Origin of the sequence: Brachybacterium kimchii (assembly GCF_023373525.1) — a bacterium.
GTDB classification, from domain to species: Bacteria; Actinomycetota; Actinomycetes; order Actinomycetales; family Dermabacteraceae; genus Brachybacterium; species Brachybacterium kimchii.
In genome coordinates this window covers 2,039,128-2,096,123 of the sequence record NZ_CP097218.1, presented here as the reverse complement: position 1 = coordinate 2,096,123, position 56,996 = coordinate 2,039,128, and the positions used below count along the sequence as shown (strand labels likewise).

Here is a 56,996-nt window from a genome sequence, read left to right as displayed (position 1 = left end):
GTCGAGCCGCGCCGGAGCATCCCGGAGACCCTGCACGATCTCGAGGAGATCGGGGCCGACGCCGCGCGCCGCGCGGTCACCGCCCGCCGTGCCGCCCTCAGCGGGGGACCTGTGGTGGTCGCGGACGCCCGCGTCCGCGCCGACCACGCCTCTGGCTCCCGCAGCCCGCACCTGGTCACTGCCCTCCGGGAGCGCGGGATCGACGTCACCGAGGCCCAGTACCCCGGCGATCTCTCCGGCGCCGCCGAGGTCCTCGTGGTCACCCGGCTCCCGCGCTCCGACGCCGCGGAGTCCCAGCGGGTCGCCGAGGCGCTGGACGAGCGGCCCGACGCGATCCTCGTCCACACCGGCGTCCCGGATGCCGCCCTCGAGCACCGGGAGAGCGTGAGCACCCTGGGCAGCTCGCTGACGATGATGCGCGCCGCCGTCGACCTGCTGCTGCGCGCCGGGCGGGAGCCGCGATGAGCGAGCCCGTCACGCTGAGCGAGCCCGTCACGCTGAGCGACCCCGGCACGCTGAGCGAGCCCGTCACGATGCGCGTCCTGGGCATGATGTCCGGCACCTCGGTCGACGCCGTCGACACCGTCCTCGTCGACCTCGCGCGCGACGCGTCGGACCCCGACGTGCTCACGGCGCGCCTGCTGGACGTCGACGAGCATCCCTGGCCCGGCCCTCTGCGCGAGGCGATCCTCGACGTGCTGCCGCCCGCGAGCAGCGGCGTCGCCACCTGGGACATGCTGCACGCACAGATCGGCGCCCACCTCGGCGAGGTCGCCGCGCGGGTGCTCGGGCGCTCGGGCGGCGCCGACCTCGTCGTCTCCCACGGCCAGACCCTCCACCACTGGGCCGCCGCGGACGGCCGCGTGCTGGGCACCCTCCAGATCGGGGACGCCGCGCGGATCGCCGAGGCGACGCACGCGAGCGTCCTGCACGACCTGCGCAGCGCGGACGTCGCCCGCGGAGGCCAGGGCGCGCCCTTCGCCCCGGCCCTCGACGTGCTGCTGATGGGGGAGGAGGGCGGAGCCGTGCTCAACCTCGGCGGGATCGCGAACGTGACGCTCGTCGAGGCCGCAGAGCCCACCGGCCCCACAGGGTCCGCCGGCTCCTCCGCGTCCGACGGTGCATCCGGCGCCTCGGGGCAGCGTCTGACGGTGCGCGCCGGCGACGTCGGCCCCGCCAACGCCCTCCTCGACTCCGCCGTGCGCCGGGCGACGGCCGGACGCATGCACTGCGACGAGGACGGTCGCCTCGCCGCCTCCGGCACGGTCGACCAGCGCGCGCTCGCCGAGCTGCTCGCGGACCCCTTCTTCGCGCTCCCGCTGCCGCGCTCGACGGGCCGCGAGCACTTCGACGCCGCGTACGTCGAGCGCATGAGCCCCCGCGCCGCCCGGCTCGACCTGCCGGACCTGCTGGCGACGCTCACCGAGCTCACCGCCCGCACCGTCGCCGACCTCGTGCGCGAGGCCGGCGCCCCCGTCGTGCACGGCTCCGGAGGCGGCATGCGCAACCCCGTGCTGCGCGCGCGCCTCGCCGACCTGCTCGACCCGGTGCCGCTGCGCTCGAGCACCGACCTCGGCGTCCCCTCGGACGCCAAGGAGGCGCTGCTCATGGCCGTCGTCGGCTGGCTCTCGGTCCACGGCATCCCCGCCCTGCCCGTCGGCCCCGACGGAGGGCCCGTCACCGGCGCCCGCAGCGCCGCCGTGCTGGGCTCCCTCACCCCGCCGGTGCCCGTCGCCGGCCTCGATCCGTGCTGCGCCGCCCCGCGCGGCACGTCCGACCCGTCCGACGCTCCCGCCGCGCGCCCGCGCCCCCGGCGCCTGCGGCTGCTCGGACCCGACCACCGCACCCCGGGAGGTGCCCGTTGACCGAGCAGACCGAGCCCGCCGCCCCCACCGAGCCGGCCGCACACGCAGAGCCGACCGTCCGTGCTGAGCCCGCCGAGCGCTGGCAGGACCTCATCGCGCTCGCCTCGCCCACGGAGGAGCGGAACCCGCGCACGCACGAGCTCGACACCCTGGACGCCCCCGAGCTCGTCGACACTATCCTCGCGGAGGACGCCCGCGTGGCCGGCGCCGTGCAGGCCGTCTCCGCGCCCATCGCACGCCTCGTCGACCTGTGCGTCGAGGCCGTCGCCGGCGGCAGCACCGTGCATTACGTGGGCGCGGGCACCTCGGGTCGCCTGGGCGTGCTCGACGCCGTCGAGCTCCTCCCCACGTACAGCGCGACCGAGCAGATGGTCACCGCGCACCTCGCGGGCGGCATCGCCGCGATGACCCGCGCCGTCGAGGGTGCGGAGGACGACGCCGACGCGGGCGCCGCCCTGGTCGCCGAGCAGTGCGGCGAGGGGGACGTGGTGATCGGCCTGGCCGCGAGCGGTCGCACGCCGTTCGTGCGCGGGTCCCTCGCCGCAGCCCGCGAGCGGGGCCTGTCCACGGGCCTGGTCGCGGCCAATCCGCAGGCGCCCCTCGCGCGCCTCGCGGACGTCGCGGTGCTCGTGGACGTCGGCCCCGAGGCCGTCACCGGCTCGACCCGCATGAAGGCCGCGACCGCGCAGAAGCTCGTGCTCAACGCGCTGTCGACGGCGACGATGGTGCGGCTCGGCACCACCTTCCAGAACCTCATGATCGATGTGCGGCCGACGAACGCGAAGCTCGTCGCGCGCACCGTGCGGATGCTCGTCCAGGCCACCGGCGAGTCGCCCGAGCGGGCCGCCGAGGTGCTGGAGGAGGCGGGCGGCCGCGTGCGCGTCGCCCTGGTGGCGCTCCTCGCGCACGCGGATGTCACGGATGCGGAGGTCGCCGCAGTACGCTTCGGGAAGGACCCCGGGAGACGGGGCGACCCGGCGGGGATCCGCAGCGCGGTCGCGAGCCTCACGACGAAGGAGTCACCATGAGCATGCAGCCGGACACCCCGTCCACGGACCGGCGATGAGCACGCCGCCGCTCCTGCTGAGGCTGCGCAGCCTGCGCGGCGACCTCAAGCCGGCCCTCGCCCGCATCGCCGACCTCATCCTCTCCGATCCCGCGGGCGTCGCCTCGATGACCATCGGCGACCTGGCCCGGGAGGCCGACTGCTCGGAGGCGAGCGTCGTGCGCTTCGCGCGTCAGCTCGGCTTCCGCGGCTACCGTGACCTGCGCTTCCGCCTCCACGAGGAGGCCGTCGCCGCGGCCACCGCGGGGGAGGACCACAGTAGCGACGGCGACATCGACCCCTCGGACGACATCGCGACGATGACCGGGAAGATCGCCGCGGCGGACTCCCGCGCGGTGCACGACACCGTGCGCGGGCTCGACCTCGAGGCGCTCACCCGGGTGGCCGACGCGGTCGCCCCCGCGCGCCGCATCGTCCTCTTCGGCGTCGGCGCCTCGGGGCTCGCGGCCACGGACGAGCAGCAGAAGCTCGCCCGGCTCGGCCTGCCGGCCGTCGTGCACACGGAGGCCCACAACGGTCTGCCCGCTGTCGCCCTGCTCGACTCGGACGACGTGCTCATCGCCTTCTCCCACTCGGGCCGCACCGCGGAACTGCTGGACGCGACGCGCATCGCCCGCGAGGCGGGCGTCCGGGTGGTCGCCGTCACCGGCGCCGCGGGCTCCCCGCTCGCCAAGGCCGCCGACGACGTCCTGCTCACCGCCGCCGTCGAGTCGGAGCTGCGCTCGGGGGCGACGGCCTCGAGGATCGCCCAGCTCACGGTCGTGGACTGCATCTTCGTGGCGGTCGCGACCCGCGTGCCGGATCTGGGCCGCGAGGCCCTGCGCCGCACCCGCGCCGCCGTCGACGACCGCCGCGTGCACTGAGCTGAGCACGGCGGGGCGGCCGGCCGACCCGGCCCGCAGCAGGCCCCGTCGCCCTCCCGGCCCCGTCGGCCCAGCCGGGCCCGTCGCCTGCCGGCCCAGTCGCCTGCCGGCTCAGCCGGGCCCCGTCCGCGCGGCCGCCGGCACCCGCTGATGAGGTGGCCGACGTCGTCGAACGGCCGTGAGCGGACATCTCTGCCATATATGGCAGAGATGTCCCGTATATGCCGGTCGGCGACATGACCGCGAGCCGCAGACCCCCCTCACAGCCCGAGGCTGCGCTGGACCTCCCGCAGAGCATCGCCCGAGGCAAGCAACCGCGCCCGCTCGTCCTCGTCCATCGGCACCTCGAGCGTCCGCTCGACACCGGCGCGGCCGACGATCGAGGGCACGCTCATCGCGACGCCCGAGATCCCCCGGTAGCCGGTGAGCGGGCTCGAGACCGGCAGCACCGCGCGCTCGTCGCGCAGCACGGCCTCGACGATGCGGGCGGCGGCGACGCCGATCGCGAGGTTCGTCGCCCCCTTGCCCTGGATGACCTCGTAGGCGGCGCCCGCGACCTCGTGGCCGAGGCGGTCGAGCTCCTCGCGGGAGAGGGCGGGGGAGTCCGCCGCCCCCGCCGCGCCCGCCGCGCCCGGTCCGTCGGTCCAGTCCCGCAGCGGCACCTGGCCGATGTGCGCCGAGGACCACAGGGGGAACTCGCTGTCCCCGTGCTCGCCGATGATCGTGGCGTGGATGCTGCGCGGGGCCACGCCGAGCCGCTCCGCGAGCCGCCAGCGCAGGCGCGAGGTGTCGAGCACGGTCCCGGAGGCGAAGACTCGCCCGCGGGGGAGACCCGCGAGCGCGTCGGCGGCGACGGTCAGCACGTCGCAGGGGTTCGTGACCAGGATGAACACGGCATCGGGGGCCTGCGCGAGCAGCTGCGGCATGAGGCTCTCGAGGATCTTCACGTTGGTGCCTGCGAGGTCGAGACGGGTCTGCCCCGGAGCCTGCGCGGCGCCCGCCGTGATGACGACGAGGTCGGCCCCCGCGATGCACGAGACGTCGTCGCCGCCCGTGATCTCCGCGCCGCCCGCGAGAGGGGAGCCGTGCGCGAGGTCGAGCACCTCGGCGCGCACCTTCTCGGCGCGGATGTCGTACAGCGCGATGCTGCGGGCGCTGCCGCGCAGCATCGCGGCGTAGGCGACCGAGGAGCCCACGGCCCCGGCGCCGACGACGGCGAGGCGCCCGCCGGTGGGCGGCGCAGCGGCGCTCGCGTGGTCGGAGGCGGACGACGGACGGGGCTCCGGGGCGTGCGATGCGCTCATGGCCCCATCCTCACGCTCTCCGACCCGGCCCACCAGGGTCGGAGGTCCCGATCCGGCGATCCGGTCCGCCGGCTGCTCGGCCGCGCAGCCGACTGCCGTCCGACAGCCGACAGCCGACAGCCGCCCGCCGCCCTCACAGCCCGACCATGAGCATCCCGTTCTCGTCGTAGCGGTCGCCGGCGACGCCCACCTGGGCGGCCAGGGCGTCGAGCGCGGCGACATCGTCGGCCGAGAGGCGCACCTGCGTCGAGCCCGCGTTCTCGACGAGACGCTCGCGACGGCGGGTGCCCGGGATCGGGACGATCGACGGGGACTGCGCCAGCAGCCAGGCCAGCGCGATCTGCGCGGGGGAGGCCTCGCGCTCCTCCGCGAGCGCGCCCACCGCATCGAGGAGCGCCTGGTTGCGGCGCAGGTTCTCGGCCTCGAAGCGCGGGACGCGGGCGCGGATCTCGCCGTCGCCGAAGTCCTGGTCCGGGGTGACGGTGCCGGTGAAGAAGCCCTTGCCGAGCGGGCTGAAGGGCACGAAGCCGATGCCGAGCTCGTGGCAGGCGGGCAGCACCTCCGGCTCGGGATCGCGGGTCCACAGCGAGTACTCGCTCTGCACGGCGGTCACGGGCTGGACCGCATGGGCGCGGCGGATCGTCTCCGCGCCGGCCTCGGAGAGCCCGAAGTGGGCGACCTTCCCCTCGGCGATCAGCTCGCCGACCGTCCCCGCGACCTCCTCGATCGGGACGTCGGGGTCGACGCGGTGCTGGTAGAACAGGTCGATCTGCTCGATGCCGAGCCGCTCCAGGGACTCCTCGGCGACCTTCCGGATCTGCTGCGGGCGCGAATCGGTGCCCTGCATCGTCCCGTCGACGATGTTCCAGCCGAACTTGGTGGCGACCACGACCTGGTCGCGGATCGGGGCGATGGCCTCGCCCACCAGGCGCTCGTTGTCGTACGGCCCGTAGACCTCGGCGGTGTCGATGAAGGTGACGCCGTGCTCGACGGCGAACCGCAGCACCCCGATCATGTCCTCACGGCTGCCGGGGTTGGGGCCGTAGGACTGCGACATCCCCATTGCCCCCAGTCCGATCGCGGAGACCTCGAGCCCCTGTCCCAGTGTCCTCGTGTGCATCTGATCCTCCTCGTGCCGGTGGCCGACGCCCGGGCGGCTGCCGCGGACGATCGTGGGATCCATGCTCCGCCCGGCCGCCGGGCGGTGACAGTCCCTGACAGTGCCCCCGCCCCGCGAACCCTTCGTGTCCCGAGCGGGACGCAGGCGATGACCTGCAGGGACCATGCCTCATCCGGTGCGCACCGGATGCGCACGGGTGCGCCGTCGGGCCGACGGCGACCGAAAATCCCTGTCGCCGTGGGACCGGCACGGGCTAGCGTGAGACCCATGAGCATCTGATCGGCATCCCCGTCCGCGTCCCGACGACATCTCGGAGCCGATCCATGACCTCACCCGCCCCGCGCACCGCCGCATCCTCCACGACCGCTCCCGGTGCCGAGCCCTCGAGCCTCTCCGCCTCCCGCGCCGATTCCGCACTCCACCTGCGGGCCGACGGGATCTCCCACCGCTACGGCGCCCGCCGCGTGCTCACCGATGTCTCCCTCACCGTCCCGGCCGGCACGCCCACGGGGCTGCTGGGGGAGAACGGATCGGGCAAGTCGACGCTGCTGCGGATCCTCGCAGGGGCCGAGGAGCCCGAGTCCGGCGAGGTGCAGGCGCCCGGCCCCGTCGGCCTCCTGCACCAGGAGCTCCCGCACGACCCCTCCACGACCACGCTGGCCCAGGTCGTCGAGGAGGCGCTCACCCATGCGCGGCGGCTCGAGGAGTCCCTCACCGAGGCGGGCGCGGAGCTCGCGGTCGACGACTCGCCGCGCGCCGCGGCGCGCTACGACGCGCTGCTCGCCCGCGCGACCCTGGCCGACGTGTGGAACGCCGAGACCCGCGCCGCCGAGGTCCTCGCCGGTCTGGGGCTCGCCGACGTCCCCTCGGGCCGTCTCCTCGCGGAGATCTCCGGCGGACAGCGCGGACGCCTCGCCCTCGCGCACCTGCTCATCACCCGGCCGACGACCCTGCTGCTCGACGAGCCGACCAACCACCTCGACGACGCGGGCGCCCGCTTCCTCGCGGGCCTGCTCGCCGACCATCCCGGCCCCGTGCTGGTGGCGAGCCACGACCGTGCCTTCCTCGACGAGGCCACGCACGCCCAGCTCGATCTCGACCCGTCGCCCACGCCCCTGGGGGAGGAGGTCGGCGGCCTCACGGCGTACACCGGCACCTTCACCGACTACCTGCACGCGCGCCTGGACGCGCGCGAGCGCTGGGAGAGACGGTTCCGCGACGAGCAGGAGGAGCTGGACCGCCTGCGAGAGAGCGTGAAGGCCGGCCACAGCGTGGGCCACGAGGGACGCGCGCCGCGCACCGAGGCGAAGGCCGCCAAGAAGTTCTACGCGGACCGCCACGCGAGCGTCGTCTCCCGTCGCGTGCGCGACGCCGAGCGACGCCTCGCCGAGCTCGAGGAGTCCCAGATCCGCAAGCCCCCGGCCGAGCTCCACTTCACCGGCATGCCCCGGGGCGACAGGCGCCGCACCGCCGGGGAGGTGCTCGTCTCCGTCGCCGACGCCGGCCTCGCCCGCCGTCTCGCGCCGACGTCGCTGAGCGTCTCTGCGGGGGAGAAGCTGCTGATCACCGGACCCAACGGCTCGGGGAAGTCGACGCTGCTGTCCCTGCTCGCGGGACTGCTCGATCCTGATCGGGGAACGGTCTCGGTGACGCGCGATCGCGCGCTGCTCGCCCAGGACGAGGAGATCGACGAGCGCTCGAGCGTGCGAAGGATGCTCGGCGGCAGCCCGGAGGACGAGAGCGTGCCTGACCTCATGGGCCTCGTCCACCCGCGCGACCTGGACCGGCCTCTCGGCGAGCTCTCCCGCGGTCAGCAGCGCCGTGCGGCGCTCGCCGCACTGCTCACCTCCCCGCCGTCGCTGCTGCTCCTGGACGAGCCCACCAACCATCTGAGCCTCGACCTCGCCACCCGGCTCGAGCGCGCGATCGGGCAGTGGGAGGGCACCGTGGTCATCGCGTCCCACGACCGCTGGCTGCGCCGGCGCTGGACGGGAAGGGTGCTCGAGCTCGACGGGCCGGGGGTCACCCCTCGATCTCGAAGCTGACCAGGTCCACCGGGGCATGGTCGGCCATCCCCGTGCGTCACACCCGTTCACGTTCGCACGCGATCCTTGCGCTCGCGCGCGGTGCTCGCCGACGGTGTCCCCATGCCCGACAACGACACCGCCCCCGCCCCGCACTTCGAGACCCTCGCGATCCACGCCGGCCAGGCCCCGGACTCCGACACCGGCGCCCGTGCGCTGCCGATCTACCAGACCACGAGCTTCGTGTTCCCGAGCGCGCAGTCGGCCGCCGACCGCTTCGGCCTGGCCGAGCTCGGCCCCATCTACACCCGCCTGACGAACCCCACCCAGGAGGCGGTCGAGAACCGCATCGCCGCGCTCGAGGGCGGCGTCGCGGGTCTCCTCGTCGCCTCCGGCCAGAGCGCGATCACGCTGTCGATCCTCAACGTGGCGCAGGCCGGCGACAGCATCGTCGCCTCCCCGAGCCTCTACGGCGGCGCCTACTCGCTGCTCAAGCACACCCTGAGCAAGCTCGGCATCGAGACGGTCTTCGTCGAGGACCCCGACGACCTCGACTCCTGGCGCGCCGCGGTCCGCCCGAACACCAAGGCCTTCTTCGCCGAGTCCATCCCGAACCCCCGCCAGGACATCCTGGACATCGAGAACGTCTCCGCGATCGCGCACGAGGCCGGCGTCCCCCTGATCGTCGACAACACGATCGCGACCCCCTACCTGCTGCGCCCGCTCGCGCACGGGGCCGACGTGGTCGTGCACTCCGCGACCAAGTTCCTGGGCGGCCACGGCACCGCGATCGCCGGCGTGATCGTGGACGGCGGCAGCTTCGACTTCTCCGCCGATCCCGAGAGGTTCCCCCTGTTCAACGAGCCCGACCCGGCGTACCACGGCCTGGTGTACAGCTCGATCGCGCCCGACCTGCCCCCGTACGCGATCCGCGCCCGCGTGGCGCTGCTGCGCGATCTCGGCCCCGCGGTCTCGCCGCACAGCGCCTTCCTCATCGCGCAGGGCGTCGAGACCCTGCCCCTGCGCATCGAACGTCACGTGGAGAACGCCCAGAAGGTCGCGGACCACCTCACCACCAGGCCCGGCGTCGTCTCGGTCGCCTACGCGGGCCTCCCTGACTCGCCGTACCACGAGCGCGCGCAGAAGTACCTCCCGAAGGGCGCGGGCTCGGTGCTGGGCTTCGTCCTCGAAGGAGGTCGCGAGGCGGGCGTGGCCTTCGTCGACGCCCTCGAGCTGCACTCGCACGTGGCGAACATCGGCGACGTGCGCAGCCTCGTCATCCACCCGGCCTCGACCACCCACTCGCAGCTCACGGAGGAGGAGCAGCGCGCCGCGGGCGTCGAGCCCGGCTTCGTGCGGCTCTCGGTGGGCCTCGAGCACATCGACGACATCCTCGCCGACCTCGAGAAGGGCTTCGCGGCGGTCGCCGAGCTCTGAGACGGAGGCGGGCCCGAACGGGGCGGGCCGGGCTCGGTCCGGCCCGCCCCGCCCGCTCCTGACGGCCAGGTGAACGGGGCACGGAACAACGCGTGAACATCCGGTTCCCTCCCTGGTCACGACCTGCTCGCACGTCCCGCGGTCGCCGGGTTCACATCGTCCGTGCGGGCAGCGACGTGAGAGCCTTGAGGGGTGACTTCCGCCCCCTCCGCTCCTGACCCCGGCCCGCTGGCGACCTGGCCGCCGCGCTGGAGCCCGCGCGCCGTCGTCTTCGACTGCGACGGGCTGCTCGTGGACACCGAGTCCGAGTGGCTCGCGACGCAGGCCCGCTACCTCGCGGGCCACGGAGCGAGGATCGACGAGGAGACGCGCAGGTCGCTCACGGGCCGCAGCATCGAGACCGTCGTGCGCACGCTCTCCGCCGAGACCGGCCAGGATCCCTATGCCGCGGCCGACGAGCTCATGGCCCTGCACCGGGAGGCCCTCACGGACGCCGTGGGCGTCCTGCCCGGCGCCGTCGAGACCGTGCGCGCGGTCGCCGCGCGCGTCCCGGTCGCGATCGCCTCGAACTCCCCGCGCGACCTCCTGGACGACGCCCTCGAGGGCCTCGGGATCGGGGACGTCGTCCTCACCTCCGTGAGCGTCGACGACGTCGCCGAGGGCAAGCCCGCGCCCGACATCTACGTCGAGGCCGCCCGGCGCCTGGGCGCCGACGTCGCCGACACCCTGGCCTTCGAGGACTCCGAGACCGGGGCGACGGCCGCCCGCGCGGCAGGGCTGCCACTCATCGCCGTCCCCTCGATCCCCGGGCAGCAGCCCGTCGCCGACCGCACCCTGGCGAGCCTCGAGGACACCGACCTGCACGCCTGGATCCGCACCTGGGAGAGAGCCCGATGAACACCCCCGCCCCGACGCCCGGTCCTGCCCCCGCGCCCGCTGCGTCGTCCCCAGCGTCGGCCAGCTCCGCCGCGGCCGCCCCCGGCACGTCCGGCGACCGCTTCCGCGAGGCCTTCGGCGACTGGACGCCGCGCGCCGTCGTCTTCGACTGCGACGGGATGCTGCTGGACACGGAGACCGCGTGGAGCCACCGCACGCAGCCCGCGATCCTCGCCCGCTACGGTGTGGACCCTGCCGCCGCCGAGGGCGCCCTGCCGCTGGGCCTCACCGTCGAGGACGCCTCCCGGGTGATCGCGGACCTCGCCGGCGCCCCCTACGAGGACGTCCTCCACGCGACCCGCGAGCGCTTCCGCAGCGACGTCGCGGGCGACCTCGACGTCCTCCCGGGCGTGCACGAGGTCCTCGCCGCGACCAGTGCGCGTGTCCCGATCGCCTGCGCCTCGAACTCCTGGCACGAGATGCTCGAGGACAAGCTGGGCCGCGCCGGTCTGCGCGACTACTTCCGGGTGCTCGAGTCGGCCGACACCGTGGAGCGCGGCAAGCCGTTCCCCGACATGTACGAGGCGGGAGCCCGCGCCCTCGGCGCCCGGCCCGCCCAGGCCCTCGCCTTCGAGGACTCCCACACGGGCGCGCAGGCCGCGCGCTCGGCGGGGCTGCGCCTGATCACGATCCCGCAGGACGGCGAGGCCCCGCCCGCGGACCTCTCCCTGCGCACCCTCGCCGACCCCGGCCTGCTGAGCTGGATCGAGAGCTGGTGAACCGGCCCGTCGGCCCGCCCGTCACATGGCGACGTACGCCCAGGTCGGCGCGCTCAGGGTGTGACCGACCCGTCGGCATGGCGGGCTTGACTGGCACGCGCGCCGCGGCTCGGTGTTGACTTGACCCCATGACTTCATCAGGCGAAGCGACCGACGGACCTGCCAGCAGCGACGGATCTGCCTCCGCTCCGCCCGCGGGCGGCCCCTCGTCCGCGACCGCAGGGGGCGCCGCGCGCGACGTCCGCGTGCACGGGAGCGCCCTGCGCGGCCGCGGCTGGCTGAACACCGGCGGCATCGAGCTGGACCTCGAGGACCTGCGCGGCAAGGTCGTCGTCCTGGACTTCTGGGCCTTCTGCTGCGTGAACTGCCTGCACGTCCTCGACGAGCTGCGGCCGATCGAGGAGAAGTGGGCCGACGAGCTCGTCGTCGTCGGCGTGCACTCCCCGAAGTTCGAGTTCGAGAAGGACGCCGACGCCCTCGCCGCGAACATCGAGCGCTACGAGATCACCCACCCGGTGCTCGACGACCCCGAGCTCAGCACCTGGAGCGAGTACGGGGCGCGCGCCTGGCCCACCCTCATCGTGCTGGACACCCACGGCCGCATCGCCGCGAACCTCTCGGGCGAGGGCCATGCGGACACGATCGACTCGCTCGCCGCGCAGCTCGTGACCGAGGGGGAGGCCGACGGCTCCCTGCGCCGCGGCCCCGCGCCGACGGTGATCGCCGATCGCGTCCCCCAGACCCTGCGCTTCCCCTCGAAGGTCGCGACCCTCGACGACGGCCGCCTGATCGTCTCCGACGCCGGACAGCACCGCCTCGTGGTCTTCGAGCCCGACGGCTCCACGGTCTCCGAGATCATCGGGGCGGGCCGACGGGGCCGCGCCGACGGCGACGCGCCCGACGTCCTGTTCGCCGAGCCCAACGGCGTGCTCGTCCTCCCGCCGGAGGTCGCCGACGAGGCCGGCTACGAGGTCCTGGTCGCCGACAGCGCCAACCATCTGCTGCGCTCGGTGGAGCTCGGCCGCAGCCGCCTGCTGCGCTCGCGCACCACGAGCATCGTGGGCACCGTCGCGGGCGACGGCGCCCAGTGGATGCAGGGCCAGGCCCTGCCCACGGGGGAGGGCGACCCGCTCGGCTTCGCGCTCTCCACGCCATGGGACCTCACCTGGTCCCACGCCCTGGACCGCGTCGTGATCACCATGGCCGGCATCCACCAGATCTGGACGTTCGATCCGCGCACCGGCTCGCTCGCCGTGCTCGCGGGCACCACCCAGGAGGGCCTCGTCGACGGCGCCCTCGTGTCCTCCTGGTGGGCGCAGCCCTCCGGGATCGACGAGATGGACGACGGGACCCTCGCGATCGCCGACTCCGAGTCCTCCGCGATCCGCCTGCTGGACCCGCAGACCCTCACCGTGCGCACCGTCGTGGGCAAGGGCCTGTTCGACTTCGGGCACGTCGACGGCGCCGCCGACCACGCCCGCCTGCAGCACCCGCTGGGCGTGACCGCGCTGCCCGACGGCCGCCTCGCCGTCTGCGACACCTACAACGGCGCGATCCGCCTCATCGACCTCACGGGCGACGAGGGCAAGGGCACCGTGGTGACCGTCGCGACCGATCTCGCCGAGCCCTCGGGCGCGGTGATCGGCGCGCCGATCGACGGCATCGGCCAGCTCATCGTCGTCGAGTCCGGCGCGCACCGCCTCACCTGGGTGCCCGTGGCCCGCGCCGCCGAGCGCGTGCTCGACGAGGGCGCGCAGCGCACCTCGCGCCCGGTCACCGAGGTGGGCCCCGGCGCCCTCACGGTGCGCGTGCTGTTCACCCCGCCGCCCGGGCACAAGCTCGACGACTCGCTGGGCCCCTCGACCCAGGTGTCGATCTCGACGACGCCCACCTCGATGCTCACCTCCGGATCGGGCACCTCGACCGCCCTCGAGCGCACGGTCGTGCTGGACCCCGCGTACTCGGACGGCGTGCTGCACGTGAACGCGCGCGCCGCCTCGTGCGACGCGGATCCGTCGGTCGAGTTCCCGGCCTGCCACATGCACCAGCAGGACTGGGGCGTCCCGATCCGCGTCGTCGACGGCGCCCCGGACGTCCTGGACCTCTCGCTGCTGGGCTGATGGACTGACCCGGTCCGGCCGACCCGACCCGGCCCCGCCCGGCCCAGCCCCTCCCCAGCCTCCCCAGGCACGATCCGTCAGGAACGATCCGACGGGCCCGTCCTCTCGGCCCGTCCCACCAGGCAGGAGACCCCGTGGAGTTCATCACCGATTTCGCTCTCGGAGAGGACAACGCCGTCCTGCTCCTGGTGCTCGGCGTCCTCGCCGTCGCCGCGATCGTGCTCGGCGCGATCATCCCGCCGCGCCTCGCCCATCACGGGGCGGCCGTGGCCCGGCGCCGCGCGGAGTCCCGCGCGAGCAGGAAGGGGTCGGCCCGCGCGGCGGACGCAGCGAGCACCGAGAGCGCCGAGGACCTCGAGGCGCACGAGGCCGAGGAGGGCATCGCCCCGGCCGACGAGGACGACCCGGACCTGCTCACCGAGGAGGACTCGGACACCGGCGACCCCGCGGTCGACCGGGATCTGGGGCGCCGGCTGGGCTCGCTCGTCACCACGGCGACCGTCGTCGCCGGCTGGGTCGGGGTGCCCGCGGGACTCCTGCTGCTGCTCGTCCCCGGCTCGTCCGACGTGCGCATCCTGCGCATCGGCTTCTTCCTCATCGGCCTGATGGCCGGCGCGCTCGCCGCCTGGCGCGCGAGCGGGATGATGATGAGCGCCTTCGGGATCGCCCCGAGCGACCGTCCGCGCGCGATCTCCCGCTTCGGCGGCCTGTTCGTCGCGACGGCCCTGGGCATCGGCGCACTGCCCGTCGCGCTGTCCGTGTACTTCATGCGCGAGGACGCCGCCTCGCCGATCATCGCCTACGCCGCGGGCGCCGCCGTCTACGCGCTCGCCCTGCACGCGATCGCCTCCCTCGCCCATGGCACGGGTCATGCCGCGACGATGCTCGTCGGCTCCGACGAGAACGAGATCCACGCCGAGGACGAGACCAACCCGGGCGGTCCCCACCTGCGCCTCGCGCAGCTGCTGCGCCGTGGCCCCGCCCGCGCGGCCACGCTGGTCGCGCTCACGGCGGCCCTCGCGGCCGCGGGCATCCGCGTCTCCGTTCCCGTCTTCGCGACGCACGGCCTGGGCATCACGATCCTCGCGCTCACGGTGGCCGTCGCGGTCGCCCTCGTCGTCGCCCTGTTCCCGCACACCGGCCGCGAGGGCCGCGAGCGCACGGCCCTGCGCGCCGGGCAGCTCGTGCCGGCCCTGCTGGGCGTCGGCGGGATGATCGCGGGCGTCGCGCTGTGGCTGCCCTCGAGCTACCAGAACCTGCGCTTCACCGCCGTGGGCATGGGCAGCTTCACCGACAAGGCCCTCACGGGCTCCGACTCGCCGGTGCCCCGCAGCGACCTGCAGAGCCAGATCACCTCGGCGATCTCCGACATGTCGCAGTGGATCACCGCGACCGACGAGTCGCACTACGCGAACACCTTCCTGGACACCCTCACCCTCTACGGCACCCACCCCAACGCGCTCGCCGCACTGGGCCTGGCCCTGGGCGCCGTGATCACGCTGCTCGCCCAGCTCCTCGCCGCGCGCGTGCTCGACCCGCACCAGTCCGCCTCGCTGCGGGCCGCGCGCAGCAGCCGCACCGGCGGGGCCCTCGGCGCGATGACCGTGCTGGGCACCGCGGCACTCGCGGCCGCGGGCGTCCTCGCGCTCGGCGCGCTCGTGCTGGCGGTGCTCGTGGTGCTCGCCGAGGGCGTCCCGGCCCTGGCGCTCTCGCTCGTGGCCTTCGCGGGCCTCGGCGGACTCGTGGTGATCACCGCGAGCGCCGCCCTGCACACGTCGGGCGCCTTCGCGGACCGTCCCGGCACGGCCGAGCCGTGGCGCGACGCGAGCCGCACCGGCGGCGCCGAGACCGCCGTCGGCGTCCAGCTGGTCGCGGCCCTCGCCGCGCTGCCCTTCCTCGCCACGATCGTCGCCGCGGTCGCCGGCGCCTCGCGCGCGAAGAGCGTCTGGGAGGACCGCGCCCTGCACGCGATGACGCCCGACTCGGTCGCGGTGCTCGGCGGGATCGCCCTGGGCGTGGTGACGATCGCCCTGATCGCCTCCTCGCTGCTGCACGGTCTGCGCCGCCTGGGCGTCGCCGCCGTCGTCGAGACCCGCGCCGCGATCCTCGACGGCCGCGACACCATGGACTTCGACGATCTCCCGCTCACCTCGCGCCGTGCCGCCCTCGCGCCGGTCGCGATCGCTGCGCTGATGCCGGTGGTCGCGGGCTTCGGCCTGGGCCCGTCGGCCCTCCCGGCCTTCGTCGGGACCCTGGTGCTCGCGGCCCTCGCGACCGCCGTGGCCTCGACGCTCGCCGCGGGCCTGAGCACCTCGTCGGTGCGCGTCATCGAGAGCGGCCGCTACGGCGGCCCGGGCTCGTGGGGCCACTCGGGCGCGCTCGGCACCACGGTGCTCATGGGCGGCCTGCGCAACGCCCTGGGCACCTTCATCTCGATGGCGGCGCTGGTCGGCTCCCTGATCGGCGTGCTCTCGGTGGCCTCGATGATCAACGCGATGATCGACGGCACCAACGAGTTCCTGCGCTGGGGCGTGGCGCTCGTGGCGCTGCTCGCGCTCGGCGCCTGCTGGCTCTACGAGATCACCGCCCCGCAGACGGACCTCGAGGACGACTTCGGGGAGGACTCCAAGCCCCTCTTCTCCCGGGCCGAGGACGACGGGGAGGACGCCGCCGAGTCGACGAACCCCCTGCTCATGGACTGGGCGGACGACGACGAGGAGACCGACGGAGCCGATGCGTCCGCGCGAGCGGGCGCAGCGGCGGCCTCGGGCTCGTCACGTCGGAAGAAGAAGGGACGCGGCGCGAAGAAGAAGCGCTGAGCGCGGTGCCCTGACCGCGGTGCCCTGACCCGGGCTCGTCTCAGACGCTCGCGCCGAGCGCCCTCTGGATGAAGCGCACGAGCGCGGTCTCGTCGGTCCCCGGAGGCAGGGTGCGGCCGATGAGCATCGCGTTGATGATGCGCAGGCTCGCGTCCACGTCCAGATCGGCGCTGAAGTCGCCGGAGGCGACGCCGTCGTCCAGGATCGAGTGGAGCACCTTCTCGATCAGCACGACGTGCTCGCGCATCTTCCGGGCGATGTCCGGGTCGAGGTTCACGCGCCCGCGCGTGCTCGAGACGTGGAAGGACGTGCTCAGTCCCAGCTGGGTGCGCACGTAGAGCTCGATCGCCTCGATGGGCGTGGAGGCGCCCTCGATGCCCTCGCGCAGCTGGTCGAGGTAGTCGCTGGTCTCGTGCATCGTGTACTCGACCAGGAGCGTGTCCTTGTCGGGGAAGTGGTTGTACATCGCGGTGCGCCCCACACCGGCGACGGTGGCGATGCGGGAGAACGTGATGTCCTCGAAGGGCTCGGTCTCCATGAGCTCGCCGAGCGCGGAGAAGATCTTCTCGCGCGTCCGCTCGCGATGCTCCTCCAGGGAGCCTCCGATGATCTTGGGCATGGACATATTCTTGCACCGTGTCAGCTCGATCCCGGGTTGATCGGCCGGGACGCGGGCGGTGAGCGCCCCGTGAACGCCCGGGGAGAGTCCGGCGAGGGGTCGGGGAGGGGCGCGCACGGCGGCCGTCGGACGTCGCATCGACCGGCCATCGCCGGCCCCGCGCGGCTAGACTCGCAACGTGATCGATGTCGACATCGCCCGACGACTGCGAGACCTCGGCCTCCCCTGGGAGCCCGCCGAGGGGGACCGCTTCACCATCGACGTGCCCGATCTGCGCGAGCAGACCTTCATGCTCTCCTCGATGGTCGTCGAGCCCGGTCGCGGTCGCCGCGGCGAGCCCCTCTTCACCTTCAACGGCACGACCGAGTGGGCCCTGGACTCCATCGAGGAGGACGAGGCGATCTGGATCCCGCGCGAGGACCAGCTGCGCGAGGCGCTCGGCACGCACTTCGCCCAGTTGCGCTGCGAGCGCTCCGCCTCCGGACACCTGGTGCACGTGGTGACGCTGTCCGGCCCCGAGGAGTCGCGCGAGATCCGCGCCCGGAAGGTCGAGGACGCCTACGCGGGCGCCCTGCTCGTCCAGCTCGAGGAGCGGGCGCACGGCATGTCCTGACAAAAGATTCCGTCTGAGGTAGTGTCGTGCCGTCTCGAAGGACGACGACGCTGTCGGAAGGACGAAACATGTCGGGTCATGAATCCCGGAGGGACCTCACCTCGGGCAAGCTCCCCGGTCGCATGCGGACGATCGCGACCATCGCGACGTTCGGCGGACTGCTCTTCGGCTACGACACCGGCGTCATCAACGGCGCCCTGCCGTCGATCCGCAGCGACCTGCAGCTGACCAGTCTCACCGAGGGGCTCGTGGCCTCGATCCTGCCCTTCGGCGCGGCCTGGGGAGCGGTGTTCGGCGGCCGGATCGCGGACCGCTTCGGCAGGCGCCCCTCGATCGTCGGCCTCGCGGTGGTCTTCGCCTTCGCGACCATCGGCTGCTCCCTCGCGCCGAGCGCGGCCGTCCTCGCGCTCTTCCGCTTCGTCCTCGGCCTCGCGGTCGGCGGTGCGTCGGCGATCGTCCCCGTCTTCCTGGCGGAGATGGCGCCGACCCATCTGCGGGGGCGCGTCGTCGCGCAGAACGAGTTCATGATCGTCACCGGGCAGGCTCTCGCGTTCATGATGAACGCCCTGCTGGCGACGCTCATGCCGGAGACCGGTCACGTCTGGCGCTACATGCTGTCGCTCGCGACGCTCCCGGCGATCGCGCTGTGGATCGGCATGCACACGGTCCCCGAGTCGCCCCGGTGGCTCGCGCGCGCGGGACTCTACGACCGCGTCCAGGAGGTGCTGCGAGACATCCGCGGCGACGCCTACAGCTCCGACGAGCTGAGCGAGGTGCGCGAGCTCGCGCGGGAGGACTACCAGGCCGCATCGGGGACGCTGCGCGACATCCTCGTCAGCCCCTGGATGCGCAGGATCCTGGGCATCGGCCTCGGGATGGCGGTGATCAACCAGATCTCGGGCATCAACGCGATCCAGTACTACGGGGTCAGCGTCCTCGAGAGCGCCGGCTTCGGCGGCAACGGCGCCTTCTACGCGAACATCATCCCCGGTCTGGTGGGCGTCGGCGCGGTGGGCCTGGCGATGGTGCTGCTGCGCACCGCGCGCCGCAAGCGGATGCTCCTGACCGGGCTCGGCGGCACGATCTGCTCCCTCGCGTGCTTCGCCCTGGCCTTCCAGCTGATCCCCGAGGGCAGCCCTGCGCGCCCCTTCGCGATCCTCGCGTGCATCGTGGTCTTCGTGGGCTTCATGCAGTGCTGCATCGGCACGGTCACCTGGCTCTACCTCTCGGAGATCTTCCCGCTGCGCGTGCGCGGCGCCGGGATGGGCCTGTGCACGTGGGTGCTGTGGATGTTCACGTTCCTGGTGGGCCTCACCTTCCCGGTGCTCGCCGAGGCGATCGGCGCCGGTGCCACGGTGCTCATCTTCGTCGCCCTTCAGGTGGTCGCGTTCATCTGGGTGTGGCGGGTGGCTCCGGAGACCAAGGACCGCACGCTCGAGGACATCGAGCAGGACTTCCGGCGCAGGCACGAGGACCGGCGCGAGTCCGCGACGGCGTCCTGACGCGCGGCCGCGGGCTCGCCCCTGCGGTGCCCATGCTGCGGCGGGTGCTGCGGCCGGAGCGGCTGACGGTCGCCACGACGAAGGCCCCGGTGATCACTCACCGGGGCCTTCTCATCGCATGGAGCGGGTGACGGGAATCGAACCCGCGCTGTCAGCTTGGGAAGCTGAAGTTCTACCATTGAACTACACCCGCGCATCCTCCTCGACCTGCGGGAACGTGCCCGTCGGCGAGTCGAACGGGATCCAGCATAGCGTGCGATCCGCGCCGGCGCGAAACCGTCCGCGGACGCTGCCGTGCACGTCACGCTCGCCCGATAGGGTTGCCCCGTGCTGCTCAGCGACAACGACATCCGCGCCCAGATCGACAGCGGTCGGGTGCGACTGGACCCGTTCGACGCCTCGATGGTCCAGCCCGCGTCCGTGGACGTGCGCATCGACCGCTTCTTCCGGCTCTTCGACAACCACAAGTACCCGATGATCGACCCGGCGGTCGAGCAGCCGGCGCTGACCCGAGAGGTCGCCGTCGACCCCGAGGAGCCCTACGTGCTGCACCCGGGGGAGTTCGTGCTCGCCTCGACGTACGAGCAGGTCACGCTCCCCGACGACATCGCCGCGCGCCTCGAGGGCAAGAGCTCCCTGGGGCGCCTGGGACTGCTCACCCATTCGACCGCGGGATTCATCGACCCGGGCTTCACCGGGCACATCACCCTCGAGCTGTCGAACATGGCGACGCTGCCTGTGGCACTGTGGCCGGGCATGAAGATCGGGCAGCTGTGCTTCTTCCGGCTCTCGTCGGCCTCGCAGAACCCCTACGGCAGCGAGGGCAACCTCAACCGCTACAGCGGGCAGCGCGGGCCCACCGCGTCCCGCTCGCACATGAACTTCCACCGCACGCTGATCCCGGTCGACCCGGAGAACCCGGTGGGCACGGTGGACACGGTGGGACCCGACGATGACGAGTGAGCCCGGCGCAGGCGCGACGGGCACCCGCGCGGTGACCTCGCACCGGCTCCAGCTGCCCCACGGCACGCCCGCCGAGACGGTCCTGACGATGATCCGCAACGTCCTGCCGGATGCCCGGCTCGAGGACGGGGGCATCGACATCGGCGGCGGCGCGGTCCTCGTCGAGGACGCGCGACGACCGAGCCGCTGGACGCTGCGCACCCCGCGCGTGCGCGACAGCGAGCCCGCCGAGGGCCTCCCCGACTCCCACGGCTACGGCCGCGCCTTCGCGGACGGCATGCCCTTCGGCGACGAGCGCGAGGCCCTCGATCTCGCCTGGTCGCTCGCGCGGCGGCTCGACGGCGCCGTGGTCACCGATGCGCACGCACGGCTCGAGCCGCACCCGTGCCATGTGCGGGATCTCTTCGTGACCAGCCCGAACGCGCTGCTCGCGCAGGACCTTCTCGCGCTCGTGCAGTCGGTGGAGCCGGCTGCGGAGCTCGTCACGCCTCCGCCGGAGGCCGACACCACCGGGTACATGCTGCGCATCCCGATCGGCGACGCGGGCGATGCTTCCGGGATCGCCACGGCGGGCGCCGGCGCGGTGCTCCTGGCCCCGTCGGCCGACGATCCGCAGGACGAGATCCTCCTGCGCGTGGGCCCGACGTCCCGGCCGACGGCGCTCGAGGCGCTGCCCTGGCTCGAGGGCGCGGTCGACTACGAGATCGTGCACGAGGTGCTCGACGAGCTCGATGCCGAGATCGACGTCCCCGACGACGCGACCGCCGCCCGCTGGACCGAGATCTATCGCAGGATCGGCCTGCTCGCGGGCCTGATCGTCGAGACCGTCGGCGGGTACATCGTGGACCTCGAGGGCTTCCTCGTCGATCCGGCCGACCTCGTCTGATCCGAGGGTGCCGGGCGGCGCGTCGGGCGCCGCGCGTGCCTGGTGTCGCCCACCCCCGGCGAGTGATGCAGCTCACATTGGCGGGAGTCCACAGCAGCCCTTCGTTCGTCGGTCCCCCCGAGGAGCATGGGTGCCATGGACGACGAAGACCTCGGCGCGCACGGCGCGACCGCACCTGGGACGGACGGCATCGCCGCCCGCCCAGCCGCGGTGCCCGCGCGGCCGGGAGCGTCGGATGCGTCGTCCCGGATCAGTCTTTCGGCGGACGGGGCAGTGCTGCTCCGTTCCGCGTCGGACGGCCGCACGGACGACGCACGCACCATCGACGCACGCGCGATCGACGCGGGCAGGATCGACGCAGGCACCATCGACCTGCGCGAGACGACCTCGGCGATCGCCGACGCGGCGCTCATCGGCCCGGCGGCCCTCGAGGCAGCCGATCTCTCGCGCGTGCTCGTGGGCATCGACGAGATGCGCTCGGCCCTCGCCGCGCTCGAGATGCGCACCATGTCGGAGCTCGACGATGCGATCCGCGCGCAGGACGTGCGCGCGGGCCTGCCCGTGAGGGACCAGGGCCGGCGCACCACCGGTGAGATCCAGATGGCCTCGCGCATCTCACCGGCCGCGGCCTCGAGGAGACTGCGAGCCGGGCAGCGGATGACCCGCGAGATGCCCCGCATGTTCGAGGCCCTCGCGCGCGGAACGATGCAGGCCGACGCCGGATACGCCGTCGGCCGCTCCACCGGGCCCGTCGAGCCCGAGCTGCGCGGCCACGTCGACGACGTCCTCGCCGAGCACCTGCCCGATCTCGACGGCTCGACCCCCGCGCGCTGGTCGCAGGAGGTCGGTGCGCTCGCCCAGAAGCTCGACCCGCGCGGCGGACCGGAGCGCCACAGGCGTGCCGCGAAGCAGCGCGGCGTCACCGTCACCCCCGGTGCACACGGCATGGGCACCGTCACCGCGGTGCTCCCCGGCCCCGACTGCGCCGCGATCCGCCGCAAGCTCGCCCTCGCCGCCGAATCCCTGCAGGTCCAGGGTGACGAGCGCACGCACGGCCAGCTCATGGCCGATCTCTTCGCCGACACCCTGCTGGGCCGCGACGAGACGATGGACCCGGTGCACTTCGCGATCAACGTGGTGATCTCCGAGCGCTCCCTGTTCACGCCCACACACGGCGAACCCGCCGTCGTCGAGGGGTACGGCCTGGTCGAGGCCACGCAGGTGCGCGACCACGTGCTCGACCAGCGCTTCCCGGAACGGCGCACCGCCTCCGGCCGGCCCCTCGCCGGCTCGGTCCATGAACAGGGAGCCGCATCGGGGCCCGAGCATGTGCACGGAGCCGTCGCAGCAGACGGAACCACGGGCCTCGGTGCTGGTCACGATCGGCAGAGTCCGGGAACGACCCCACGCAGGCAAACCCTCGACATCATCGACATCATGCGCCGGGACCGTGGTGCGCCACCGCTCCTCACCGGTGAGATCGCCGCGAGCGGCCCGCCGTCGCGCCCCGCCCCGGTGCCCCCGAACCCGCCCTCTCCGGCAGAGGCTCGGAGCACGCCCTCGCGCGAGCAGATCGAGCACGACCTCGCGCGCTTCGAGCAGCAGATGGGCGATTCCCTGCGCCGCGTGTTCACGCACCCGACCACGGGCGAGCTGATCGCGATGGACTCCCGCTCGCGTGCTTTCCCCGAGGGCCTCAAGCTGTACATGCGGCTGCGCGATGTCAGCTGCGTGGGCCCGTACTGCGGCGCGCCGATCCGCCACGCCGACCACATCCGGCCGGTCGCCGAGGGCGGGCCGACGAGCGTCGCGAACGGTCAGGGCCTGTGCGCGCACTGCAATCTCACGAAGGAGGCGCTCGGCCGCGTCGAGCACGTGCCGTCGGCCGACGGCAGCCACCACGTGACCTGGACCAGTCGCCTCGGCGCCACGGCGACCGTCACCCCGCCGTCGCTCACCGGCCTGGCCCACGATCCCGCGAAGATCCTCGGTTCAGCGAGTGCCAGGGCCGGCGGGGGAGCGGTCGGTGACGCCGATCCGGCGGCCTGCCCCGACGCAGTGAACCCCGTGCGCAGCCGCCGCCACCTGCGGATGCTCGTCGAAGGGGAGGACCTTCCCGCGCGCGACCCCTACGCGGACCTCTCCCCGGAGGACGAGGACCGGATGACCGCCGCCGCCTTCGCGAGCTTCGGGCCCGACGACGAGGTGTTCGAGGAGCGCGGGCCGGAGGGACGGCGCTTCGTCGACGAGTGCGAGATCCTCGAGGAGCTCGACCGTCTCGACGCGCTCGGCCGTCCCGACGAGGACCTCGGTGCCCTCAGGGACTCCGCCTGAATCCGAGCCCGGAACACACCTCCACCTCCGCCGTCACCTGCACTCGTGCGCAGTCCGGCGTGATCACGCGCCCCAGGTGGTCCCCTCGACCTGCGGCACCTCGACCCAGCTGCGGGAGGCCGCCGAGCGCGCGATCGCCTCGGTGACCTCCGCCGCGGAGAGCCCGTCGGCCGTGTTCGGAGCGGCACCGGAGCCGCTGGCGGGCCTGGCGGCGCCGCCGGCCCCGCCGCCCTCGCCGGCCACATCCGTCAGGAACTCCGCGCACTCGATCGCCTTGAGGTCGTCGAAGCTCATCGGGATGCCGGGACCCGGCTGGAAGCGCCCGTAGTCGCCGTGCCCCGCGCCCGCGAGGACCGTCGTGTACCCGTGCTCGAGGCCGCCGTCGCCGATCATCACCTCGAACTCGTTCATCCGGGTGAAGGACCAGCGCGCCGATCCCTCGGTCCCGTACACCTCGAGGGCGTAGTCGCTGCGATGCCCACGCGCCACGCGCGAGGACTCGAGGGTCGCCCGGGTGCCGTCCGCGAGGTTCGCGAGCGCCGCCACCCAGTCCTCGTTGCCGACCTCGCCGCGCTCGGTCCCCACCTCGACGGCGCCGTGCCCCACCCCGGCCGACGTCGGGATCGGACGCTCGCGCAGGAACACGTCGGTCGCAGCGCTCACCTCGGAGATGCCCTGCCCGGTCACGTACTGGACGAGGTCCGTGCCGTGGCTCAGCAGATCGCCGATCACCCCCGCTCCTGCCCGGGAACGGTCGTAGCGCCAGGTCAGCGGGCCGTCGGGCGAGGAGGCGTAGTCGGCGTAGAGCCAGCAGCGCACGTTCGTGATCCGCCCCAGCCTCCCGGCGGCGACCAGTGCGCGCAGGTGCTCGACGGCCGGAGCGTGCCGATAGTTGAAGCCGACCGCGGTCGCGACGCCCGCCGCGCGCGCCGCCTCGTGGATCTCGCGGCTCTGCGCCGCATCCACACCCATCGGCTTCTCGATCCAGAAGGGCTTGCCGGCGCGGGCGGCCGGGAGGGCGACGTCCCGGTGCAGGAAGTTCGGCGTCGCGATCGAGACCACGTCGACCTCCGGGTCGGCGAGCATCTCCTCGACGTCGTCCACCGCGCGCTCGAAGCCGAACTGCGCGCGCGCCGCGCGCTGGTTCTCGGGCAGCGGGTCCGCCGCGCACACGAGGCGCGGGGCGAGGCCCAGCTCCGGATAGCGCGCCGCCAGGTTCCGGTACGAGCTCGCATGCAGTCGGCCCATCCAGCCCAGGCCCACGACGCCCACCCCGAGGGAGCGCGGGCTGTTCTCCGCGTTCGTCGCCTCCACCGCCATCACTCCCCTCCGAGCTCGGTGAGGATCCGCTCGCGCATGCGGCGGTTGATGGCGTCGGCGTCCTCCTCCCAGCCGAACACGCACACGGACACCGGTCCGTCGTACTCGCGCTCGCGCAGGGCGGAGAAGGCGTCGTCCCAGTCGATCTCGCCGTTGCCGATCTCGTTGTGCTGGTGCACGCGGGCGTCGACCCCGGGCGGGTTCACGATGTAGCGGTTGCCCACGTTCGCCGTGTGGTCGAAGACGTCGGCGATGTGCAGGTGGCGCAGGCGGTCACCCGCGTAGTCGAGCATGTCGCGCACGCTCGCGCCCGGCGCGCCCGGTGCTCCGCCGCCCAGGTGGAAGGCGTGGGGGAAGCAGAACTCGTAGTTGAACCAGTCCCGGTCCACGCCGCGCACGATCTGCACCGCGCGCTCGTTCGTCTCGGCGAAGTCGTACGGGTGCGCCTCGACCGTGCACTCGATGCCGTAGCGCTCGAAGTCGGGGATGAGCTCCTCGATGGAGCGGTAGAACTGCGACTCGCTGCGCCGGGGCTGGTTCGGGTCCCCGGAGAGCTCGGTGGCGATCATGGGCACCTCGAGGGCGTCGGCGATCTCCAGCAGCCGCCGCCAGTTGCGCACCTGCGCCTGGCGCTCCTGCTCATCGGGGTTCGACCAGTCGAAGACGGGGTTGAACGTCCAGATCCGCACCCCCGTGTCCTTCATCGCCTGAGCGACCTCGGCGATCTGGTGACGGTCCACCTTGGGGTAGTGGTGCCACTCGTGGAAGTCGGCGCGCGGGGACAGTTCGATGTACCGGAAGCCGAGCTCGGCCGCCTTGTGCACCTCCTGCGCGACGGAGAGGTGCGGGTGGTACATGCTCGGATCCAGCAGGACCTTCACCATGGGGGTCTCCCTCGTCTCAGGCGTGCTTCAGGCCCAGGCCGCACTCGGCCAGGAACTCGCGGGTCTTCACGGCATTGGGCAGGGGCAGCGACGGATCACAGGGGTAGAGGTCCTGCTCGCAGATCACGTAGAGGTCCTTGTCGAGCGTCGCGAGCTTCGCCACCAGGTCCTTCATGTCGGGCAGCCCGGCCGGCGGACGCACCGAGGCGCCCTTCGCCACGGTCTGCCCGAAGGGCCAGTCCTTCTCGTGCGCCTCGCGGGTGATGTCGGCGTCGAAGGCCTTGATGTGGACGTAGCCGATGCGGTCGGGGTACTCGTCGATCATCGAGACCGGGTCGCCGCCGCCGTAGACGACGTGCCCGGTGTCCAGGCAGAACGAGACCAGATCCGGGTCCGTCGCCTCGAAGACGCGCGCGATCTCCTCGGGCGTCTCGATGTGGCTGTCCCCGTGCGGGTGCAGCACCATCGTCAGCCCGTAGTCCTCCTTGAGGATCCGCCCCAGCTCGTTGGCGTGGGTGACGTAGAGCTTCCAGGCCTCGCCCGTCAGCTGCCGGTCGTCCGTGAACTCCCAGGTCTTGTCGTCGCGGTACAGCGGGGGCAGGTGCACCATGTACTCCGCGCCGACGGCCGCGTGGGTCTCGGCGATCGCCCGGAAGGTGCGCTCCGTCTCCGGCCAGGCCTCCTCCTTGTGCAGGATGCCCCAGCCGGTGCCCGCGACCACGCGGAAGCCGTGCTCGTCCATGACGTGCTTCAGGTCGGCGGCGTCCTGGGGGAAGTACCCCCAGGGTCCCGTCTCCATGACGGAGAAGCCGGCCTCGGCCATCTCCGCGAGCGCCGTGCGCCAGGGGATCTGCTGCTCGTCCTGGGGGAACCACACGCCCCATTGGTCCGGGCACACGCCGATCGTCAGGCGGTCGAACGGCGCCTCGGGATTGCGCGAGAGGTCGGTGGTCGCCGGAGTGGGCGCGGGGGAGTGCGCAGAGGTCACGGGGTCATCTCCTTCGATGGGGCGGTGGGAGCGGGTCTCAGTCGTGCGTCGGGAAGCTCATGGACGCCTCGACGTGCTCGTCCTGGCGGGGCCAGCGCGAGGTGACCGCCTTCTGCTTCGTGTAGAACTCGAGGCCCTCGGGGCCGTGCGCGTGGTGCTCGCCGAACAGCGAGTCCTTCCAGCCGCCGAAGGAGTAGTAGCCCACCGGCGTCGGGATCGGCACGTTGATGCCGACCATGCCCACCTGGACCTCCTCCTGGTAGCGGCGCGCGTAGTGGCCGGAGCCGGTGAAGATCGCGGTGCCGTTGCCGAAGCGCGAGGAGTTCACGAGCTCGATGGCCTCGTCGAAGTTGTGGACGTGCATGACCACCAGCAGCGGCCCGAAGACCTCCTCGGTGTACGTGGGGTGATCGGCGGGGAGGTCGGTGACGACCGTCGGCCCCACGAAGTTGCCGTTCTCGAAGCCCTCGACGACCAGGCCGCGCCCGTCCACGACGATCCGGCCGCCGGCCTGCTCGGCCTCGTCGGCCATGCGGACGACCCGCTCGCGGGCGTCCTTCGTGATCACCGGCGGCATGTCGGTCGCCGGGTCGGAGCCGGGGCCGACGGTGAGCTTCGCGGCCTCGGCGGCGATCGCCTCGAGGAAGGGTTCGTGGGCGTCGCCGACGGTCACGGCGACCGGGACGGCCATGCAGCGCTCGCCCGCGGAGCCGAAGGCGCCCGAGGCGACCTGCGCGGCCGCGAACTCGACGTTCGCGTCCGGCATCACCACGGCGTGGTTGTTCGCGCCGCCGAGGGCCTGCACCCGCTTGCCGGCCGCGGACGCGGTGGCGTGCACGTGCTTCGCGATCGGGGTCGAGCCGACGAAGGAGACCGCGGCGATCTGCTCGTGCGTGCACAGCGCGTCGACCGTGTCCTTGCCGCCGTGGACGACCTGGAAGACGCCGTCGGGCAGCCCGGCCTCCTGGTAGAGGCGCGCGACGATGTTCGAGGCGGAGGGGTCGCGCTCGGAGGGCTTGAGGATGAAGGCGTTGCCGGTGGCGATCGCGATCGGGTGCATCCAGAAGGGCACCATCGCCGGGAAGTTGAAGGGCGTGATGCCGGCGACGACGCCGAGCGGCTGGCGGAAGGTGAACCCGTCCACGCCGGTCGAGACGTTCTCGGAGAACCCGCCCTTGAGGTCCTGGGTGATCGAGGTGGCGAACTCGAGGGTCTCCTGGCCGCGGGCGATCTCGCCGCGGGCGTCGGCGACGGTCTTGCCGTGCTCGCGGGAGATGACCTCCGCGATCTCGTCCGTCGCGTCGATCAGCAGCTGGCGCATCCGGTACATGATCTGGGTGCGCTTGGCGAGCGAGACCTTCGACCACTCGCGCTGGGCGGCCACGGCGACCTGCACGGCCTGGTCGACGGTCCCCGCGTCGCCCAGGTGCAGGGTCGCGATCTCCTCGTTGGTCGCCGGGTTCAGGATGGGCTGGGTGGAGCCGGTGCCCTCGGCCTCGCGGCCGTCGATCCAGTGCTTGACGTCGGTCATGGTTCCTCCGTGGTGGTCTCGGATGGTGTGGTCTCGGGTGGAGCGGTGATGAAGGGGGTTCTGTCGGCGGTGTCGGCGGTGCGCGGGCGCGGCCCGCGGGTCACAGGTAGTGGCGCTGCGGCGCCTTCTCCGCCTCGTAGCGCGCGGAGGCCTCCTGCGTGGAGCCCAGGCGGGAGACCTGGGAGACGGGCACGTCCCACCAGCCGATGCCGGGCGGGTTCGGCCCGTACAGGTCGGTGTTCACGACGATCGCGGCGGCGTGCTCGGAGTCCTCGGCCCGGCGGTAGGCGGCGCGGAAGTCGTCCGTCGAGGAGACCTCGCTGACCTCGATGCCGTACGAGCGGATGTTCGCGGCGATGTCCATCGGCAGCTTCGCGCCGTCGAGCAGGCCGGTCTTCTCGTTGCGCATGCGGTACTTGGTGCCGAAGCGCTGCGAGCCGTGGGACTCGGACAGGGAGCCGATCGAGGACCAGCCGTGGTTCTGCAGGATCACGAGGATGACCTTCACGTCCTCGGCGACGATCGTCGCGATCTCCTGCGGCGCCATCTGGAAGGTGCCGTCGCCGATGATCGCGACGACCTCGCTGTCCGGGGCCGCCAGCTTCGCGCCCAGGGACGCGGGCAGCTCGTAGCCCATGCACGAGTAGCCGTACTCGAGGTGGTACTGCAGGGGAGTGCGGGCCCGCCACAGCGCCTGCAGGTCGCCGGGCATCGAGCCCGCGGCGTTGATGACGATGTCCTCGTCCCCCAAGAGCTCGTTGAGGGCGCCGAAGATCTCGGTCTGCGCGGGCAGCTCCTGGTCGTGCGGGGCGAAGCAGGGTGCGCTGCGCTCCTCCCAGGCGGCGACGAGCTCGCGGGCCCGGTCCCGGTGCTCCTGCGGGGCCTTCTCGCCCGCGAGCCCCGCGGTGAGGGCCTCGAGGCCGGCGCGGGCGTCGGCCACGAGCATCTCCGCCGAGTGCTTGGCGGCGTCGAAGGCCTTCACGTTGAGGTTCACGAAGCGCACGTCGGGGTTGCGGAAGGCGGTGTGCGAGGCGGTCGTGAAGTCCGTGTACCGGGTGCCGACGCCGATCACGACGTCCGCCTCCGCGGCGAGCGTGTTCGCCGCGTCGTTGCCGGTCGCGCCCACGCCGCCGACGCTCGAAGGGTGGTCGGCGCTGATCGCGCCCTTGCCCGCCTGGGTGTCGGCCACGGGGATGCCGGTGGCGTCGGCGAAGGCGGCGAGGGCCGCGCTCGCCTCGGAGTAGACCGCGCCGCCGCCGGCGACGACGAGGGGCCGCCTGGCCGAGCGGATCACCGCGAGGGCGCGCTCGAGCGCGGCGGGCTCGGGGACCGGCCGGCCGACGTGCCAGGTGCGCTCGCGGAAGAACTCGAGCGGCCAGTCGTGGGCCTCGGCCTGGACGTCCTGGGGGAGCGCGAGGGTGACGGCGCCGGTCTCGGCCGGGTCGGTGAGCACGCGCATCGCCGCCAGCGCGCTCGGGATGAGCTGCTCGGGGCGCCAGATGCGGTCGAAGAAGCGGGAGACGGGGCGGAAGGCGTCGTTGACGGTGACGTCCATGGCGCGCTCGTCCTCGAGCTGCTGGAGCACGGGGTCCACGGCGCGGCTGGCGAAGACGTCGCTGGGCAGGATCAGCACGGGGATCCGGTCGATCGTCGCGAGCGCCGCACCGGTGACCATGTTCGTCGACCCGGGGCCGATGGAGGCTGTGCAGGCGAGGGTCTGCAGACGGTTCTTGGTGCGCGCGTAGGCGACGGCCGCGTGCACCATGTTCTGCTCGTTGCGCGCCTGGTAGTAGGGCATCTCGGCCTCGCCGTCGGCGGGGTCGACCGCGTTCTGCAGGAGGGCCTGGCCCACGCCCGCCACGTTGCCGTGGCCGAAGATCCCGAAGGTGCCCGCGATCAGCCGCTGCCGCTCGCCGTCGCGCTCCGTGTACTGGGCGGAGAGGAAGCGGACGAGGGCCTGGCCGACGGTGAGGCGGATGGTCGCGCCCTCCTGGGCGCCGCTGACGTTTCCGCTGTGCTCACTCATGCTGCCTCCGTGGACGGGACGGCCGGCCGCCCTGGGCGGTCCGGGATTCGTGCGACCGCCGGGACCTGACGACTCGGCGGTGGGTCGTGGGAACAGCATGCCGACAACCGGACCTGCATGTCAATCTTTTGTATTGACAAGCGAGATGCGGTGGCGGGTTCAAGGCGTGCACCGACATCCGCGCCGATGAGGTGCGGAGCCCTTCGGATCGCGTGCGAACAGGCCTTCCCTGGTCGGCGATGGCGTGCTACGGTCCTCGGCTATCGGACGTGACGAGCACTTTGACCGGACAAGGAACGTCCGGCAGGGTGGATCCGCGCACCGTGGCACCACGATTCCCCGCCGGCCCGCCGCTCGGCTCTCCACGTACCCCGGCGGCCGGCCGTCGACGCCGAACCCGCCGCACCCACCGGAAGGACTCCCCATGAGCACCTCGCCCCTCTCCGTCGCCGTCATCGGAGCCGGCATGGCCGGCCGCACCCACGCCAACGCCTGGCGCCAGGCCGGCACCGTCTTCGGCCTGGGCCTGCCGCCCGTGCGCCTGGCGACGATCGCCGACGCCCACCTGCCCTTCGCCGAGGACGCCGCCGCCCACTACGGGTACGAGACGGCCGTGGGCGACTGGCGCGAGGTCGCCGACGACCCCTCGATCGACGTCGTCTCGATCGTGGTCGGCAACGCCCTGCACCGCGAGATCGCCGAGGCGATGGTGGCCGCGGGCAAGCACGTGCTGTGCGAGAAGCCGCTCGCGGGCACCCTCGAGGACGCCGAGGCCATGGCCGTGCTCGAGGCCGCCCACCCCGACCTCGTGCTGGCCACCGGCTTCACCTTCCGCCGCAACCCCGCCGTCGCCCAGCTCGCCCGGCTCGTGGCCGACGGCGCCCTCGGCACGGTCAACCACCTCGACGCCCGCTACTGGTGCGACTACGGCGCCGACCCGCTGGTCCCGATCGCCTGGCGGTACAAGGGGCCGATGGGGACCGGCGCCCTCGGCGACATCGGCAGCCACCTCGTGGACACGGCCGAGCTCATCGGAGGCCCCATCGCCTCGGTCTCGGGCGCGGTGCTCACCACCTCGATCACCGAGCGCCCCGTCGCGAGCGGCGCGGTCGCGGGCGGCCGCGGCGTCACCGCGAGCGCCGACGATCCAACCGAGCCCGTCGAGAACGACGACGTCGCGACGTTCACCGCCCACTTCGCGAGCGGCGCCGCCGGCACCTTCTCCTGCTCCCGCGTGGCTTTCGGCCGGCCCAACCAGATGATGATCGACGTCTCCGGCAGCCACGGCTCGGCGAGCTGGGACCTCGCCCGCACCGGGGAGATCCGTGTGGCCGACGGCTCGAGCCCCGCGGGCCTCGGCGGCTTCCGCCAGGTGCTCGCGAACCCCGGCTTCCCGTACTTCGGCAACGGGTCGTCGATGGCCTTCGCGGGCGTCGGCCTCAACCAGATCGAGCAGTTCACCTACCAGGCCCACGCCTTCCTGCAGCAGGTCGCCGGGATCGACGAGGGCGCCCTGCCGCCCTGCGCGAGCTTCGCCGACGGTTACCGCGAGATGCGCATCCTCGACGCCGTGGCCCGCTCCGCCGGGGCCGGCGGCACGAGCGTCGAGATCGCCTGACCCTTCCCGCCGCGCAGCCATCCCACGACCGAGAGGAACCCTCCACCATGGCATTCACCTACGGCGCCTACACCGCCTGCCTCCAGGACCGCACCCTCGAGGAGGCCCTCGACGTGCTCGCAGGGCTCGGCCTCACCGGGGCGGAGGTCAACACCGGAGGCTTCATCCCCTCCCCGCATGCGCCCGTCGACCTGCTGCTCGCGAGCGAGCGGGCCCGCCGCGACTACCTCGCGGTCTTCGCCGACCGGGGCATGGCCCTCACCGGGCTCACGGTCTCCGGCAACCCGCTCTCGCCGCTGCCCAGCGAGGGCCTCGGGCATGCCGAGGACCTGCGCCGCACCATCGAGCTCGCCGGCGCCCTCGAGGTCCCCGAGGTCGTCGCCATGTCCGGCACGCCCGGCACCGACCCCGGCGCCCGCTATCCGGCGTGGATCGTGAACCCCTGGAACGGCATCGAACTCGAGATCCTCGAGCACCAGTGGTCCGTCGCCGTGCCGTTCTGGAAGCGGATCGACGCCCTGGCCCGCGAGCGCGACGTGAAGGTGGCCCTCGAGCTGCACCCGCGCAACATCGCCTTCAGCCCGCCCAGCTTCGAGGAGTTCGTGGAGCGCGTCGAGCCCACGCACATCGGGGTGAACCTCGACCCCTCGCACCTGTTCTGGCAGCAGATGGAGCCGATCGACTGCATCGAGCGCCTCGGGTCGCACATCCTCCACGTGCACGCGAAGGACACGGCGGTGCTGGCCGGGGCGGCGACCCGCGGCGTGCTCGACACCGATTTCGGCCCGGTGCCCGAGGACCCGGCCCAGCGCACCCCCACCGGCATCGGCCACTGGTGCTCGACCTGGCCCGAGGATCCCGCCTGGCGGTTCGTGGCGCTCGGGGAGGGGCACGACGTCGGCTACTGGACCCGCTTCCTGCAGGCCCTCGCGGCCGTCGACGCGGACCTCAGCATCAACATCGAGCACGAGGACGCCGCCCTCGGCCGCATCGAGGGCATCGAGCGCGGCGCCCGCACCCTGCTCGCCGCCGCGGAGGCCTCGGGCGCCTGAGGCGGCCACCCCCGACGAGCCCCGACGACTCCGTCGACCCAGGGCGACCCGCCGAGAACGAGGAGGACTCCCATGCCGCTGGTGCGGATGACCATGCAGGAGGGGCGCACGCCCCAGCAGAAGCGGCGTCTGGCGGACGTCGTCCAGGACGTGATGCTCGAGCACTTCTCGGCCCCGCCCGGGGACCGCTACCAGATCCTCGAGGAGCTGCCCGTGGGCAGCATCATCGCGGAGGACACGGGGCTGGGTATCGAGCGCAGCGACGGCGTGACCATCATCCAGATCCTCCAGCAGGGGCGCTCGCAGGAGCAGAAGCAGGCGATCTTCGCCGAGCTCGCCCGGCGGCTGGGGGAGGAGGGGCTCGTGCGGCCCGAGGACCTCATCGTCTCCGTCGCGGAGAACGGCCGGGAGGACTGGTCCTTCGGCCACGGCCGCGCGCAGTTCCTCACCGGGGAGCTCTGAGCACCCGGCCGCCCCGCCCCTGATCCATTTGTATGGACATAGATCAGGAATCGTGGGAACATGTTGGCACGCGCAACGTCGCACGACCGCAGAGAGGCATCAGTTCCATGGCAGCAGCAGATCTCGACATCATCACCTTCGGCCGCAGCGGGGTGGACCTGTACCCCCTCGCGGTGGGCACCGGACTCGAGGACGTCTTCAGCTTCGGCAAGTTCCTGGGCGGCAGCCCCGCGAACGTCGCCGTCGCCGCGGCCCGCCTGGGCCACCGCCCCGCGGTGATCACCGGGGTGGGGGACGACCCCTTCGGCGGGTACGTGAAGCAGGAGCTCGTGCGCCTCGGGGTGGACGACGGCTTCGTCATCACGGCCGACGACCTCAACACCCCCATCACCTTCTGCGAGATCTACCCGCCCGACGACTTCCCGCTGTACTTCTACCGCAGGCCCAGCGCACCGGACCTGCAGGTCCGGCCCGAGGACCTCGACCTCGCGGCGATCCGCGAGGTCCCGCTGTTCTGGTTCTCCGGCACCGGCCTCTCCGAGGAGCCCAGCCGCTCCGCGCACCACGCGGCGCTCGAGGCACGCGGCCGCACCCGCCACACGGTCTTCGACCTCGACTACCGGCCGATGTTCTGGTCCTCCGTCGAGGAGGCGCGCGAGGAGTACCGCCGCGCCCTCCAGCACGCGACGGTCGCCGTGGGCAACCGCGAGGAGTGCGAGGTCGCCGTGGGCGAGACCGAGCCCGAGCGCGCCGCCGACGCCCTCCTGGAGGCAGGCGTCGAGATCGCGATCGTCAAGCAGGGCCCCAAGGGCGTGCTCGGCAAGACCCGCGACGAGCGCGTCGAGGTCGCCCCCAACCTCATCCAGGTGATCAACGGGCTCGGCGCCGGGGACAGCTTCGGCGGGTCCCTGTGCCACGGCCTGCTCAGCGGCCAGTCGCTCACCGAGACCCTCACCCGCTGCAACGCGGCCGGCGCGATCGTCACCAGCCGTCTGGAGTGCTCGACGGCCATGCCGACCACCGAGGAGATCGACCTGCTGCTGGACGGCGGGGACCCCAACCACGGCCAGACCATCGACCAGATGCTCGCGGGGATCCGCTCCCGCGGCCTCGGGGAGGACGCGCAGCGATGACAGCAGACCCGACCAGCCGGACCCCGTCGACCGGCACCGCAGAGCCGACCGGGACCGGGGACGACGCCTTCGTCGCCACCTACGAGGACGTCACCCGGGTGCGCATCGAGGATCCGGGCCGGATCGGCCGGCTGCTCGCGCGCCGCGCGCGGCGCACCGTCGCCGACACCGACGGCTCGATGCTCATCGTCGCCGCCGACCACCCCGCCCGCGGGGCCCTCGGCGTGGGCGCGCGCACCGAGGCGATGGCCAGCCGCACCGACATGCTCGACCGCATGCGCACCGCGCTCGCCGTGCCCGGCGTCGACGGCGTGCTCGGGACGGCCGACGTGCTCGAGGACCTGCTGCTCATGGGCGCCCTCGAGGACAAGGTCGTGTTCGCCTCCATGAACCGCGGCGGCCTGCAGGGCGGCTCCTGGGAGATCGAGGACCGCTTCACCTCCTACGACGCCGAGTCCATCGCGCGGGCCGGTTTCGCGGGAGGCAAGATGCTCACCCGCATCGACCTCGGCGACGACCGCACCTCGAAGACGCTGAAGTGGAGCGCCGAGGCGATCGACGAGCTCGCCGCGCGCGAGCTCATCGCCATGGTCGAGCCCTTCTGGTCCTCACGGCAGGGAGGCAGGGTCGTCAACGACCTCAGCCCCGAGGCCGTCATCCGCTCGATCCACGTCGCCCAGGGCCTCGGGACGACCAGCGCGTACACGTGGCTGAAGCTGCCCGCGGTGGCGGACATGGCCCGTGTCATGGACGCGACCACGCTGCCCACCCTGATCCTCGGCGGGGACCCCGGAGCGACCGACCCGGAGGCCGTCTACGCGACCTGGCGCGAGGCGCTCGCCCGGCCCAACGTGCGCGGCCTCGTCGTCGGCCGCAGCCTGCTCTACCCGGCCGACGACGACGTGCGCGGGGCCGTGAGCACCGCCGCGAGCATGATCCGCTGATGCCCGGCCGCCCGCGGCATCGGGCGCAGGCATCGGCACGAGCACACCCACACCGACCAGGCACACCCACCCCGACCAGAAGGGCGAGAGCATGAGCGAGCTGCACATCCCCGCGGGGACCTCGGCGCAGGCCCCCTACGACACCGTCATCGACCCCGGAGAGCGCGAGGACTGGGTCCACACCGGCCTGCGCGTCCTCGCGCTCGAGCCGGGAGGCTCCGCGCGCCTGGGCACCGGCCGCACCGAGATCATGGTGGTGCCGCTCGGCGGCTCCTGCAGCGTGCAGGTCTCCGACCGCGACGGCGACCACGAGTTCGAGCTCGCCGGGCGCAGCGACGTCTTCGCCTCGGCGACCGACGTGGCCTACGCGGGCATCGAGTCCACCCTCACGGTGCGCAGCGCGCAGGGCGGCCGCTTCGCCCTCGCCATCGCGGTCGCGACCTCCTTCCACCCCGCGGCCCGCGTGGCCGCCCAGGACGTCCCCGTGGAGGTCCGCGGCGGCGGGAACATGACCCGTCAGGTGCGCAACTTCGGCACCGTCGGCTCCTTCGACGACTGCGACTCGATCATCGCCTGCGAGGTCATCACGCCCGGCGGCAACTGGTCGAGCTACCCCGCCCACAAGCACGACGAGACGGTCGAGGACCCGGAGCGTCCCGAGTCCGAGCTCGAGGAGATCTACTACTACGAGATCCAGGACGCGCCCGACGGCGGCCCCGGCTTCGGCTACCACCAGACCACCCAGGCCGACCCCGAGCGTCCGATCGAAGTGCTCGTCGAGGTCCGCAGCGGCGACGTCGTGCTCGTGCCCCACGGCTGGCACGGCCCGTGCGCCGCGGCGCCCGGCCACGCCATGTACTACCTCAACGTGATGGCCGGTCCCGGCGCCGAGCGGGCCTGGAACATCACCGACCGTCCCGACCAGACCTGGGTGCGCGGCACCTGGGACGAGCTCGGCCCCGACCCGCGCCTCGTCGAGGGCGCCGACGGGGCCTGACGGCCCGTCCCGCGCCTCCCGTCGGCCCCGCTCCCGCGCCGCCCTCATCCGTCCCGTTTCGAAGGAGAGACCCCATGAGCACCACCCCCAGCACCTCCGCATCCCTCCCGGCCGACGTCCGCGTCGGCGTCATCGGCGTCGGCCAGATGGGCGCCGACCACGTCACCCGCATCCGCGACCGCATCAAGGGCGCGCGCGTGAGCGTCGTGACCGACTACTTCACGGACAAGGCCCAGGAGATCGCCGACACCGTCCCCGGCGCGCGCGTGGTGGACACCCCCGAGGAGCTCATCGCCGCCGACGACGTCGACGCCGTGCTCATCGCGAGCCCCGGGAAGTTCCACCGCGACCAGGCGATCGCCTGCATCGATGCCGGCAAGCCCGTGCTCTGCGAGAAGCCGCTCGCGATGAACCCCGAGGACGCCTTCCAGGTGGTCGCGGCCGAGAAGGCCTCGGGCGGCCAGTACCTCTCGCTCGGCTTCATGCGCCGCTTCGACCGCGGGTACGCCGAGCTGCATGACGCGATCTCCTCGGGCGAGCTCGGCGAGATCAGCATCGTCAACTGCAAGCACCGCAACGCGACCACGCTGCCGGGCTTCGTCGACTCGATGATGGTGTACGACTCCGCCGTCCACGAGGTCGACGCGATCCACTACTTCCTCGACGAGCCGATCACCGCGGTGCAGGCGGTCCTGCCCGTCCCCGGCCCGCGGGCCGACGAGGGCCAGCACGACCCGATGCTGCTGCTGTTCCGCACGGCCTCGGGCCGCATCGTCACCGACGAGCTCTACGTCAACACCTCCTCGGGATACGAGGTGCGCACCGAGGTGCTGGGCTCGAAGGGCATCGCCACCATCGGCCAGGAGTCCGGCCGCGTCACCACCCACCTCGAGGGCTCGCGCTGGGGTGGGGAGATCCCCGGGGACTTCCGCCCCCGCTTCATCGACGCCTACGACGCCGAGGTCCAGGCCTGGATCGCCGCCGTCGCCGGCGGCACCAACGTCGCCGAGCGCTCGGCCCGCGCGTGGGACGGCTACCTCGCCGCCGCCGCGTGCGAGGCCGCCGAGAAGGCGCTCACCGCCGACGGGTTCGTCCCGGTCGACACGCGCGAGCGTCCCTGAGCCCCTCCCCGCCCTGACGCTGTCCCAGGAGGACGACGATGTCTTCACCCCGCTCCGAGCTGCCCGACGGGCACGTCCCGACCACCGGCGAGATCCCGACCCTGGTCTCGCGGATCTCCGCCTCCGGCCGGCGTCGCGGCCCGCTGGTGATCGCGGCCATCGCGACCATGGGCTCCCTGCTGTTCGGCTACGACACGGGCGTCATCGCCGGCGCCCTGCCGTACATGCATCTGCCCACCGCCGCCGGCGGCCTGGGGCTGAGCGCCGCGGAGGAGGGTCTGGTCACCTCGCTGCTCGCCTTCGGCGCGGCCGCGGGGGCGCTGCTGGGCGGACAGCTCAACGACCGGATCGGCCGGCGCCGGGCGATCATGCTGCTGGCGATCCTGTTCGTCGTCGGCACGCTGGGCTGCACGTTCGCCCCGAACGTCGCCGTGATCGCGCCCTTCCGCTTCATCCTCGGCATGGCCGTCGGCGGCGCCTCCTCGACCGTCCCGCTGTATCTCGCCGAGGCCGCGCCCAAGCGGATCCGCGGGCCGCTCGTGGCCGTCGACCAGTTCATGATCGTCTTCGGCCAGTTCGTCGCCTACTCGCTGAACGCCGTCATCGCCCACATGCACTCGGCCCCGCAGGCCGTCGTCGAGAACGACCCCTCCGGCGCGTACCGGCCGGGGGAGACCGTGTCCTGGGACGTGCTCCAGCACATCGAGGGCGTGGTGGTCTCGAGCGGCAACGGCGAGGCCTGGCGGTGGATGCTCGTGCTCGCCACGATCCCCGCGATCGTGCTCTGGGTGGGCATGCGGGTGATGCCGGAGTCGCCCCGCTGGTTCGCCGCGAACAAGCGGTACTACGAGGTCATCGGGACCCTGAAGGCCCTGCGCGATCCCGCCAAGGACGATGTCGCCGACGAGGTCGTCGAGATGGTCGAGCTCGAGGAGAAGCAGTCGACGCAGGTCGAGTGGACGCTGCGGCAGGGCTTCCGGCGGCGCTGGGCGCGCCGGCTCATCCTCATCGGCATCATGCTGGGGATCTTCGACCAGCTCACGGGCATCAACACCGCCATGTGGTACATGCCCACGATCCTCGGCGCGGCCGGCTTCTCCACGGCCGACGCGATCACCCTGAACGTCGTCACGGGCGCCGTCTCCGCCGTCGGCTCGGCGGTCGGGCTGTACGTCGTCTACCGCTTCGCCCGTCGGCACGTGGGCATGGCCCAGGAGCTCGGCGTGGCGATCGCCCTGTTCGCCCTCGCCGCGCTCTTCCACTTCGGGGTCGAGCCCCACATGAGCGCCGACGGGTCGATCGCGGACACCATCCCCACCCTCGTGCCGTGGCTGATCCTGGTGGTGGTCTCCCTGTTCGTCTTCGCCAAGCAGGCCGGCACCGTCACCTGGGTGCTGCTCGCGGAGATCTTCCCCGCGAAGATCCGCGGCGGCGCGCAGGGCATCTCCGTGGGCACGCTGTGGCTGTTCAACGGCATCGTCGCGGCGGTGTTCCCCTCGATGATGGCCGGTCTCGGCGGCGCGAGGACGTACCTCGTGTTCGCGATCATCAACGTCATCGCCTTCCTGTTCTACTGGCGCGTCGTCCCCGAGACCCGCGGGGTCTCGCTCGAGGAGTTCGAGGAGCGCTACCAGGCCGCCCACGGGGAATGACCCGCGGGCACGCGGAGGCCGCGGCGGGGACCGGGACCCGGACGACCCCGACCCCGCCGCGGCGCCGCACACCCTGTGTACATTTGTCCGGACACGCGGCGCCGCAGCCGCGCACGAGGAGGAGACGTCCATGACCGCGGATCCCGCGCGCCCCACCGAGCTGAGCATCCCGATCGCGCGCGGCTCCTCCACCCCGCTCTACCTCCAGCTCTCCGCGGCGATCGAGGGCGCGATCCGCGAGGGCACCCTGGTGCCGGGCTCGCGCATCGAGAACGAGCTGCAGCTCGCCGGCCGCCTCGGCCTCTCGCGCCCCACGGTCCGCCAGGGCATCCAGGAGCTCGTGGACAAGGGGCTGCTTGTGCGCAAGCGCGGGGTGGGCACCCAGGTCGTCGAGTCCCAGGTCAACCGTCCGGTGGCGCTCACCTCCCTGTACGACGACCTCGCGCGCGAGGGCAAGCATCCGCGCACCGAGGTCCTCGAGTACCGGATCGGACGGCCCACGGCCGAGGCCGCGGGGCGCCTGCTGCTGGACACCGGGGAGCTCGTCCTGGACCTCATGCGCGTGCGCTATGCGGACGACGAGCCGCTGGCCGTCATGCGCAACACCCTGCCCGAGCGCATCGCCCCCAGCCGCGAGGACCTGCTCGAGAAGGGCCTGTACGCGGCGCTCCGGGAGCGTGGGATCGCCACGGCCGTCGGCCATCAGAGGATCGGCGCGATCACGGCCGACGAGGAGAACGCGGCCCTGCTGGGGGAGACCGTGGGCGCGGCGCTGCTGACCATGGACCGCAAGTCCTTCGCGAACGACGGCGCCGTCATCGAGTACGGCCACCACGTCTACCGCGCCTCGCGCTACTCCTTCGAGGTCACGCTCGTCGACGGCTGAGCGGCCGGCCCGAGGTCGCCCGCGCGCCCCGCCGCGCCGAGGCGGATCGGCACGAACGCGAGCAGCCCCAGCGCGATCACGACGATGATCCCGAGGATGCCCATGCGCGTGTCGTGGAACAGCCACACGGTGAGAGAGAACGCCGCGGTGCCGAGGAAGCCGAGCGCGCGCCCGGTGGTCGCGTAGAGGCCGAAGTTCTCCGTCTCGTGCCCGGGCTCCGAGAGCCGCGTGAGCAGGTTCCGCGAGGAGGACTGCACGGGCCCGACGAACAGGCAGATCGCGAGCCCCGCGACCCAGAACACGATCTGCGCGTCGATCGCGAAGACCACCAGGCCCAGCACCACGATCGCCGCGCAGCCCGCGATGATCACGGCCCGCGAGCCCACGCGGTCGTCGACCCGACCGCCCACGAACACGCCGATGCCGGCCACGAGGTTCGCGGCGATCCCGAAGACGATCACCTGCACGGTCGAGAAGCCGTAGGCGTTGGCCGCGAGGACGCCGGCCACGGAGAACACCGCGCCGAGGCCGTCGCGGTAGATCGCGGAGGCGACGAGGTAGGCGAGGGTCACGGGCTCCTCGCGGAAGGCCCGGATCACGCGGCGCACGATGGTCGCGTACCCCTGCCACGGCGTCCAGCGGACGCGGGCGCCGCCGGCGCCAGGGGTCCCGTCGGCCGGGATCCGGCCCTCGAGCCCGGCCCTGCCGCGATGCCGCGGCGCCCACAGCATGAGGGGGAGGGTGCCCAGCAGGATCCAGACGGCGACGAACAGCGGGATCGCCCGCAGGTTCCAGCCGTCGTCCCCCGTGATGCCGAGGATCCCCGTCCCCGGCATCACGAACAGCACGAGGACCAGGCCCAGGCACACGATCGATCCCCAGTAGCCGACCGCCCACGCGGTGCCGGAGACGCGGCCGCGGTCGGCGGGCGTCGAGATCTCCGGCAGCACGGAGTTCACGAAGACGCCGGCGAGCTCGGAGAAGACCACTCCCAGCGCGATCAGCGCCGCGCCCAGGGTGAGGAAGGCGGGGTCCCTGGCGATCAGCGGCATCAGCGCCACGGTCACCACGGTCGCGAGCGTCGTGACGCGCAGCAGGGTGTTGCGCGCCCCGCCGGAGTCGGCGAGGTTCCCCAGCAGCGGGGCGAGCAGGGCGATCGCGACCGCGCCGGCCGCCTGCCAGGAGGTGAGGACCTGGGAGCCGTGGTCCTGGGCGGCCTTGAGGGCCTCCTCGCCCACGGCGCCCTGGGTCGCGACCGCGTTCGTCACGTAGGTCGCGAACACGAAGGTGAGGATCACGGAGCTGAAGGCGGACATGCCCCCGTCCCAGAGGGCGAAGGAGACCTTCGCCCTGCGTCCCCCGCGCGCGGGGGACGAGTGGACGGAGGAGGAGGCGGGCCCGGACGGGCCGGGAGCGACGGACCCAGCGGTGGGGGAGGCCATGGGAGCACTCTAGGGGGCGCGCCGCGCCGTATTCCCGATCCGTCTGCGGATCGGTGCGGGATGCCCGACATCCCAAGGCCCAGCGGCGCCCCAGGGCGAACAGATAAAATGTTCATGATCCCCCGCCCCCACCACGGACGGAGAGCGTGTGCTCCTTGTGCTCGTCGCCCACCTCGCAGCCGCCCTCCTGGGCCCGGTTGCAGTGCGCGCGATCGGGCGCAACGCGTTCTATCCGCTCGCCGTGGTCCCCGCGCTCAGCGCGGTCTGGCTCGCGAGCATGTCCCCGGCCCAGCTCGCCGAGGAGCCCCGCGTCGAGTCGGTCCCCTGGATCCCACAGCTCGGGATCTCCCTGACGTTCCGGCTCGACACGCTCAGCTGGGTGATGGCGCTGCTGGCCACCGGGATCGGCACCCTCGTGCTGCTCTACTGCGCCCGCTACTTCAAGGACACGGAGCCGGGGCTGGGGCGCTTCGCGGGCGTGCTCACCGCCTTCGCCGGGGCGATGGTGGGGCTGGTCCTGGCCGACGACGTCATGGTGATGTTCGTCTTCTGGGAGCTCACCACGATCTTCTCCTACCTGCTGATCGGCCACTACGCCGAGAAGCAGGCCTCGCGCCGCGCCGCGATCAACGCGCTGATCTCGACGACCGCCGGCGGGCTCGCGATGTTCGTCGGCCTGCTGATGCTCGGCGAGCGCGCGGGCACCCTCAGCCTCGCGGGGATCGTCGAGGACCCCATGTGGCGCGCGCCCGATGCCTTCCTCGTGACCGCCCTGCTGCTGATCACCGCGGGCGCCGCGAGCAAGTCGGCGCTGCTCCCCACGCACTTCTGGCTGCCCGGGGCGATGGCGGCCCCCACGCCCGTCTCCGCCTATCTGCACGCGGCGGCGATGGTGAAGGCGGGCGTCTACATGGTGCTGCGGCTCGACCCCGCGATCGCGCACGTCCCCTCCGTGGGGACGGTGATCGCGGTGCTCGGCGCGGCGACGATGCTGCTGGGCGGATGGCGCGCCCTGCGCCAGACCGACATCAAGCTGCTGCTGGCCTACGGGACCGTCTCCCAGCTCGGCTTCCTGATGGCCGTCGCCGGCATCGCCACCCCCGATGCTGCCCTCGCCGCGACCGCGATGCTCGTCGCCCACGCCGCCTTCAAGGCCCCGCTGTTCATGGTCGTCGGCATCATCGACAAGAAGTTCGGCACCCGCGACCTCCGCATGCTCTCGGGGGTGTGGCGGGTCGCGCCCGTGGTCGCGGCGATCGGCGTGCTCTCCGCCGCCTCCATGGCGGCGGTCCCGCCGCTGCTGGGCTTCGTCGCCAAGGAGGCCATCTTCACGGCGCTCTGGGAGGGCGGGACGGGGCAGCGCGTGCTGCTGATCGCCCTGGTCGTCGGGTCGATCCTCACCGTCGCCTACTCGTGGCGCTTCGTCGTCGGCGCCTTCGGCCGCGCCGGCGGCGCACCGCCCGTGCGGGCCGTGCGGATCCCCTGGGGGTTCTGGGCGCCGCCGGCGGTCATCGTCGCCGCGAGCCTCGCCCTGCCGTTCGCGAGCCACCCGTTCGAGGAGGTCCTGCGCGGCTTCTCCGAGACGGTCCCCGCGCTGGGGGAGCACGCGGAGCACGGGGCAGTGCACCTCACGATGCTCCCGCACCTGGGCGTGCCGCTCGCGCTCAGCGGTCTCGCCCTCGGGCTGGGCGCCGTGCTCGCCGTCCTCGCCCGCCCGCTCGAGCGCCTCCAGCGCGCGGTCTCCCCGCAGCGCTGGACCGACGGCCGGATCGGGGTGCTGCTCGACGCCGAGCGCGGCTTCCGCGCGATCATGCGCGCGGTCGACGGCCTCGCCATCCTCGTCACCCCGCTCTACCAGAGGGGCTCGCTCCCGTTCACCCTGGGCACGATGCTGGTGGTGACCATCGCCCTCGCCGCGCCGATCCTGATCTGGCAGAACCCGCTGCCGGACAACCTCGTGCCCTTCGTGACGCCCGTCGAGGTGCTGCTGCTCGTGGTCGCGGCCGTCGCCGCGATCGGCGCGGCCCGGGCCCGCCGGCGCCTGCGCGCGGTCTTCCTCATCACCGTCACCGGCTACGTGGTGGCCCTGTACTTCCTGCTCGCCGGCGCCCCGGACGTCGCGATGACCCAGGTGCTCGTGGAGACGATGATGACGGTCGTGCTCGTGCTCGCGCTGCGCCGGCTGCCCGTGTACTTCTCGCGCCGGCCGCTGGACCTGGACCGCTGGGTGCGGTGGGCGATCGCGATCGGCACCGCCGCCGCCATGTGCGGCGTCGCGGTCTACGCGGCGGCCGCGCGCACGCAGTCGCCGCTGGGCAAGGACCTCATCGAGGCCGCGTACACCATCGGGGGCGGCCACAACGTCGTCAACGTGACCCTCGTGGACGCCCGCGTGTGGGACACCTTCGGCGAGATCTCGGTGCTGCTCGTGGTCGCCACCGGCGTCGCTTCCCTGATCTTCGTGACCCGCCGCGAGCAGGCGATCTCCCGGGTGAGCAGCCTGCGCACCGGCCGCACCATCTGGAACCGGCGGATCGACGGCGAGCTGCCGCGCAACCTCCTGGAGTTCGACACCCGGCCCGAGGACGTGGCCGGCAACCGCTGGCGCACGTGGCTCTCGGCAGGGCGCACGCTGGCCCCGCAGCGGCGCATGGTGGTCCTCGAGGTCATCACCCGGCTGTCGTTCCCGCTGATGATGATGTTCTCGGTGTACCTGCTGATGGCCGGGCACAACCATCCCGGCGGCGGCTTCGCGGGCGGGCTGGTCGCGGGCATCGCGCTGACCCTCCGCTACATCGCGGGCGGCCGCTACGAGCTCTCCGAGGCGGCGCCCGTCCAGGCGGGCCTGGTGCTGGGCGTCGGCATGGCGACGGCCGTGCTCGCCGGGGTGGTGCCCGTCGCCTTCGGCGGCAGCGTGTTCTCGACCGCGACGCCCGTGCTCCACGTCCCCGTGCTCGGCGAGGTGCACCTGCCCACGGCGCTGCTGTTCGACATCGGGGTGTACCTCGTGGTGATCGGGGTGGTCCTCGACATCCTGCGCAGCCTGGGCTCCCAGATCGATCTCCATCAGGAGGCCGAGGACGGATGACCGTGAGCCTCGCCCTCGTCCTCACCGCAGGTGTCCTCATCGCCTGCGGCGTCTACCTCGTGCTCGAGCGCACCCTGACCCGCATCATCCTGGGCTTCGTGCTGCTCGGCAACGGGGTGAACCTCCTGTTCATCCTCGCCGCGGGGCCGTGGGGCTCGCCGCCCTTCGAGGGGTCCGACGACCCGGAGCGGATGACCGATCCGCTGCCCTTCGCGATGGTGCTCACGGCGATCGTCATCACCCTGGGGGTGACCGCGTTCGTGATGGCGCTGGCCTACCGGGCCTGGCAGCTGTTCGGCCACGACGAGGTGCCCGACGACGTCGAGGACCGCCGCGTGCTGCGCCGCTCCCGCGCCCGCACCGGGCAGGGCATCGAGGTGGGCTGGGCCGACGCCCTCGACGAGGACGCCCGGCGCGGCGCCCTCCAGGCGTCCCAGGGTCTGCGCGCCCCCGAGGAGGAGGAGAACCCGCTGGGAGAGGACCTCACGGGCGATCAGGACGTGCCGCAGGACTACACGGAGGCCGACGAGGCCGAGGACCAGCCCGAGGACCAGACCGAGAACCAGCCCGAACACCCGACCGAGGATCAGGAGGACCGCGCATGAGCGTCGCCCTGCTCCTCGCCCTGCCCGTGGTGCTGCCGCTCGGCGGCGCCGCGTTCACCCTGATCCTGCGCCACCACGCCGTGCTGCAGCGCGCGGTCTCCACGACGACCCTGGTCGCGATCCTCGCGGTCGCCCTCGCCATCGGCTACCGCGTCACCGTCGACGGCACGCTCGTGCTGCAGATCGCGAGCTGGACCCCGCGCCTGGGGATCGTGCTGGTCGCCGACCGGCTGACGGCCCTCATGCTCGTCGTCTCGAGCATCGTCACCCTCGCCGTGCTCGTGTACTCCAGCGCGCAGTCCGTCAGCGAGAACACCGAGCGCACTCCTGTCGCGATCTACCATCCGACCTATCTGGTGCTGGTCGCCGGCGTCTCCAACGCCTTCCTCGCGGGGGATCTGTTCAACCTCTACGTGAGCTTCGAGATCCTGCTGGCCGCGAGCTACGTGCTGCTCACCCTGGGCGGGTCCGCGAGCCGTATCCGCGCCGCGACCACCTACGTGATCGTCTCGCTGCTGAGCTCGGTGATCTTCCTGGCCGGCATCGCCGCGGTGTACGCGGCGGTGGGCACGGTGAACCTGGCCGAGCTGGCCGTGCGCCTGGACCAGCTGCCGGACTCCACGCGCATGGGGCTCGAGCTGATGCTGCTGGTCGCCTTCGCGATCAAGGCCGCGATCTTCCCGCTGAGCGCGTGGCTGCCCGACTCGTACCCGACGGCGCCCGCGCCGGTCACGGCCGTGTTCGCGGGGCTGCTCACGAAGGTCGGCATCTACGCGATCATCCGGCTGGAGACCCTGCTGTTCCCGGCCTCGCAGCTGGAGACCCTGCTGCTCGCGGCCGCCGGGGCGAGCCTCGTGATCGGGATCCTGGGCGCGGTCGCGCAGACGGACCTCAAGCGCGTGCTGTCCTTCACCCTGGTCTCGCACATGGGCTTCATGCTGTTCGGCATCGGCGTCACCACCCGCCTCGCGATCGCCTCGACCATCTACTACGTCGCCCACCACATCACCGTGCAGTCGACGCTGTTCCTGGCCGCCGGGCTCATCGAGCACCGCGCCGGCACCACGAACCTGGGGCGCCTGGGAGGTCTCGCGAAGGCCGCGCCGCTGCTCGCGATCATCTTCTTCGTGCCCGCGATGAACCTCTCGGGCATCCCGCCCTTCTCCGGCTTCCTGGGCAAGGTGGGTCTCGTGGAGGCAGGCATCGCGCGCGGCAACACGGCCTCGTGGATCCTGGTCGTGATCAGCGTGGTGACGAGCCTGCTCACGCTGTACGCGATCGCGAAGATCTGGAACCGCGCGTTCTGGCAGAAGGCGCCGCAGGGCGCGGACATCGAGCGGGACGGCGAGAGCGTGCCGGCCCTCATGTACGGCGCGACCGGGGCCCTCGTCGTGGTCTCGCTGCTGCTGACCGTGCTCGCCGGACCGCTCATGCACTTCGCCGACGAGGCGGCCCGCTCGGTGCTGGACCGCAGCCCCTACGTGAGCGCGGTGCTCGGCGACGACGCGGCCGACCAGCTCGCCTGGCGCATCGGCGACGACGGCACGCGGGTGGAGGAGCGATGAGGGGGATGCTGCGCGAGCTGCCGAGCCGCTGGCTGGGCCTGCTGGTCGCGACCGTGTTCTGGTGCCTGCTGTGGGGCGGCTTCTCGGCGTCCGACGTGCTGGGCGGCCTGGTCGTCGCCGTGCTCGTCTACGTGCTCTTCCCGCTGCCGTCGATGGCGCGCGAGGTGACGGTGCGCCCGCTCGCCTTCGTGTGGCTGGTGGCGCGGTTCCTGTGGGACATGACCGTCTCGGCGGTGCAGATCGCCTGGTGGGCGGTGCGGCCCGGCCCGGAGCCGCCCACGGCCGTGATCGCCGTGGAGCTCGCCTCCCGCTCCGACCTGTTCCTCACCTTCACCGCGGCGCTGTCCACGCTGATCCCCGGGTCCGTGGTCGTCGAGGCGCAGCGCGCCACGGGGACCCTGTTCCTGCACGTCATCGGCGTGGGCGACGAGGAGGGCGCCGAGCAGGCGCGCGAGCGGGCCCGGCGCCAGGAGCTGCGCCTGCTGCGGGCACTCGCCCGCGGCGAGGTGCTCGAGGGGGCGGGGCTGCGATGATCGCCGGGAACGCGGACGCGCTCGACGTGGTGCTGATGGTGATCGCGGGGATCCTCGCGCTCGCCGCTCTGCCGGCCGTGCACCGGATGATCGTCGGCCCGACGATCCTGGACCGCGCCGTCGCCTCGGACATGCTCATCGTCCTGGTGGTCGCGGGGATGGCCCTGTACACGGCGGCGACGGGGACGAGCTACGCGGTGGCGCCGATGCTCGGGCTGACCGCGCTCGCCTTCGTCGGCACGCTCGCCGTCGCCCGCTTCGTCTCCCGCGACCGGGTCAGGTCCGGCGTGGCCCGCCCGCCGGAGGACCCCGACGCGCTGCAGTCGGACACGCTCTCCTCGGACCCGCCCAGCGCGGAGGCCGCCGACGCGGAGGGCACGGACGCCCAGGGCGCCGTCGAGGAGGCGGTCGACGCCGCGGGTGCCGGGGCGGAGCCGGATGCCGCGGAGCGCGTCGCGGCGGAGTCCGGTGCGGACGCGGGCGGCGAGGAGGCCGACGAGGCCCCGGTGGCCCGTGCCCCGTTCACCGACGACGGCCCGGGTCCGCGCTCTGCCGCGCATCCCGTCGGCCCTCACGCCGTCGCGGGAGGCGCGGCGCCGCGGCTGCCGGGCCCGGCCGCCGGCTCCCACTCCTCCGGCCTCGACGTGCACGAGGCCGACGACGGCGCCGAGGAGCCCGGGCCGGGCGCCCCGGGACTCGACGGCCGCGGCGGCGAGTTCGGGGGTGAGGACCGATGAGCGCGATGGACGTGATCGGACTGGGGCTCATCGCGCTCGGCGCGCTGTTCGCCCTGGTCGCCTCGATCGGCCTCGAGCGCTTCAGCGACGTGCTGCGGCGCATGCACGCCGTCTCCAAGCCCCAGACCGTCGGCCTGCTGCTCGTCCTCGCCGGGACGGCTCTGATCGCCGGGAGCTGGACGATCGCCGGTTCGATGCTGCTGGTGATGCTCGCGCAGATGGCCACCGTGACGGTCTCGAGCACGATGGTGGGGCGGGCCGCGTTCCGCCGCGGCTTCGTCTCCGGCAGCGCCTACACGATCGACGAGCTCACCCCGCGCCTCGCGGCGACGTTCGACGAGGACGACGACGAGGACGGCTTCGTCGACGAGACCCAGGGCCCGCACCTGGGGGAGGAGGAGCACCCCGAGCGCTTCCCCGAGAACGTGGTGGGCGGCGCACACGAGCACGCGGACCTCTCGAACCTCTCGAACTGGGACGAGCCCGAGGACGAGAGCGGCCCCACCTCGCTGGACCTCGACATCGACCTCGAGGACGAGACCGAGAAGGAGCTCGAGGACGTCGTCGAGCGGCGCGGCCGCAACGAGGACGGCATCTGAGGGCAGGGCTCGTCCGGGCGTCCGCTCAGTCCGGCCGGCGCATGTCGAACCGCTGCGCACGATCGATGCCGAAGTACGCCGTGGGCCCGCCGCCGCGCAGCACCGGGTCGGCCGCGACCGTGTCGAAGACGCCGTCCACCAGGACGGACTCCTCCAGGTGCACGCCCACGACCTCGCCCACGGTGAACCACGAGCCCGAGGGGCCGCCGGCCGAGGTCCGCAGGTCGATGATCTGCGTGACCCTGCACTCGAAGCTCACGGGTGAGGCGGCCACTCGTGGGGCCCCGACCTCGATCGAGGGGGCGGTGACGATGCCCGCGGTGTCGAACTCGTCGACCTCGGCGGTGGTCGACGTGGCGTTCATCTGCTCGGCCTGCGCGCGCGAGACCAGGTTCCAGGTGAACTCCCCGGTCGCCTCGCAGTTGGCCACGGTGTGCTTCCAGCCGTTGCTGGAGAAGCCGACCAGCGGGGGCCGGTAGTTCAGGGCGTTGAAGAACGAGTACGGCGCGAGGTTCCTCCCGCCGTGCGCGTCGACGGTGGCGATCCACCCGATGGGCCGCGGTGCCACGATGGCGTTGAACGGGTCGTGGGGGAGCCGGTGCCCCTCGGACGGGCGGTAGAAATGTGTCACCCGGCCATTCCAGCACGTCCAGCACGCGCGGGAGGCGTCGAGCTGCGCCGGCGGGAGCGCATGAGAAGAGGCCCTCACGCGTGCGCATGAGGGCCTCTGGGGGTGGCTCCGACCGGCGTCGATCCGGTGACCTTTCGAGTGAGAGGGGGTCCCTTCGCAGGTCTTCGCCGAGCGCTACCGGCTTCGCGACCGCAGGTCAGCGGCCCAATCGTCTACCAGGGCCTGCAGGTGTCCGCTGCTGAATGTGCGGAGTAGATGCGGACTCGCTGGGCCGCCCGCCCGGTCAGTGCGACGCCGCTCCGCGCCCGGCGCGGACCGCTGAGACGATCGCGTCGGCCACCCGGCCCACGAGGTCCTCGGCGTCGAGATCGCCCGCGAGGCAGGCCTTCACGGACTCGTCGTCCACTTCGACCTCCCGGCCGGCGACCCTGACGAAGATCCGGTAGAAGCCCTCGGGGTCGTGGCTTCCCACCTCCATCGGCGTCCACGGGTCCTCGACCCGTCGCGAGGCCGCGCGCACGGCGGCCCGGGCCACGTTGATGGAGGAGATGGTGAAGAACTCGCCGAGCGTGACGCCATCATCTCAGCCGCGGGCGACGGGCCGCTCTACGTTGTCCCCGTGGAGGAGACCGAGGCCACGGGTGGCCACTAGCGCCCCGGCCCGGCTCCGCCTCATCTCACGCGATGCAGTTGTCCCTGATCGATCTTCCAGACATCGTCGCAGACGGCGTCGATGTCGCCTTGGTTGTGGCTCGTCAGGAGAATGGTCCGCCCGTCCTCCTGGAGCTCGTGCAGGAGTGACCTGATGCGCTCGACGCTCGAGTCGTCGAGGCCGTTGAACGCCTCGTCCAAGATGATGAGCCGCTGATCTTCCATGAACGCCTGAGCGATCGAGAGTTTCTGCTTCATGCCCAACGAGTAGTTCCGCACCTTCTGCTGCGTGCCGGGGTTCAGGCCGACCTTCTCCATCGCCTCGGCGACCTGGTCCCGGGAGACCACGCGACGAATCCGGGCCAGGTCGAGAAGGTTCTCCATGCCGGTGAGGCCGCCGAGGTAGGCGGGCCGGTCGATCACGGCGCCGACCTCGGTCGGGAAGTCCGCGTGCGAGCTCTTGAGGCTGGCATCGAGCTTGATGTCCCCGGAGTCGGGGCGCTGCAGCCCGACGATCATCTTGAAGAGAACGGACTTCCCCGTACCGTTCGGTCCCTGCAGGCCGCAGATCCTGTTCTCGAGAACATCCATCGACGCGGAGTTGAAGACCTCGGCACCGCGAAACGACTTAGAAACACCTTCGATGGCCACCATCGTCTGCTCCACGCGCATGCACTCCTTGACTCTTGTAGGGATCGACCGTCCGGTCGAATCGGATCGGCGCTCAACTCACGTCGACCTCGGGCAGCCGCCCGAATTTTGAGAGCACCAGCAGCAACAACACGCTCGCAAGAGCGATTCCCGCCGCAGGGCCTGCGACCTGCACCGACGTCCACGCCCCGAGGAACCCGGACGCGGCGGGCCACGGCCAAAGCGGGTTCAGCGTCGGAAGCGTGGTCGCAACAATGATCACGAGGGCGAATGCGGCGGCCTGAATGCGCCCGCTCACCCAAACGCATGCGAGACAGAGGAGCATCGTCACCATGGAACTGGCCACGCCGCCGAGCCCGATCTTAGCCCAATCGGCCCACGAGGCAGGGGGGAGCCCGATAAGTGCTCCTATTGCGGCGCAACATAGCAGTAGGGCAGCGGTCGATACCGCCATCAGCTTCACATCATTGAAGACTTCCCGCACGATCACCCTGTACGCCGATCCGGTCCGCAACGCCACGAGCGAGAAGCGCGGAAGGACCCACCCCGACCACCGCGTGAGGGATACCAGCGCCAGGCCCTGCCAGACGACGACGGCATAGGCCCAGTAGGGGAATGAGAACCCCTCGGACGACGCGCCGTAGAAGATCGCCTCGGCAACGGTGGCCCCGGACGGGGCGCGCAGGAAGAGCAGGACCGTCAGCACGGCGACCGCGATGGCCCATATTCCGCGGGCCGAGCGGACGAAGTCGAGGAGCCCCGATTCTCGCCACGCCAAGTAGGCCCCGAGAACCACCAGTCCCGCTGCGGCATAGGCCAGAGCGGGGAAGGCCCAGAGGGGGATTCCTTGTGCTATCGCGTGCGCCGGCAAGAGGAAGGAGACCGGGTTCGCCACCGGGCCGAACGGCTGCACCCGGAACAGGACGGGCGGGAGAAGTATCGACAGCCCGGACGAGACCCGTTGAAGAGTGACCGATGCCCTCGCGACGAGGCTCAGCGCCGCCGCGAGCGCGGACAGGGCCCCGGACCAAGCGATCACCGGGACCAGGAGCGCGGCCAAGGCGGGGACGCCGGCCGAAGCGAAAGGTGCCAGGACCTGGGATCCGGAGGACTCGTCGGATGAGAGAGCGAACGAGCTCCACGCCAGCTGGAGCCCGTTGCCCCTGGAAACGATCGCCGACCCCAGAATCGCCCCGACGCCCGCCGCGACGCCCATCGCCGCCCCGCGTATCGCCTCCGAGAGCGCAGTGACCCACATCGAGCCCCTTCGTATGAGGCGCAGCGGGGAGAGCGAGCCGGCCTGCGACGAGATGCACACGATGAAGAGCGCGGGCCACAGGGCGTAGATCAGGGGGTACGGATCCTGGGAGGTCGCGATGACCGCCTCCCAGAAGGTGGCCCCCGAGCCTTCGGGAACCGACGAGAACGTCAGCCCGAACGCGATGTAGATCGCGGCCGATACCAGCAGGAAGATGCCGGCGTTGCGAGACAAGCTCGCGCTGGGGAGGGCGCGGGCGGCGCGGAGGGCGGCCCCGCGGTGCCGGACTCTATCGCGGTGCAGGTCGGAAGCGATCACTGCAGCGCTCGAGGTGCGCGCGGCGACCAGGTCGTGTAGACCACGATGCCCACGACCACGAGCACCATGATCCCTGTGGTCATCATGGGCTGAATGACGGGGCCCTGGATCAGGTCCGTGGGGAGCGCCGCATTGTCGGGCATGAACACTTCGAGCCGCGCTATAGCGAGCGCCGTGCCTATGAGGAACAGGACCGCCGGGCCCGCGATGATCGCGAGGAACGGGTTCCGCAGATGCATGGCGAGAGCTGCGAACAGCACCGAATACAGCGCGCCGTGGAACCCCACCCAGACGACGAGGAACAGCACGAAAACCCATACGCCCGGTTGGGCGAACTGGCTGAACGTCATCTGCTGCGTGAAGGGGTGCATCCGCTCGCCGGGCGAGTACGTGACCCATCCCGATCTGGGGACGACGACGAACGCCCAGAACGCGGCGAACGCGATAGACGCCCCGAATGCAAGAGCGCCGAACGCAGCCGGGCGCGCGACATGGGAAAGGGCGTACCGCACGCGGCCCCGCCGCGCCATGATCGGAAGCCACCCCAAGGAACGCGTTTCCTGAAGGACGACCGGAACGTAGAGCAGGGCGGCAAAGAAGGTGAAGAGGAGCGGAAGCGCGCTGCCCAGCGAGAACAGAAAGTAGTCGGAGGGGTCCGTGATGACGTAGTCCGACGCGGCGAAGGTCCCGTACACCGCCGGAGTGGCGATGATGAGGGCCGCTACGACCGCAGACGTTGCATAGCGCTTGATCATTGGTCCATTCGCAGACCTCGCCCCGGCGGTATTCTGCCTACCGGACCGGGGCGAGGTGGTATCGATCGTGTTCAGTTGCTCTTCCACTTCCCGGTGACCTGCACATCGACGCGGGTGAGGGCGTCGTTGCTGAACTGCACGCGGGCCTGCTTCCCAGCGCCGACGCCGTTGGGCAGATTCCGCGTCTCGCTGTCCGTGACGTCGCGGACCCACCCTCCGGTGCCCGAAGCGGCCTTCATGCGGGCGTCGACCTTGTAGTTGCCGCCGACGGAGCTACTCGCCAGCGACCCGGCTGTGCTCGACTTGCTCTTCGTCTGGTATCCGGTGTAGCCGCTCCCGTTGAACTTTCCGACGGTGGTGTTGCAGGAGCTGTAGCTGGTGCCCGCGTATGCCGCCGAGACTCCGGAGAGCGCGAGCAGGGCACCGCACGCGACTACGATCACGCGGCTCGAAATTTTAGTCTTCGCCATCTTCTTTCTGTCCCCTCATTTTTCTGTCCCCCCCCCATTTCGTTGGGTGCTCGTCAGTGAGAACGGTCACATTAGCTCGGGCGTCCTGGCGGGGTCAAGCCGGCCCCGGGAAAACCCACTCGGCGGCTAAAGCCTCGTGCAAGGAACGTCAACGGATGCAGGCGTGCCGCGATGGCGCGGCGGGGGCGCGGCCTTCAGGACGTCGAATCGGGTGAACTGGATGGTCGCCGCCTCGGGGTCCTTCTTCGCCAACTCGATGATGACCCTCAGCCTGAACTCGTACCGCGGATTGTCGATCACCTCGTCGCCAAGCGTCGCCGTGGCGAGCGGGTCGGCGGGCGCAAGCCGACCCACACTCCCGAGCAGGTGGCCCGCGCCATGCGCCTGTTCGACACGACCGAGCTGACCGGGCAGGAGATCGCCAACGCGGTCGGCATGGGCCGGTCGCGGATGTACGCGCTGATCGCCCGCGAGAAGGCCGCCCAGGGGGCGTGAGGCGGATCGTCCGCCCTCCCCGTCGGGCTCGGTCGGAATGTCCGTCGCGCCTCTTAGTCTGAGCGCATGGACGACCTCGGGCCCTACGGCTGGCTTCCGGACCGACACCTCGGCGCGGCGGCCGCCCTCGCTCACGCCGACGGGATCATCGGGCAGATCGGCGACCTCCTCTTCGTTTACGGGACCCAGCCGGACGGTCCTCTCCGACTCCAGGAGGTACCCGACGGTCAGGTGAGCCGGTCGGTGGTCGTCGGGATCGCCCCCGTCCCGCGTAAGGTCTCCCTGCTGGTGGCCGACGCCTTTGTCGTCCTGCGCGGAGCGCTGGAGCACACCCTCTTCGCCGAGGCCGAGTTCCTCAACGGCGGCACCCTGAGCAACACGGCCGCCCGCAACGTCGAGATGCCCGCCACGAAGACTTACGAGGACTTCACGAGGTGGGCGGACAGGCAGAGGCGCAACGGCGGGCCGAAGTCTCTGCGCGCCCGTGGGGTGCTGAATAGGCGGCTCGAGCCGCTGCAGCCGTTCAACCGCACCATCGGCACCGACGACCATCCTCTTGCCCGGCTGACCGCCTACACCAACCACTTCAAGCACCGCACTCCCGCCGTGACGGCCGTCCGCATGGGGGCGATGTACAGGGAACGCGACCGACCCCGTTCGGTACGGGGCCTCGAGCCGCAGCCGGAGGAGCCAATCAAGGTTGGCGATGTGATCGCGGAGAACCCGATCGGGCAGCAGGAGGTGTACACACTGTTCCCGACCGTCGGGGTGCACCTTCCCGGTAGCGATCGTTGGCCGCTCCTCATGCACGAGCTCGACGGAATCGCCGACTGGGTACGGCGGCAAGCGCTCCCGTGCCTCATCACGGGTGCCACGGTTCCGGGCGACTCGCTCCCGGCTCACTACGACATCTCGAAGCCCCACTCCGACGAGCGAGCGGCCGTCCAGTCTGGACGGGATGAGTCCGCGGCAGAGCTGTTTACGCGCCGACTCAAGGCGGAGAGCGTCCGACAGGACATGCCGGGCCTCCTCTGCGGAGCGGACCGAATCCTCCGCGGCGCGGGCCCCGCTCTCCGGGCCGAGGACGTGGCTGCCTGGGCGGCGCAGGTCTCGGACAAGGGGATTTTGGACCGGTGGTCGACTTTCCCCAGAGAGGGCGAGGTGGGCTACGACGTCGTCCAGCGCCGCTGGGACGTGCTCTGCTCGCTCCGGGGCGAGGCAGTCGAGTACGCGGAGTCGAGGACTTGATGAGCGCCGGCTGAACCTCCACGCGGACAAAGCGGGGCCCCGGCTGCACCAACGACCGGGGCTCTGCCCGTGTAGGTTCGCGCTGGTCATGTCACCAGTCGGAGTTCCCGTGCCAGCTCTGCTGCTCGTTCCAAGTTCGCGACGAGCTCATCGAGCAGGTCCTGGGAGCTGGGGGCGGGCTCGGCTTCCTGACCGTGATCGATGACGACCCAGCGGCGCGGCGAGTCCAGGCGCTCCACCAGATCATCGTCCATGAGGATCTGGTAGGCATTGCGCACGGTCTGGACACCATTGACGTCGAATCGATGTGAGATCTCGTTGATCGTGGGCATGAGTGCACCGGGAGGTCGATGAGCTACTTCGTCACGCAGCCACTCGGAGATCTGGATGTAGATGGGTGTCTTGGTCATGGCTGCTCCTCGAGTTGATGATCGTCCCTCTAATTAGAGGGAACATGATCACCATACGCTATCTCCTCGAACGCAGCAGGGCCCCGGCCGCACCAACGACCGGGGCCCTGCCCTTCTACGACGCGTCCTACCCGTGGTGCTCGCGGGCGGCGTCGGCGCTCTCGCGCAGCTTCGCGATGATCGCGCCCCGCTCCTCCGCGGGGACGGTCTCGAGGCCCACCTTGGTTAGCGAGTCCACGAACGCCTGCGTGAAGACCTCGACGTCCTGCCTGCGGATCGTGGCGGCGAGCAGCCCGCCGTCCTCGGCCACCCGGCGGGCGATCTCGGGGTCCTCGGCGATCCAGCGCTCGTGCCTGCGCCAGGCTTCGAACGCCTCGCCGACCGGCTCCGGGTCCGGCTTCGCGTTCTGGCACAGCTTCCGCATCTGAGCCTTCACGTCGTCGACGCCGTCGGCGGTGACCTTCTCCGCCTCCACGTCGCCGCCGCCGTGCAGGGTCGCGGTCGAGCCGGAGACCTCGAGGTCGGAGGTCCCGTACGGGCCGCCCCAGGGATCCACGCCGCCGTCCCAGACGACCTGGCCTTCCTTGACCCTGCCCGTGGCCTTGACCTTGGTCGGGGCGCGGCCAATGCAGACCACGTTCTCGTAGCTGAACTCGTCGCCGTCGATCACGTACCTCGTCAGCCATGGCCCGCCCACGTCGATCGGGTTGATCTGGTTGCCGTCGTTCGCCTTCAAGTACGTGGTGCCGGAGTCGGCCACGAGGTCCTCGCTCGTCAGGCGCGGGCCGGAGTCGTTGGCCCAGTAATCCGACTTGACCGGCCCCGTGGCCTTCTTGGACCCCTTGGCTGACTCGGTGGCCGTGGAGCCGTCGCCCTTCGAACCCTTCTGTGTGGTCGAGCCCGCGTCGGCCTGGACCTTCGGCTGGGCCGTAACCGTCACCCTCAGCCCCTCGTCCGGGATGTGGCTCTCGATCACGCAGCCGCTGAGCGCGAGCCCCACCAGGGCCAGCCCGGCCGTCGTGGCCACGATTCGCTTCGTCCCCATCACGCGCCCTCCTCTTCCTTGCTGTTCCCGACCGTGCTGATGCGCCTGCGCGACCCGTCGAACATGTAGCGCGAGCTGCGCGAGGTCCGCGAGGACCTGGGATACCCGAAGCTGTCCACCCACACTTTCCGCAAGACGACGGCGAACATGCTGGACCGGGCCGGGATGTCGGCCACGGAGATCGCGGCCTACCTCGGCCACGCGAACCCGTCCCTCACCCAGGACGTCTACATGAACACGCTGGCAGGCGACACCCGGGCTGGCTCGGTCATGGCGGAGGCGCTGTCCGGCGTCATCCAGTCGGGCTGAAAGTGATGGGTAGATGATGGGCCGCCGGCCTTCCCCGACCCCGGGAACGACGAAACCCCCGGGGTGACCGGGGGTTTCGTGTCCTGCTGGTGGCTCCGACCGGCGTCGATCCGGTGACCTTTCGATTTTCAGTCGAACGCTCTACCAACTGAGCTACAGAGCCGTGATCGCCGAGGGCGACCGAGGACAAGGCTAGCAGTCGGCGTGCGGTGCTCCCAACCGGGCGGCGCGGGTGAGAGGCATGCCACGGGGCGGCGCGTCAGGAGACCTGCACGATCGTCTTCCCGAGGTTCGCGCCGCGCAGCATCCCCAGGAAGGCATCGGGTGCGCTGTCCAGTCCCTCGTGGATGTCCTCGAGATAGCGGACCTGCCCGCTCGCGAC

51 protein-coding genes and 2 tRNA genes (2 of these 53 only partly in view) are annotated in these 56,996 nt (G+C 72.1%); 33 read left to right on the top strand and 20 right to left on the bottom strand.

Annotated elements, in window-relative coordinates; genetic code table 11:
* The 4 genes in view from M4486_RS09930 to M4486_RS09915 are tightly spaced (at most 34 nt apart) and all read left to right on the top strand, a layout consistent with a single transcriptional unit that may run on beyond the window.
* Positions 1-465, top strand: the 3' portion of a protein-coding gene (locus M4486_RS09930) for a glycoside hydrolase family 3 N-terminal domain-containing protein (RefSeq protein ID WP_249480980.1). It extends 1,008 nt beyond the left edge of the window; the window shows 465 of its 1,473 coding nt (coding positions 1,009-1,473); its start codon lies off the left edge, out of view; its stop codon occupies positions 463-465.
* On the top strand, positions 462-1,865 hold the full coding sequence (locus M4486_RS09925) for an anhydro-N-acetylmuramic acid kinase (RefSeq protein ID WP_249480979.1): 1,404 nt from the start codon (positions 462-464) through the stop codon (positions 1,863-1,865). Before M4486_RS09930 ends, M4486_RS09925 begins: the two co-directional genes overlap by 4 nt.
* A complete protein-coding gene (locus tag M4486_RS09920) occupies positions 1,862-2,893 on the top strand; it encodes an N-acetylmuramic acid 6-phosphate etherase (RefSeq protein ID WP_346731780.1) in 1,032 nt (343 codons plus the stop codon). Before M4486_RS09925 ends, M4486_RS09920 begins: the two co-directional genes overlap by 4 nt.
* A gap of 34 nt (positions 2,894-2,927) precedes the next feature.
* Positions 2,928-3,794 carry a MurR/RpiR family transcriptional regulator gene (locus tag M4486_RS09915; protein WP_152352215.1) on the top strand — a complete coding sequence of 289 codons (867 nt, stop codon included), beginning with the start codon at positions 2,928-2,930 and terminating at the stop codon, positions 3,792-3,794.
* A gap of 260 nt (positions 3,795-4,054) precedes the next feature.
* On the opposite strand, the gene M4486_RS09910 is transcribed toward M4486_RS09915, so the two are convergent.
* Both M4486_RS09910 and M4486_RS09905 read right to left on the bottom strand, forming a co-directional pair.
* Complete coding sequence (locus M4486_RS09910; protein WP_249480977.1) at positions 4,055-5,098, bottom strand: L-lactate dehydrogenase; 1,044 nt, start codon at positions 5,096-5,098, stop codon at positions 4,055-4,057.
* A gap of 133 nt (positions 5,099-5,231) precedes the next feature.
* Positions 5,232-6,218 (bottom strand): aldo/keto reductase, encoded by a 987-nt coding sequence (locus tag M4486_RS09905; RefSeq protein WP_249480976.1) that lies wholly within the window; start codon positions 6,216-6,218, stop codon positions 5,232-5,234.
* Positions 6,219-6,541: 323 nt separating this feature from the next.
* Between M4486_RS09905 and M4486_RS09900 the strand changes: the two genes are divergently transcribed.
* From M4486_RS09900 to M4486_RS09875, 6 genes are all read left to right on the top strand, one after another.
* Positions 6,542-8,263 carry an ABC-F family ATP-binding cassette domain-containing protein gene (locus M4486_RS09900; RefSeq protein WP_249480975.1) on the top strand — a complete coding sequence of 574 codons (1,722 nt, stop codon included), beginning with the start codon at positions 6,542-6,544 and terminating at the stop codon, positions 8,261-8,263.
* Between the two features lie 102 nt (positions 8,264-8,365).
* On the top strand, positions 8,366-9,679 hold the full coding sequence (locus M4486_RS09895) for a bifunctional o-acetylhomoserine/o-acetylserine sulfhydrylase (protein ID WP_249480973.1): 1,314 nt from the start codon (positions 8,366-8,368) through the stop codon (positions 9,677-9,679).
* Between the two features lie 192 nt (positions 9,680-9,871).
* Positions 9,872-10,576 carry an HAD family hydrolase gene (locus tag M4486_RS09890; protein WP_249480972.1) on the top strand — a complete coding sequence of 235 codons (705 nt, stop codon included), beginning with the start codon at positions 9,872-9,874 and terminating at the stop codon, positions 10,574-10,576.
* Positions 10,573-11,334, top strand: a complete 762-nt coding sequence (locus M4486_RS09885) for an HAD family hydrolase (RefSeq protein ID WP_249480971.1) — start codon at positions 10,573-10,575, stop codon at positions 11,332-11,334. Before M4486_RS09890 ends, M4486_RS09885 begins: the two co-directional genes overlap by 4 nt.
* Positions 11,335-11,462: 128 nt before the next feature.
* Complete coding sequence (locus tag M4486_RS09880) at positions 11,463-13,454, top strand: thioredoxin-like domain-containing protein (protein ID WP_249480969.1); 1,992 nt, start codon at positions 11,463-11,465, stop codon at positions 13,452-13,454.
* 134 nt (positions 13,455-13,588) lie between these two features.
* Complete coding sequence (locus M4486_RS09875) at positions 13,589-16,273, top strand: pyrophosphatase (RefSeq protein WP_249480968.1); 2,685 nt, start codon at positions 13,589-13,591, stop codon at positions 16,271-16,273.
* Positions 16,274-16,313: 40 nt separating this feature from the next.
* Here M4486_RS09875 and M4486_RS09870 read toward each other — a convergent pair whose 3' ends face one another.
* Positions 16,314-16,892: a TetR/AcrR family transcriptional regulator gene (locus M4486_RS09870; protein WP_249480967.1), complete on the bottom strand. Its 579-nt coding sequence runs from the start codon at positions 16,890-16,892 to the stop codon at positions 16,314-16,316.
* Between the two features lie 178 nt (positions 16,893-17,070).
* Here M4486_RS09870 and M4486_RS09865 point away from each other — a divergent pair, with 178 nt between their 5' ends.
* Both M4486_RS09865 and M4486_RS09860 read left to right on the top strand, forming a co-directional pair.
* Positions 17,071-17,505 carry a hypothetical protein gene (locus tag M4486_RS09865; RefSeq protein WP_249480965.1) on the top strand — a complete coding sequence of 145 codons (435 nt, stop codon included), beginning with the start codon at positions 17,071-17,073 and terminating at the stop codon, positions 17,503-17,505.
* A 68-nt stretch (positions 17,506-17,573) separates the two neighbouring features.
* Positions 17,574-19,007 carry a sugar porter family MFS transporter gene (locus tag M4486_RS09860; protein ID WP_249480964.1) on the top strand — a complete coding sequence of 478 codons (1,434 nt, stop codon included), beginning with the start codon at positions 17,574-17,576 and terminating at the stop codon, positions 19,005-19,007.
* A 119-nt stretch (positions 19,008-19,126) separates the two neighbouring features.
* On the opposite strand, the gene M4486_RS09855 is transcribed toward M4486_RS09860, so the two are convergent.
* A tRNA-Gly gene (locus tag M4486_RS09855) sits at positions 19,127-19,200 on the bottom strand.
* 134 nt (positions 19,201-19,334) lie between these two features.
* On the opposite strand from M4486_RS09855, the gene dcd reads away from it, so the two are divergent.
* The 3 genes from dcd to M4486_RS09840 all read left to right on the top strand — a co-directional run bounded on the left by dcd (position 19,335) and on the right by M4486_RS09840 (position 23,190).
* Complete coding sequence (gene dcd / locus M4486_RS09850) at positions 19,335-19,970, top strand: dCTP deaminase (RefSeq protein WP_249480962.1); 636 nt, start codon at positions 19,335-19,337, stop codon at positions 19,968-19,970.
* Positions 19,960-20,856 carry a hypothetical protein gene (locus M4486_RS09845; protein ID WP_249480961.1) on the top strand — a complete coding sequence of 299 codons (897 nt, stop codon included), beginning with the start codon at positions 19,960-19,962 and terminating at the stop codon, positions 20,854-20,856. The genes dcd and M4486_RS09845 overlap by 11 nt, the downstream gene beginning before the upstream one ends.
* A 135-nt stretch (positions 20,857-20,991) precedes the next feature.
* Positions 20,992-23,190 (top strand): HNH endonuclease, encoded by a 2,199-nt coding sequence (locus M4486_RS09840; RefSeq protein ID WP_249480959.1) that lies wholly within the window; start codon positions 20,992-20,994, stop codon positions 23,188-23,190.
* 63 nt (positions 23,191-23,253) lie between these two features.
* Here the strand turns inward: M4486_RS09840 and M4486_RS09835 are convergent, their stop codons facing one another.
* From M4486_RS09835 to iolD, 5 genes are all read right to left on the bottom strand, one after another.
* Entirely contained in the window at positions 23,254-24,504 is a 1,251-nt protein-coding gene (locus M4486_RS09835) for a Gfo/Idh/MocA family protein (RefSeq protein ID WP_429798334.1), read from the bottom strand.
* A 5-nt stretch (positions 24,505-24,509) separates the two neighbouring features.
* Positions 24,510-25,394 (bottom strand): sugar phosphate isomerase/epimerase family protein, encoded by an 885-nt coding sequence (locus tag M4486_RS09830; protein ID WP_249480956.1) that lies wholly within the window; start codon positions 25,392-25,394, stop codon positions 24,510-24,512.
* A gap of 16 nt (positions 25,395-25,410) precedes the next feature.
* Complete coding sequence (locus M4486_RS09825) at positions 25,411-26,382, bottom strand: TIM barrel protein (protein ID WP_249480954.1); 972 nt, start codon at positions 26,380-26,382, stop codon at positions 25,411-25,413.
* A gap of 37 nt (positions 26,383-26,419) precedes the next feature.
* The gene (locus tag M4486_RS09820) at positions 26,420-27,913 is read right to left on the bottom strand and encodes a CoA-acylating methylmalonate-semialdehyde dehydrogenase (RefSeq protein WP_249480953.1); all 1,494 of its coding nucleotides are present in this window, start codon (positions 27,911-27,913) and stop codon (positions 26,420-26,422) included.
* A gap of 100 nt (positions 27,914-28,013) precedes the next feature.
* Positions 28,014-29,939, bottom strand: coding sequence for a 3D-(3,5/4)-trihydroxycyclohexane-1,2-dione acylhydrolase (decyclizing) (gene iolD, locus M4486_RS09815; RefSeq protein WP_249480951.1), 1,926 nt, complete (start codon positions 29,937-29,939; stop codon positions 28,014-28,016).
* A gap of 424 nt (positions 29,940-30,363) precedes the next feature.
* Here iolD and M4486_RS09810 point away from each other — a divergent pair, with 424 nt between their 5' ends.
* From M4486_RS09810 to M4486_RS09770, 9 genes are all read left to right on the top strand, one after another.
* Complete coding sequence (locus tag M4486_RS09810) at positions 30,364-31,557, top strand: Gfo/Idh/MocA family protein (RefSeq protein WP_249480950.1); 1,194 nt, start codon at positions 30,364-30,366, stop codon at positions 31,555-31,557.
* A 47-nt stretch (positions 31,558-31,604) separates the two neighbouring features.
* Entirely contained in the window at positions 31,605-32,609 is a 1,005-nt protein-coding gene (locus M4486_RS09805) for a sugar phosphate isomerase/epimerase family protein (protein WP_249480949.1), read from the top strand.
* Positions 32,610-32,681: 72 nt separating this feature from the next.
* The gene (locus M4486_RS09800; RefSeq protein ID WP_249480948.1) at positions 32,682-33,071 is read left to right on the top strand and encodes a tautomerase family protein; all 390 of its coding nucleotides are present in this window, start codon (positions 32,682-32,684) and stop codon (positions 33,069-33,071) included.
* 107 nt (positions 33,072-33,178) lie between these two features.
* Positions 33,179-34,204 carry a 5-dehydro-2-deoxygluconokinase gene (iolC, locus tag M4486_RS09795; RefSeq protein ID WP_249480947.1) on the top strand — a complete coding sequence of 342 codons (1,026 nt, stop codon included), beginning with the start codon at positions 33,179-33,181 and terminating at the stop codon, positions 34,202-34,204.
* Entirely contained in the window at positions 34,201-35,148 is a 948-nt protein-coding gene (locus tag M4486_RS09790) for a Cgl0159 family (beta/alpha)8-fold protein (RefSeq protein ID WP_249480946.1), read from the top strand. Before iolC ends, M4486_RS09790 begins: the two co-directional genes overlap by 4 nt.
* A 91-nt stretch (positions 35,149-35,239) precedes the next feature.
* Positions 35,240-36,145 carry a 5-deoxy-glucuronate isomerase gene (gene iolB, locus M4486_RS09785; RefSeq protein WP_249480945.1) on the top strand — a complete coding sequence of 302 codons (906 nt, stop codon included), beginning with the start codon at positions 35,240-35,242 and terminating at the stop codon, positions 36,143-36,145.
* Between the two features lie 74 nt (positions 36,146-36,219).
* Entirely contained in the window at positions 36,220-37,266 is a 1,047-nt protein-coding gene (locus M4486_RS09780) for a Gfo/Idh/MocA family protein (RefSeq protein WP_249480944.1), read from the top strand.
* A gap of 38 nt (positions 37,267-37,304) precedes the next feature.
* Complete coding sequence (locus M4486_RS09775) at positions 37,305-38,918, top strand: MFS transporter (RefSeq protein WP_249480943.1); 1,614 nt, start codon at positions 37,305-37,307, stop codon at positions 38,916-38,918.
* Between the two features lie 130 nt (positions 38,919-39,048).
* Complete coding sequence (locus M4486_RS09770) at positions 39,049-39,804, top strand: GntR family transcriptional regulator (protein WP_249480942.1); 756 nt, start codon at positions 39,049-39,051, stop codon at positions 39,802-39,804.
* Here M4486_RS09770 and M4486_RS09765 read toward each other — a convergent pair.
* A complete protein-coding gene (locus M4486_RS09765; protein ID WP_249480941.1) occupies positions 39,771-41,246 on the bottom strand; it encodes an MFS transporter in 1,476 nt (491 codons plus the stop codon). The two genes, M4486_RS09770 and M4486_RS09765, sit on opposite strands and share 34 nt — an antisense overlap.
* A 148-nt stretch (positions 41,247-41,394) precedes the next feature.
* Here M4486_RS09765 and M4486_RS09760 point away from each other — a divergent pair, with 148 nt between their 5' ends.
* Genes M4486_RS09760 through mnhG form a run of 6 tightly spaced genes read left to right on the top strand, consistent with a single transcriptional unit; the run spans position 41,395 to position 48,373 of the window.
* Positions 41,395-44,334, top strand: a complete 2,940-nt coding sequence (locus M4486_RS09760) for a Na+/H+ antiporter subunit A (protein ID WP_249480940.1) — start codon at positions 41,395-41,397, stop codon at positions 44,332-44,334.
* Positions 44,331-44,939 (top strand): Na(+)/H(+) antiporter subunit C, encoded by a 609-nt coding sequence (locus tag M4486_RS09755; RefSeq protein WP_249480939.1) that lies wholly within the window; start codon positions 44,331-44,333, stop codon positions 44,937-44,939. Before M4486_RS09760 ends, M4486_RS09755 begins: the two co-directional genes overlap by 4 nt.
* Positions 44,936-46,504 carry a Na+/H+ antiporter subunit D gene (locus tag M4486_RS09750; protein ID WP_249480938.1) on the top strand — a complete coding sequence of 523 codons (1,569 nt, stop codon included), beginning with the start codon at positions 44,936-44,938 and terminating at the stop codon, positions 46,502-46,504. Before M4486_RS09755 ends, M4486_RS09750 begins: the two co-directional genes overlap by 4 nt.
* Positions 46,501-47,037: a Na+/H+ antiporter subunit E gene (locus M4486_RS09745; protein ID WP_249480937.1), complete on the top strand. Its 537-nt coding sequence runs from the start codon at positions 46,501-46,503 to the stop codon at positions 47,035-47,037. The genes M4486_RS09750 and M4486_RS09745 overlap by 4 nt, the downstream gene beginning before the upstream one ends.
* On the top strand, positions 47,034-47,774 hold the full coding sequence (locus tag M4486_RS09740; RefSeq protein WP_249480936.1) for an MrpF/PhaF family protein: 741 nt from the start codon (positions 47,034-47,036) through the stop codon (positions 47,772-47,774). The genes M4486_RS09745 and M4486_RS09740 overlap by 4 nt, the downstream gene beginning before the upstream one ends.
* On the top strand, positions 47,771-48,373 hold the full coding sequence (gene mnhG / locus M4486_RS09735; RefSeq protein ID WP_249480935.1) for a monovalent cation/H(+) antiporter subunit G: 603 nt from the start codon (positions 47,771-47,773) through the stop codon (positions 48,371-48,373). Before M4486_RS09740 ends, mnhG begins: the two co-directional genes overlap by 4 nt.
* 25 nt (positions 48,374-48,398) lie before the next feature.
* Here the strand turns inward: mnhG and M4486_RS09730 are convergent, their stop codons facing one another.
* From M4486_RS09730 to M4486_RS09705, 6 genes are all read right to left on the bottom strand, one after another.
* Positions 48,399-49,004: a flavin reductase family protein gene (locus M4486_RS09730; RefSeq protein ID WP_249480934.1), complete on the bottom strand. Its 606-nt coding sequence runs from the start codon at positions 49,002-49,004 to the stop codon at positions 48,399-48,401.
* 283 nt (positions 49,005-49,287) lie between these two features.
* Positions 49,288-49,539 (bottom strand): hypothetical protein, encoded by a 252-nt coding sequence (locus M4486_RS09725; protein WP_249480933.1) that lies wholly within the window; start codon positions 49,537-49,539, stop codon positions 49,288-49,290.
* 137 nt (positions 49,540-49,676) lie between these two features.
* Positions 49,677-50,327: an ABC transporter ATP-binding protein gene (locus M4486_RS09720; protein WP_249480932.1), complete on the bottom strand. Its 651-nt coding sequence runs from the start codon at positions 50,325-50,327 to the stop codon at positions 49,677-49,679.
* Positions 50,328-50,379: 52 nt separating this feature from the next.
* Positions 50,380-51,882, bottom strand: a complete 1,503-nt coding sequence (locus M4486_RS09715) for a hypothetical protein (protein ID WP_249480931.1) — start codon at positions 51,880-51,882, stop codon at positions 50,380-50,382.
* Positions 51,879-52,637: a hypothetical protein gene (locus tag M4486_RS09710; protein ID WP_249480930.1), complete on the bottom strand. Its 759-nt coding sequence runs from the start codon at positions 52,635-52,637 to the stop codon at positions 51,879-51,881. The genes M4486_RS09715 and M4486_RS09710 overlap by 4 nt, the downstream gene beginning before the upstream one ends.
* Positions 52,638-52,708: 71 nt before the next feature.
* Positions 52,709-53,080, bottom strand: coding sequence for a hypothetical protein (locus M4486_RS09705; protein WP_249480929.1), 372 nt, complete (start codon positions 53,078-53,080; stop codon positions 52,709-52,711).
* A 198-nt stretch (positions 53,081-53,278) separates the two neighbouring features.
* Between M4486_RS09705 and M4486_RS09700 the strand changes: the two genes are divergently transcribed.
* Positions 53,279-53,602, top strand: coding sequence for a hypothetical protein (locus tag M4486_RS09700; RefSeq protein WP_249480928.1), 324 nt, complete (start codon positions 53,279-53,281; stop codon positions 53,600-53,602).
* Positions 53,603-53,668: 66 nt separating this feature from the next.
* Entirely contained in the window at positions 53,669-54,850 is a 1,182-nt protein-coding gene (locus tag M4486_RS09695; RefSeq protein ID WP_249480927.1) for a hypothetical protein, read from the top strand.
* Positions 54,851-54,936: 86 nt separating this feature from the next.
* Here the strand turns inward: M4486_RS09695 and M4486_RS09690 are convergent, their stop codons facing one another.
* Entirely contained in the window at positions 54,937-55,260 is a 324-nt protein-coding gene (locus M4486_RS09690) for a helix-turn-helix domain-containing protein (protein WP_249480926.1), read from the bottom strand.
* Positions 55,261-55,387: 127 nt separating this feature from the next.
* Positions 55,388-56,305 (bottom strand): hypothetical protein, encoded by a 918-nt coding sequence (locus M4486_RS09685; RefSeq protein ID WP_249480925.1) that lies wholly within the window; start codon positions 56,303-56,305, stop codon positions 55,388-55,390.
* Between the two features lie 75 nt (positions 56,306-56,380).
* On the opposite strand from M4486_RS09685, the gene M4486_RS09680 reads away from it, so the two are divergent.
* Positions 56,381-56,614 (top strand): tyrosine-type recombinase/integrase, encoded by a 234-nt coding sequence (locus M4486_RS09680; protein ID WP_346731781.1) that lies wholly within the window; start codon positions 56,381-56,383, stop codon positions 56,612-56,614.
* Positions 56,615-56,701: 87 nt separating this feature from the next.
* Here M4486_RS09680 and M4486_RS09675 read toward each other — a convergent pair.
* A tRNA-Phe gene (locus M4486_RS09675) sits at positions 56,702-56,777 on the bottom strand.
* A 96-nt stretch (positions 56,778-56,873) separates the two neighbouring features.
* Positions 56,874-56,996 carry the final stretch of an NADP-dependent oxidoreductase gene (locus M4486_RS09670; protein WP_249480923.1) on the bottom strand. Its footprint extends 900 nt past the window's final position, so 123 of the gene's 1,023 nt are visible here — the last part of the coding sequence; its start codon lies beyond the right edge, outside the window — the gene reads right to left on this strand; its stop codon occupies positions 56,874-56,876.

Bases quoted from the DNA above. Each gene is read 5' to 3' on its own strand.
- M4486_RS09925 (WP_249480979.1), top strand. From the start codon at position 462: ATGAGCGAGCCCGTCACGCTGAGCGAGCCCGTCACGCTGAGCGACCCC.
- M4486_RS09915 (WP_152352215.1), top strand. From the start codon at position 2,928: ATGAGCACGCCGCCGCTCCTGCTGAGGCTGCGCAGCCTGCGCGGCGAC.
- M4486_RS09910 (WP_249480977.1), bottom strand. From the start codon at position 5,098: ATGAGCGCATCGCACGCCCCGGAGCCCCGTCCGTCGTCCGCCTCCGAC.
- M4486_RS09905 (WP_249480976.1), bottom strand. From the start codon at position 6,218: ATGCACACGAGGACACTGGGACAGGGGCTCGAGGTCTCCGCGATCGGA.
- M4486_RS09900 (WP_249480975.1), top strand. From the start codon at position 6,542: ATGACCTCACCCGCCCCGCGCACCGCCGCATCCTCCACGACCGCTCCC.
- M4486_RS09895 (WP_249480973.1), top strand. From the start codon at position 8,366: ATGCCCGACAACGACACCGCCCCCGCCCCGCACTTCGAGACCCTCGCG.
- M4486_RS09885 (WP_249480971.1), top strand. From the start codon at position 10,573: ATGAACACCCCCGCCCCGACGCCCGGTCCTGCCCCCGCGCCCGCTGCG.
- M4486_RS09880 (WP_249480969.1), top strand. From the start codon at position 11,463: ATGACTTCATCAGGCGAAGCGACCGACGGACCTGCCAGCAGCGACGGA.
- M4486_RS09870 (WP_249480967.1), bottom strand. From the start codon at position 16,892: ATGCCCAAGATCATCGGAGGCTCCCTGGAGGAGCATCGCGAGCGGACG.
- M4486_RS09860 (WP_249480964.1), top strand. From the start codon at position 17,574: ATGTCGGGTCATGAATCCCGGAGGGACCTCACCTCGGGCAAGCTCCCC.
- M4486_RS09845 (WP_249480961.1), top strand. From the start codon at position 19,960: ATGACGAGTGAGCCCGGCGCAGGCGCGACGGGCACCCGCGCGGTGACC.
- M4486_RS09840 (WP_249480959.1), top strand. From the start codon at position 20,992: ATGGACGACGAAGACCTCGGCGCGCACGGCGCGACCGCACCTGGGACG.
- M4486_RS09830 (WP_249480956.1), bottom strand. From the start codon at position 25,394: ATGGTGAAGGTCCTGCTGGATCCGAGCATGTACCACCCGCACCTCTCC.
- M4486_RS09820 (WP_249480953.1), bottom strand. From the start codon at position 27,913: ATGACCGACGTCAAGCACTGGATCGACGGCCGCGAGGCCGAGGGCACC.
- iolD (WP_249480951.1), bottom strand. From the start codon at position 29,939: ATGAGTGAGCACAGCGGAAACGTCAGCGGCGCCCAGGAGGGCGCGACC.
- M4486_RS09810 (WP_249480950.1), top strand. From the start codon at position 30,364: ATGAGCACCTCGCCCCTCTCCGTCGCCGTCATCGGAGCCGGCATGGCC.
- M4486_RS09805 (WP_249480949.1), top strand. From the start codon at position 31,605: ATGGCATTCACCTACGGCGCCTACACCGCCTGCCTCCAGGACCGCACC.
- M4486_RS09800 (WP_249480948.1), top strand. From the start codon at position 32,682: ATGCCGCTGGTGCGGATGACCATGCAGGAGGGGCGCACGCCCCAGCAG.
- iolC (WP_249480947.1), top strand. From the start codon at position 33,179: ATGGCAGCAGCAGATCTCGACATCATCACCTTCGGCCGCAGCGGGGTG.
- M4486_RS09790 (WP_249480946.1), top strand. From the start codon at position 34,201: ATGACAGCAGACCCGACCAGCCGGACCCCGTCGACCGGCACCGCAGAG.
- iolB (WP_249480945.1), top strand. From the start codon at position 35,240: ATGAGCGAGCTGCACATCCCCGCGGGGACCTCGGCGCAGGCCCCCTAC.
- M4486_RS09780 (WP_249480944.1), top strand. From the start codon at position 36,220: ATGAGCACCACCCCCAGCACCTCCGCATCCCTCCCGGCCGACGTCCGC.
- M4486_RS09775 (WP_249480943.1), top strand. From the start codon at position 37,305: ATGTCTTCACCCCGCTCCGAGCTGCCCGACGGGCACGTCCCGACCACC.
- M4486_RS09770 (WP_249480942.1), top strand. From the start codon at position 39,049: ATGACCGCGGATCCCGCGCGCCCCACCGAGCTGAGCATCCCGATCGCG.
- M4486_RS09765 (WP_249480941.1), bottom strand. From the start codon at position 41,246: ATGGCCTCCCCCACCGCTGGGTCCGTCGCTCCCGGCCCGTCCGGGCCC.
- M4486_RS09755 (WP_249480939.1), top strand. From the start codon at position 44,331: ATGACCGTGAGCCTCGCCCTCGTCCTCACCGCAGGTGTCCTCATCGCC.
- M4486_RS09750 (WP_249480938.1), top strand. From the start codon at position 44,936: ATGAGCGTCGCCCTGCTCCTCGCCCTGCCCGTGGTGCTGCCGCTCGGC.
- M4486_RS09745 (WP_249480937.1), top strand. From the start codon at position 46,501: ATGAGGGGGATGCTGCGCGAGCTGCCGAGCCGCTGGCTGGGCCTGCTG.
- M4486_RS09740 (WP_249480936.1), top strand. From the start codon at position 47,034: ATGATCGCCGGGAACGCGGACGCGCTCGACGTGGTGCTGATGGTGATC.
- mnhG (WP_249480935.1), top strand. From the start codon at position 47,771: ATGAGCGCGATGGACGTGATCGGACTGGGGCTCATCGCGCTCGGCGCG.
- M4486_RS09720 (WP_249480932.1), bottom strand. From the start codon at position 50,327: ATGCGCGTGGAGCAGACGATGGTGGCCATCGAAGGTGTTTCTAAGTCG.
- M4486_RS09710 (WP_249480930.1), bottom strand. From the start codon at position 52,637: ATGATCAAGCGCTATGCAACGTCTGCGGTCGTAGCGGCCCTCATCATC.
- M4486_RS09700 (WP_249480928.1), top strand. From the start codon at position 53,279: ATGGCGCGGCGGGGGCGCGGCCTTCAGGACGTCGAATCGGGTGAACTG.
- M4486_RS09695 (WP_249480927.1), top strand. From the start codon at position 53,669: ATGGACGACCTCGGGCCCTACGGCTGGCTTCCGGACCGACACCTCGGC.
- M4486_RS09690 (WP_249480926.1), bottom strand. From the start codon at position 55,260: ATGACCAAGACACCCATCTACATCCAGATCTCCGAGTGGCTGCGTGAC.
- M4486_RS09685 (WP_249480925.1), bottom strand. From the start codon at position 56,305: ATGGGGACGAAGCGAATCGTGGCCACGACGGCCGGGCTGGCCCTGGTG.